The following is a 46,655-nucleotide window of genomic DNA, read 5'->3' as shown; positions in this document are numbered from 1 at the left end:
GGCGCGGGCGGTGCCGGCGGCGGCGGTGCAGCGGCGGCCGCCGGAGTGGGCGGGCCGGGCACGGGCCGGGGCGCCTCGGGCGCAGCGGGGGCCGCGGGGGCCGCAGGCTGCTGGGCCACCGGAGCGGACGGTTTGGGTGCCGGCCTGCGTTCGGGCGCGGACGGTTTGGGAGCGCCGTTGCCGCTGGCGGCCGAAGCCTTGTCGGCCGCGGGCTTGCCGCCACCGAACGATTCACGCAGACGACGGGCTACCGGCGCCTCGACGGTCGACGAGGCGGACTTGACGAATTCGCCCTGTTCACTGAGCCGGGCGAGTACTTCTTTGCTTGTGACACCGAGTTCCTTGGCCAACTCGTGCACGCGGGCCTTACCTGCCACTACTTCTCCTGTCTGAGAGGCGACAGCGGTGGTAGGCGCCGCGCCTCGGTTTAGCTATGACGCATGGTCATCGGGACTTCACGGTGTGCTCATGTTCTTCGCTACCTGTTCTTCTGCGGCCGGGCGATCAGGGCGCCTCGGCAGATGCTCCGAAGCGCTCCGTCACCGCGGTGATGTCCGGTGAACCGGTGATCCGCAACGCTCGGCCGAATGCCCGCCGGCGAATCGCCGCGTGCAGACACTGTGGATCGGGATGCAGCCAGGCACCCCGCCCCGGCAGCGTCCTCGCTGCGTCAACGGTCACGACGCTGGGACCATTCCCAGAACCATCACCGTCGGCGACAACGACAACTCGAAGCAGTTCGACGGCCAACTCTCGTTTTCGGCATCCGATGCACGTCCGCACCGGGCCCCCGGAGGGGATGTCGGTGCTTTTGCGCATCCGAGCCGATTTCTCGCGCTGGATCACAGGTGAGTCTACCGCCACGGCGGCATCGAAAAGAAAACCGGTGCAATAAGCCGAATCGGCGCGGCGTGTCAGCTCTCCCCCACCGCGTCCGGGCGGGAGTGTCGTCGTTCCGACGCGGCGTCGGCGGCGGCGTCGTCGCTGCGGATGTCGATGCGCCAACCGGTCAGCCGCGCCGCCAGCCGTGCGTTCTGACCTTCCTTGCCGATGGCCAGCGACAGCTGGAAATCGGGCACGATCACCCGCGCGGCCCGGGCAGCCTCGTCGATGACGGTCACCGAGACCACCTTGGCCGGCGACAACGCATTGGCGACGAAGCGTGCGGGGTCCTCGTCGAAGTCGATGATGTCGATCTTCTCGCCGGACAGTTCGCTCATCACGTTGCGCACGCGCTGCCCCATCGGGCCGATGCAGGCGCCCTTGGCGTTCAGGCCGGGCATCCGCGAGGTGACCGCGATCTTGGAGCGGTGCCCGGCCTCCCGCGCGACCGCGACGATCTCGACGGATCCGTCGGCGATCTCGGGCACCTCCAGGGAGAACAGCTTGCGCACCAGGTTCGGATGCGTCCGCGACAGCGTGATCAGAGGCTCGCGCGCGCCGCGCGTGACGCCGACGACGTAGCAGCGCAGCCGGTCGCCGTGCTCGTAGCTCTCCCCCGGCACCTGTTCGGCGACCGGGATGACGCCCTCGTTGCCCTTGATCTCGCTGCCCATCCGCACCACCACCAGGCCGCGGGCGTTGGCGCGTGCGTCGCGCTGAATGACACCGGCGACGATGTCGCCTTCCTTGGCGGAGAACTCGCCATAGTTCTTCTCGTTCTCCGCGTCGCGCAGGCGCTGCAGGATGACCTGCCGGGCCGTGGTGGCCGCGATCCGGCCGAAGCCCTCGGGGGTGTCGTCCCATTCGTGCAGCACGTTGCCGTCGGCGTCGGTCTGACGCGCCATCACCTTGACCACACCGGTCTTGCGATCGATGTCGATCCGCGCGTCGGGCTCGTGGCCGTCGGTGTGCCGATACGCGGTCAACAGCGCCGACTTGATCGTCTCGACGACGATCTCCACACTGATCCCTTTGTCGGCCTCGATCGCATGCAGGGCAGCCATGTCGATGTTCACGCTCTAGCCCTCCTTTCCGGATTGGCCGGCCAGTTCCAGCTCACGCGGATTGGGCGGCGAAAACTCCACCTGGACAACAGCTTTGACGACGCTCCCGAGTGCGATGTCGCGCACCGAGAGGTCGGCGCGCGGGCCGTGACGCACCACGACGCGGATGGACTCCCCTTCGATGGGCCCGAGACGGCCGGTCAGTGTCTCCCCGTCCGACAGCGTCATCTCCACCTTGCGGCCCTGCGCCCGACGGAAGTGCGTGGGCGTGGTCAGGGGTCGGTCGACGCCGGGTGAGGTCACCTCCAGCACGTACGCGGGGGTGTCGAGCTCGTCGAGCAGAGCCGAAGCGGTCCGAGACAGCGCCGCGACCGCGTCGAGGTCGAGACCAGAGTCGCTGTCTGCGACGACGGTGATGCGGGGCGGTCGGGCGGCGGTGTCGAGCACGACGTCCTCGAGGTCGTATCCGGCGCGCGCGAAGGCCCCCTCGAGCAGTTCGATCACCTGTCCTTGCGACGGCAATCCCGCAGACCGCTCAGCCACGGCGAGCTCCTCATGTTGAATTGTCCGGACCCGGTCGCAGCGGCGTCTGCTGCGAACTTTCCCAACGATACGCCAGCGGAGAGGACCGTCCGACGAGAAAAGACGGTCCGCTCGGCCGGGGTCGGGCCACCTGGCAGGATGTGGCACGTGCCGAGCCGTCCGCCGACCGTCAGCCGTCGACGCGTCCTGGCCGGCGCGGCCGGACTCGCGGTGCTCGGCGCGGCCGCGGTGACGTCGGCGGGTTGCTCGGCTCCCACTCCACCGCCCGATCTCGACGACCTGACCACCGCACTGGACCGGGCCCGCGCCGATGCCACGTTGGCCGAAGAGGTCGCCGCCGCGACGCGCGGCCCGATGGCCGACACCCTGACCGACGTCGCCGCGCAGCGGGCCGCACACGCCGAGGCGCTGTCCGACGAGATCGTGCGGATGACCGGCGCGGCCGCGCCGACGACCTCGGTGACGGTGACCACCGCGACGTCGACGGCGGCGAACACCCCGGCCCCGCCGCCGCCCACCGCGGCGGACGTGGTCGGTGCGCTGCGTGCGTCGGCCGACAGTGCCGCGAGCGCGGCGGCTGCTCTCTCGGGCTACCGGGCCGGGCTGTTGGCGTCGATCGCCGCGGCGTGCACCGCGGCCTACACCGTGGCACTGAGCCCGCCGGGAGCATCGCGATGACGTCATCCGAGCCGATCCCCACCCGGCCCAGCGACAGCGCCGAGGGCGCGCTGTTCGACGCGGTGGCCACCGAGCACGCCACCATCTACGGCTACGGGATGGTCTCGGCGCACTCGGATCCGGAGATCAACTACCTCGTCGCCGACGCGATGGCCGAGCATCGGCGCCGCCGCGAGGAGGCGATCGCGTTGCTCGAGGAGCGTGAGGTGACCGTGCCCCTGCCGGCGGCCGGCTACGAGTTGCCCCTCGCGGTCGACGATCCGGCCGCCGCAGCCGAACTCGCCGTGCGCATGGAGCAGGACGGCGCCACCGCGTGGCGCGCCGTCGTCGAGCAGGCCACCGATGAGACCGTGCGGGCGTTCGCCGTCGCGGCGATGATCGAGACCGCGGTCACCGCGGCGCGGTGGCGCGCAGTGCAGGACACGATCCCGGTCACCGTCGCGTTTCCCGGCGGCACCGAGTAGCGCCTCAGCGCACGGCGGCGGCGATGTCCGTCGCGGCCGCGGCGACCGGCACGTCGCGCTTCTCGCCGCTGAACCGATCGCGGAGTTCGACCACCCCGTCGGCCCATCCACGTCCGACGACGACAATCCACGGCACGCCCAGCAGTTCGGCGTCCTTGAACTTCACACCCGGCGAGGCCTGGCGGTCGTCGAGCAGTACGTCGATGCCCATGCGGTCCAACTCGGCGGCCAGCTCGGTGGCGCCGGCGCGGGCTTCGGCGTCCTTGTTGGCGATCACCACGTGCACCCCGAACGGCGACACCGATGCGGGCCAACGCAACCCGAGCTCGTCGTGCTGCTGTTCGGCGATCACCGCGACCAACCGCGACACCCCGATGCCGTAGCTGCCCATGGTCAGCCGCACCGGCTTGCCGTCCTCACCGAGCACGTCGGCGGTGAACGCGTCGGCGTACTTGCGGCCCAGCTGGAAGACGTGGCCGATCTCGATGCCGCGCGCGGCGACCAGCGGTCCGGCGCCGTCGGGCGACGGGTCGCCCTCCCGGACCTCGGCGGCCTCGATGGTGCCGTCGGGGGTGAAGTCGCGTCCGGCGACCAGACCGACGACATGGCGGCCGGGCTGGTCGGCCCCGGTGATCCAGGAGGAGCCGTCGACGATGCGGGGGTCCACCAGGTATCGAACCCCGTTGTCCTGCAGTCCTTTGGGGCCGATGTAGCCCTTGACCAGGAACGGATGCCGGGCGAAGTCGGCGTCGTCGAGCAGTGCGTACTCAGCGGGTTCCAGTGCCGCGCCCAGACGCTTGTCGTCGACCTCGCGGTCGCCGGGCACACCGATGCCCAACAGCTCCCAGTCGCCGCCGGGTTCGCGGACCTTGAGGAGCACGTTCTTGAGGGTGTCGGCGGCCGTCACGGTCCGTCCCGTGAACTGCGGGAGGTCGGCGCTGTTGGCCCAGTCGACGAGGGTGGCGATGGTGGGCGTGTCGGGGGTGTCGTACACGGTGGCCTCGGGCTGCCCGTCGATCGGCAGCGGGTCGGGCACCTTGGTGACCACGGCCTCGACGTTGGCGGCGTAGCCGGACTCCAGGCACCGCACATAGGTGTCTTCGCCGACCTCGCTCTCGGCGAGGAACTCCTCGGAGGCGCTGCCACCCATCGCCCCCGACACCGCCGAGACGATGACGTAGCGGACCGCGAGCCGATCGAAGATCCGTTGATAGGCCTCGCGGTGTGCGTCGTAGGCCTTCTTGAGACCGTCGTCGTCGACGTCGAAAGAGTAGGAGTCCTTCATCAGGAACTCGCGTCCGCGCAGGATGCCGGCACGGGGGCGGGCTTCGTCGCGGTACTTGTTCTGGATCTGGTAGAGCCGCAGAGGGAAGTCCTTGTACGACGAGTACTCGCCTTTGACGGTCAGGGTGAACATCTCTTCGTGGGTGGGTCCCAGCAGATAGTCGCTGTTGCGGCGGTCCTGCAGGCGGAACAACGTGTCGCCGTACTCGGTCCAGCGGTTGGTGGTCTCGTACGGCGCGCGCGGCAGCAGCGCCGGGAACAGGATCTCCTGGCCGCCGATGGCGTCCATCTCCTCGCGCACGATCTTCTCGATGCGGCGCAGCACCTTCAATCCGAGCGGCAGCCAGCTGTACAGCCCGGGGCCCACGGGGCGCACATAGCCGGCACGGATGAGCAGCTTGTGGCTGGGGACTTCGGCGTCGGCTGGATCGTCGCGCAGCGTGCGCAGGAACAGCTCGGACATGCGGGTGATCACGAGCGATCACCTTACTTGTCGCGCCCCGCGTGATTTCGGCGTGCTTACCGTCGCTGTGCGTAGGTTGTCACGCCGAAATCGCAGGCGAGCTAGAGCTCTCCGGCGTCGATCGCGTCCTTGACTTCCTGCGCGTGCGCCACCTGCTCAGCGGTGTACTTGATGAACAGCGCCGCCCCGCCGACGATCACCGCCACCGCCGCCACCCACAGCAGTCCGTAGGTATAGCCCTGATCCAGGGCGTGCAGTTCCGCGGGACTCATGTCCTTGACCGGGCCGGTGGTTCCGCCGAGGTACAGCGTGCGCGAGGTGATGACGGCCTGGATGATGGCCAGCACGACGGGACCGCCCAGGTTCTGCAGCATCAGCGCGATCGCCGACACCGGACCGATCTGGTCGAACCCGACCCCGGCGATCGCCGACACGGTCAACGGGACGACGATCAGGCCGATGCCCAATCCGCCGATGGTGATCGGCAGGACCAGGTTCGGGAAGTACGGGATGTTCGCGTCCAGCGTGGAGCCGTAGATCATCGCCGCCAGCACCAGCACGCCGCCGCCGATCACCAGCACCCGCGGCGGGAACTTCGACACCAGCGCCGAGGACAGCCCCAGACCGATGCCCAGCGCGATGACGAACGGGATGAAGCCGATGCCCGCCCGCAGCGCGCTGTACCCCATGATGTCCTGCACGTACAGCCCGATCAGCACGGTCAGCGTGAACATCACGCCGCCGGCCAGGAAGATCGCGGCGAATGTGGCGACGCGGTTGCGGTCGAGGAAGAGCTCGAACGGCACGACCGGGTTCTCCGCGGTGCGTTCGACCCACAGGAACGCGATCAGGCAGCCGACGGCGGCCACACCCGAGCCCAGGGTCACCGGTGAGGTCCACCCGGCCTCGGGGCCCATCGAGAACGCGAACACCGCCGCGGTGCAGCCCATGGTCGCCAGCAGCGCTCCTGCGGCGTCGAGCTTGAGACGCTCACGGTTGGTCTCGCGCAGCGTCCGGCGCGCCAGGTAGATCATGATCAGGCCGATCGGGACGTTCACCAGGAACGCCAGGCGCCAGGACACCTCGGTGAGGGCACCGCCGACCACCAGACCCATCACGGATCCGACGCCGGTCATCGCGGCGAACACCGCGGTGGCCGCGTTACGGGCGGGCCCCTTGGGGAACGTCGTCGCGATCAGCGCCAGCGCGGTCGGCGACGCGATGGCCGCGCCGACGCCCTGCAGCAGCCGGGCGATCACCAGCGTGGCCTCGTCCCAGGCGATGCCGCACAGGATCGACGCGATCGTGAACAGCGTGACGCCGACGATGAAGGTCCGCTTGCGGCCGATGGTGTCGCCGAGGCGCCCACCGAGCAGCATCAGGCCGCCGAAGGTCAGCACGTAGGCGGTGATGACCCAGCTGCGTCCGGCGTCGGACAGGTTGAGTTCGTCCTGGATCTTGGGCAACGCGACGATGGCGATGGTGCTGTCCATCGTGGCCAGCAGCTGCATGCCGCCGATCGCGATGACCGCGGCGATGAACCGCCGCGACGGCAACCATGCCGGCGTCTTACCTACTCGTGCTCCGTCGCCTCCGCGGCCGCCGGCCGTCTCCGCGATTCGTGCGGGCAGAGCTCGTCCCGAGGCCCGATTCGAGCCTCGCTTTTCTCTACCTTCAGCATCACGGTGGATGGCGGCACGCTCCGCATCGTTGAGAGCCGTCATAACGAGCTACCCTACAGTAATCTTAAGAATCCTCTAAGCCCCGAAGCCGGCCACCGCCCCTATCACGATGATCGCCGGGGGCCGGATACCGTCGGACCGGATCCGCTCGGGGGCCTCCGACAGCGTCGACCGCAAAATTCGTTGCGCGCTGGTGCTGCCGTGCTGGACCACCAAAACCGGTGTATCCGCTGGTCGGCCGCCGTCGAGAAGAACTTTGGCGAACAACTCGATGCGTTCGACGGCCATCAGCAAAACGATCGTGCCGCTCATCGCGGCCAGCGCATCCCAATTCACTAACGATTCGGGGTGCCCCGGCGCAACATGGCCGCTGACCACCACGAACTCGTGGTTCAGACCGCGGTGCGTGACGGGCACGCCCGCCAGGGCGGGGACGGCTATGGCGCTGGTCACACCCGGTACGACGGTCACCGGGATGCCGGCCTCGGTGCAGGCGATCACCTCTTCGTAACCGCGCGCGAACACGAACGGATCCCCACCCTTGAGCCGCACGACGAACTTGCCCTGGCGGGCCCGGTCGATGAGCACGGCGTTGATCGCGTCCTGCGCCATGGCACGGCCGTACGGGATCTTCGCGGCGTCGATCACCTCGATGTCGGGTGACAGTTCGGCGAGCAGTTGCTGCGGGGCCAGCCGGTCGGCGACGACTACGTCGGCGTGGGACAGCAGGCGCCGGCCGCGCACGGTCATCAGTTCCGGGTCGCCCGGGCCGCCCCCGACGAGCGCGACGCCGCCTCTGACGACGCCGGGAGCGTCCTCGTCGCTCTCGGCGATCAGACCTTGCTGCAGGGCCTCGCGGATCGCGGTGCGGATGGCCGCCGAGCGGCGGTGCTCTCCGCCGGCCAGGACACCGACGGACAGGCCCTCATAGTCGAAGGTCGCCGGTGTCACCGCGGTGCCTTCGACCGCGATGTCGGCGCGTACGCAGAACACGCGCCGGCGCTCGGCTCCGGCGACGATCGCGGCGTTGACGTCCGGGTCATCGGTGGCGGCGATCACATACCAGGCGCCGTCGAGGTCTCCGTCACGAAACTCGCGCAGCGTCAGGGTGATTCCCTCGATGGCCTCGACGACCGGGGTGGCCGCCTTGGTGATGACGTGCACGTCGGCGCCGCTGGCGACCAGCAGCGGAAGACGTCGTTGCGCCACGGTTCCCCCGCCGACGACGACGACCTTCTTGCCGGCCAGCCGTAGCCCCACCAGGTAGGCATCATCAGTACTCATGGAGCGCGTCACCCGGCGAGCTTAGAGGTTGCGGCGGCCTCGACGAAGCCGCCGACGGGATCGGTGGCGGTCAAGGCTTCACCATCGGCACGTGTGGAATCCCGTCGTCGAGGAATTCGTCGCCGTCGCGGACGAATCCGTGGCTGCAGTACATCTCGATCAGGTATGTCTGGGCGTTGATGTGGCACGGGTGGTCGCCGACCTCGGCCAGCGCCGCCTGCAGAAGCCGCGCGGCGTACCCCCGCCCACGATCGCTGCGCTTGGTGCAGACCCGGCCGATCCGGAAGGCCTTCACCCCGCCCGGATGCTCCTCCATCAGTCGTAACGTGGAAACGACTGTGCCGTCGGAGTTTTCGAGCCAGAAGTGCCGCGTCTCGGCCAGCAGGTCACGTCCGTCGAGCTCGGGGTACGGCGTCGCCTGTTCGACGACGAACACCTCGACGCGCAGCTTGAGCAGCTCGTACAGCGTCGCTGCGTCCAGGTCCTTGGCCCAGCTGCGGCGCAGCCCGACGGTCATGGCGTGCTGCGCTGTCAAACGGTCGCCGCGGTCGCTGTGTGCTCGGTGCCGGTGGTGTCGGGGACGCCACTGGCCGGCTTGTCGAGCTTGAGCACCCTGGTTCCGTGCTCCCACACTTGTTCGAAAAGCTTTGGCTCGTCGGACAATTGCGTACCAAGCGACGGGATCATGGCCTTGAGGGTGGGAGTCCAGCCCGCATACCGGTCGGAGAAGCAGCGCTGCATGACGTCGAGCATCGCCGGGACCGCGGTCGAGGCTCCCGGTGAGGCGCCGAGCAGACCGGCGATGCTGCCGTCGCCGGCGGCCAGCACGGTGGTGCCGAACTCCAGCACGCCGCCTTTGCCCTTGGCCTTGCGGATGACCTGTACGCGCTGTCCGGCGATGTCGAGTTCCCAGTCCGAATCCTGAGCGCTGGGCGCGAAGTCGCGCAGCGAATCCACGCGCGCGGCCGGGCTCTGGAGCAGCTGGCCGATCAGATAGCGCAGCAGTCCCATCTCGGTCAGACCCACGCCCAGCATGGAGACCAGGTTGTTGGGCTTGACCGAGAACGGCAGGTCGGTGACCTTGCCCTGCTTGAGGAACTTGGGCGACCAGCCCGCGAACGGGCCGAACAGCAGCCACGACTTGCGGTTGATCACCCGGGTGTCGAGGTGGGGCACCGACATCGGCGGCGCGCCCAGCGGCGGCAGCCCGTAGACCTTGGCCTGATGCCCCGCGGTGAGAACGGGATTGTCTGTGCGCAGGAACTGGCCGCCGACCGGGAACCCGCCGAAGCCCTTGGCTTCCTTGATTCCTGCCTTCTGCAGCAGCGGCAGCGCACCACCGCCGGCGCCGACGAAGACGAAGCGGGCGTTGATGGTGCGCTTGCGGCCGTTGCGACCGTTGACGATCTTGACGGTCCAGCTGCCGTCGGAGTTCTGGCTCAGATCGCGGACCTCGTTGCCGAACAGCGTGGTCATGCCCTGCTTGGCGCAGAAGCCGATCAGCTGGCGTGACAGCGATCCGAAGTCGACGTCGGTGCCGTCCTGCGTCCAGTTCAGCGCCACCGGCTCGGAGAAATCACGGCCTTCTGCCATCAACGGCAGCCGCCGCGCGAACTCGTCGGGGCGGTCGATGAACTCCATCGACCCGAAGAGCGGGTTGGTCACCAGAGCGTCGTACCGGCGCCGCAGGTACCGCACGTTGTCTTCGCCCGCGACGAAGCTGACGTGCGGAATGGGATTGAGGAAGCTGCGCACGTCGGGCAGCACACCGTTCTCCACGGCGTAGGCCCAGAACTGCCGCGACACCTGGAACTGTTCGTTGACGTTCACGGCCTTGGCAATGTCGATCGTGCCGTCCGGGCGCGCCGGCGTGTAGTTCAGCTCGCACAGCGCCGAGTGCCCGGTGCCGGCGTTGTTCCACGGGTCGCTGCTCTCGGCGGCCGCACCGTCGAGGCGCTCGACCAAGGTGATCGACCAGTTCGGCTCGACCAACCGAAGCAACGCACCGAGGGTCGCGCTCATGATGCCCGCCCCTACCAGCAGGACGTCTGTCTTCTCTGCTTCCGACACCTGTTCGTGGTCCTTCGTGGTCGCGGTCCGTTGCTCACGGCTTACCGGTGTTCAGGTTATCCCGGCGTGCTGGTGCCCAACCTTCCGACCACCCTCGCATTAGGGTGGCTGTCGTGTCTGGTTGGGAGCCCGATGTGCTGCCCGGATATTGGCGGCGTACGTTCCTGCTGGGTCCCGATCCCGATGGTGAGGGCGAACTCGAGGCGACTCTGGTGCGCCGCGGCGCCCACGACCGGTCCGCGCGCCATGCGGTGCTGTTGGTGCACGGCTACACCGACTATTTCTTCCACACCGAGCTCGCCGATCATCTGGCCGCCCGCGGCTTCGCCTGCTATGCCCTGGACCTGCACAAATGCGGGCGGTCGCACCGCCCCGGGCAGACTCCGCACTTCACCACCGACCTGGCGCGCTACGACGTCGAGCTCGAGCTCGCGGTCACCACGATCACGGCGGCCACCGGCGCCGACGTGCTCCTGTGCGGACATTCCGCGGGCGGGTTGGTGGTGTCCCTGTGGTTGGACCGGGTCAGACGGGCCGGCCGAACCACCGAGCTGGGGATAACAGGGCTGGTTCTCAACAGCCCGTTTCTGGATCTGCACGGACCGGCGGTGCTCCGTTCGGCGCCGACGTCGGCCGCGCTGATGGCGTTGGGCCGGCTGCTGGCGAAGACGGTGGTGCGGCGGCCCGGCGAAGGCGGCTACGGGACGTCGCTGCACCGCGACTACGCCGGCGAATTCGACTACGACCTGACCTGGAAGCCCATCGGCGGATTCCCCGTCACGTTCGGATGGCTGCACGCCGTCCGGCGTGGCCACGCGCGGTTGCACCGCGGTCTGGACGTCGGGGTGCCCAACCTGATCTTGCGTTCGGATCACAGCGTGCGCGAGGTCGCCGACCCGGAATCGATTCAACGCGGTGACGCGGTGCTCGACGTCGCCCAGATCGCGCGGTGGGCGGGATGCATCGGCAACCGCAGCACCGTCGTCCCGGTGGTCGACGCCAAGCACGACGTGTTCTTGTCGCTCGCGCAGCCGCGCGCGGCGGCGTACGCCGAGTTGGACCGCTGGCTGGACTGGTATCTGACCGACCATGGGGCCGCGACGGCGGACGCCACACCATCCGAGGAAAAGAGCGGGCATGGCTGATTTCGACATCGCGATCATCGGAACGGGTTCGGGTAACACCATTCTCGACGAACGATATGTCGACAAGCGGGTGGCGATCTGCGAGAAGGGGGTGTTCGGCGGAACGTGCCTGAACGTCGGATGCATCCCGACGAAGATGTTCGTCTACGCCGCGGGGGTGGCAGGTCAGATCGCTGACGCCGGCCGGTTCGGCATCGACGGAGCGCTCCATGGCACGCGTTGGCCCGACATCGTGTCGCGGGTGTTCGGGCGTATCGATCCGCTCGCGACCGGCGGTGAGCACTATCGGCGGTCTTCCCCGAATGTCGAGGTGTTCGACAGTCACACGAAATTCGCCGCGGGCAGCGGTGATTCGGGATACCGGTTGCGCACCGAGGACGGCGACGAGTTCACCGCGGAGCAGGTGGTGATCGCCGCCGGGGCCCGCGCGACGGTGCCGCCGGCGATCCTGGACTGCGGTGTGGGCTACCACACCAGCGACACCATCATGCGGATCTCAGAGCTCCCGGAGCACATCATCATCGTCGGCGGCGGCTTCGTCGCGGCGGAGTTCGCGCATGTGTTCTCGTCGTTGGGCAGCAGGGTGACGATCGTGTTGCGGGGCACCACCATGCTCAGCCACACCGACGACACGATCTGCGAGCGGTTCACCGACATCGCCGGCAAGAAGTGGGAGATCCGCAGTCGCCGCAACATCGTCGGTGGCAGCTCTGACGACTCGGGGGTGACCGTCAAGCTCGACGACGGGTCCGCGTTGCGGGGCGACGCGCTGCTGGTGGCCACCGGCCGGGTGCCCAACGGCGATCTCCTGGACGTCGCGCATGCGGGCGTGAAGGTCGACGGCGGACGGGTACTGGTCGACGAATTCCAAAGGACCACAGCCCGAAACGTGTTCGCGCTCGGTGATGTGAGCTCGCCGTATCAGCTCAAGCACGTCGCCAACCACGAGGCCCGGGTGGTCAAGCACAACCTGCTGCAGGATTGGGACGACACCGAGTCGCTCATGCGGACCAACCACCGGTTCGTGCCGTCGGCGGTGTTCACCGAACCGCAGATCGCGTCGGTCGGAATGACCGAGAACGAAGCGCGCGCAGCGGGTTACCGCATCCGCTCGAAGGTGCAGGACTACAGCGACGTGGCCTACGGCTGGGCGATGGAGGACACGCACGGTTTCGCGAAGCTGATCGTCGACGACGACACCGGCCTGCTGTTGGGCGCGCACATCATGGGCCATCAGGCGTCGTCGATCATCCAGCCGCTGGTGCAGGCGATGGCGTTCGATCTGCCCGCCCAGGAGATGGCGCGGGGCCAGTACTGGATTCATCCGGCGCTGCCGGAGGTGATCGAGAATGCGTTGTTGACGTTGTGTGGCGAGCCGCCATGGCCGCCGGGACGGCGGCATTGAGCCGGAGCCGCCGGGACGGCGGCATTAGGCAGGAGCCGCCGGGACGGCGGCATTGAGCCGGAGCCGCCGGGACGGCGGCATTGAGCCGGAGCCGCCGGGACGGCGGCATTAGGCAGGAGCCGCCGGGACGGCGGCATCAGAAGATCAGACCGTTGCCCTTTGTTGTCGCGGCGGTGAACCGCTGCTGGACGTCGGCCCAGTTGACGACGTTCCAGAAGGCCTTGACGTAGTCGGCCTTGACGTTCTTGTACTGCAAATAGTAGGCGTGTTCCCACATGTCGACCTGCAGTAGCGGGATGATGCCCAGTGGCACGTTGGCCTGCTGGTCGTACAGCTGGAAGGTCAGCAGTTTGTCGCCGAGGGTGTCGTAAGCCAGCACCGCCCAGCCCGATCCCTGCAGTCCGTTGGCGGCCGCGGCGAACTGCGCGCGGAACTTGTCGAAGGACCCGAACTGGTCGTCGATGGCGGCGGCGAGTTCCCCCGTGGGTTTGTCGCCGCCGTCCGGCGAAAGGTTCTTCCACCAGATGGTGTGGTTGACGTGGCCGCCGAGGTGGAATGCGAGGTTCTTCTCGTACAGGAAGATCGCCGCGTGGTCGTCGCCGGCGCGGGCCTCGGCGAGCTTGGCCAGTGCGTCGTTGACGCCCTTGACGTAGGTGGCGTGGTGCTTGCTGTGGTGAATCTCGTTGATCTGGCCGGAGATATGCGGTTCCAGCGCGCCGTAGTCGTAGTCCAGGTCGGGGAGCGTGTACTCAGCCATGCGGGTCCTTTCTCGTGTAGGCCGGCGTGCGTCCGTCGCGGCTTCATACCCGTCGACGGGGCCACCAATCATGCCCACCCGGACCAATATATGTCTGAGTGTTCAGATATTCATATCTGTGTTAGCCTGGCTGCGAGGTTGGTCATGAGCGGCATCGATGCAGCACATCAGCCGCCATGGCCGCCCATACGACGTCAGGCGTCAGTGGTGGTGCCGCGCACCGATCCAATGCAGCAGGTCGTGGACCGTTTCGTCTTCCAGCCGGTAGGTCACCGATCGGCCCGCCCGCGTGTTGCTCACCCAGCCCTGTTGGCGCAGCACCCGCAACGCCTGGGACACGGCGTTTTCCGAGCGGCCCAGCGCCGCGGCCAAATCGCTGACGCAGATGTCCGGCGCACGATGCAGACACAGCAGGATCTCCAGCCGGTGCGGATCCGAGACCAGGTCGAAGCGCTGCGCCCAGCTGGGGGTGTCCACCTCGGCCAGCGCCGACGACGCCCGTTCCACCAGCTGCGCATCCTCCATGGCAGCCAATTTAGTCCTCGAGGGCCGCGCGGCGGGCTACCCGGTCAGTCCAGGAAGCCGTGCAGCAGGGCTGCGGACGCACGGACGTGCGCGGTCATCGTCTGCGCGGCGGTCTCGGCGTCACCCATCAGGATGGCCGCCACGATCTCTGCGTGCTGGTCGTCGGAATGCGCGATGTTGCGGGAGAGCAACGGGATCGCGTCGAGCAACTCGTTCAGCCGCATCCGGTTGTGCGCGACCAGCGGCACCAGTGACGGCACGCCCGCCGCCTCGGCGATGGCCAGGTGCAAGCGGGAGTCCAGCCTGCGGTAGTCCCCCGGCGCCGCGCTGCGCACGTCGGCCAGCCGGGCCTGCAACGCCTGCCGCTCCTCGGCACTGTGCGGCCGGCTCGCCGCCATCCGCGCGGCCCCCACCTCGAGGATCTCGCGCAACCGCAGGATGTCGTCGATCTCCGCGCGGTCGAGGCGCGCGTCGGTGCAGCGCGGGACCGGCGACGCATCGGCCAGGAACGTGCCGCCGTAGCGGCCGCGCCGCGTGACCAGATAGCCGGCCTCGGCCAGCGACTTGATCGCCTCGCGCACGGTGTCTCGGCTGACACCGAGCCGCGCCGCCAGTTCCCGCTCGGGCGGCAAGGACTGCCCGGGCTGCAGCACCCCGAGCCGGATGGTCTGCAACAGCCGTTCGACGGTGTCCTCGAACGCGTTGACCGGCCGGTCCGGACGCAGCAATGCCGCGCTGACGTCGACGGGGTCCGGTGAACACATCTCGGGCTACAGCGGCGTCACGTAGTGGCCGCTGATGCCGCCGTCGACCAGGAACGACGACGCCGTGATGAACGACGCGTCGTCGCTGGCCAGAAACGCGACCGCGGCGGCGAGTTCCTCAGGCTCGGCGAACCGGCCGACGGGCACGTGCACCAGCCGGCGGGCAGCGCGCTCGGGATCCTTGGCGAACAGCTCCTGCAACAGCGGGGTGTTCACCGGTCCGGGGCACAGCGCGTTGACCCGGATACCCTGCCGGGCGTACTGCACGCCGAGCTCGCGCGACATCGCCAGCACGCCGCCTTTGGATGCGGTGTAGGAGATCTGTGAGGTGGCCGAACCCATCACCGCCACGAACGACGCGGTGTTGATGATCGAGCCCTTCTGCTGCGGAACCATGTGGCGCAGTGCGGCTTTGCAACAGAAGAACACCGACTTGAGGTTGATGTCCTGCACCCGCTGCCATGCCTCGATGCCGGTGTTCTCGATCAGGTCGTCCTCGGGCGGGGAGATGCCGGCGTTGTTGAACGCGACGTCGACCGATCCGTATTTCTCGGCGGCGGTGTCGAACAGCGCGTCCACCGCCACCTGGTCGGAAACGTCGACCTGGACGAACGTGCCGTTGAGGTCCTCGGCGACGGTCTTGCCGGTGTTGGGGTCGATGTCGCCGATGACGATCGTGGCCCCCTCGGCGTGCAGCCGCCGCGCGCTGGCCAGTCCGATGCCGCTGGCGCCGCCGGTGATCACCGCGACCTTGCCGGCCATACGTTGGGTCAGATCCATCAGTGAGCAACCTCCTGGTCGGCGGGGACGGCGATGAAGACGTTCTTGGTTTCGGTGAAGGACAGCGGCGCATCAGGTCCGAGCTCGCGGCCCAGCCCGGACTGCTTGAAGCCGCCGAAGGGGGTGGTGTAGCGCACCGAGGAGTGCGAGTTGACCGACAGGTTGCCTGCCTCGATGGCGCGCGACACGCGCAACGCTCGGGACAGGTTGTCGGTCCAGATCGAGCCGGACAGACCGTATTCGGTGTCGTTGGCCAGCGCGATCGCGTCGGCTTCGTCGTCGAACGGCAGCACGGCCACGACGGGCCCGAAGATCTCCTCGGTGACGGTGCGGTCGCTGCGCTGCGGGGTCAGCACCGTCGGCGGGAACCAGAATCCCGGACCCGACGGGGCAGCGCCCCGGAACGCCACCGGCGCGTCGTCGGGCACGAACGAGGCCACCGAGTTCCAGTGCTTCTTGGACACCAGCGGCCCCATCTCCGTCTCCTCGGCACCCGGGTCGCCCACCTTCACACCCTGCACGGCGGGCTCGAGCAGTTCCATGAACCGGTCGAACACATTGCGCTGCACCAGGATCCGACTTCGCGCGCAGCAGTCCTGGCCGGCGTTGTCGAAGACGCCGTAGGGCGCGGTGGCCGCGGCGCGTTCCAGATCGCAGTCGTCGAAGACGATGTTGGCGCTCTTTCCGCCGAGTTCGAGGGTGACGCGTTTGACCTGCCGGGCGGCGCCGGCCATCACTCGGGTGCCCACTTCGGTGGAGCCGGTGAACACGATCTTGCGCACGCCGGGGTGGGTGACGAACCGCTCCCCCACCACCGATCCCCGACCGGGCAGCACCTGGAACAGGTCGGCGGGCAGCCCCGCCTCGGCGGCCAGTTCACCGAGGCGCATCGTGGTCAACGGCGTCCATTCCGCGGGTTTGACCAGCACCGCGTTACCGGCGGCCAGCGCCGGCGCGAACCCCCATGACGCGATGGTCATCGGGAAGTTCCACGGCGTGATCACCCCGACCACCCCGAGCGGCTCGTGAAACGTCACGTTCCAGCCGTCGGCGACGGGAATCTGCCTGCCGGACAACCGTTCCGGCGCGGCCGCGTAGTACTGCAACACGTCGCGCACGTGTCCGGCCTCCCAGCGTGCGTTGCCGATCGGGTGCCCGGAGTTGGCGACCTCCAGCGCCGCGAGTTCGTCGATGTGGGCGTCGACCGCCGCGGCGAACGCGCGCAACGCCTCGGCGCGCGCGGCCGGCGCCTGGCGCGCCCACGCGCGTTGGGCCACCGCGGCGCGGGCCACGGCGTCGTCGACAGCGGCCTCGTCGCACATCTCGACGGTGCGCAGCACCTCCTCGGTCGCGGGATTGATCACTTCGCTGACGGTCATCAGCTCACCTCCTGTGTCTTGCGCGCGGCGTAACCCGCGGCCGCATCGACCAGACCGGCGAACAGCCGCAGGTCGTCGAGGCGCTCCTCGGGGTGCCATTGCACGGCCACCACCCAGTGGTCCGGGTACTGGCGGGGGTCGGTCTCGACGGCCTCGATGACGCCGTCGGTGTCGGCGGCGGACACGATCAGCCCGTCGCCGAGCCGGTCGATGGCTTGGTGGTGGTAGCACTGGGCGTCAGTGGCGGGGCCGACGAGTGACGCCACCCGGGTGTGCGGCACGGTGGTGATCGACGAGGTGCTGAACACCGCGTTGCCCTGCTGGTGGCGGGTGTGGCCGACGACGTCGGGCAGGTGCTGGTGCAGGGTGCCGCCGAGTGCGACGTTGAGCACCTGCGCGCCGCGGCAGATTCCCAGCACCGGCATCCGCCGCGCCAAAGCCGCACGGATCAAGGCCAATTCGAACGCGTCCCGGGTGCAACTGTCCGGTTTGGGCTCGTCGGTGGCCGGATGGCGGGGGCTGCCGTAGGCGGCGGGATCGAGGTCGGGGCCGCCGGTGATGACCACCGCGTCGAGCCCGTCGAGGATGCGGTGGGCGACGGTTTCGTCAACCGGCTGGGGCGGCAGGAGCGTCGCGATGCCGCCGGCCATGCCGACGCCTTCGAAGTAGATGGCGGGCAGGAAGCTGGCGCGTACATCCCACACACCGGTCTGCGCTTGCTGCAGGTAGGTGGTCATCCCGACCACCGGGCGGTGTTCAGAACCGTTCAAAGCCGCGGATCCTCTCCCAGTCGGTGACGGCGGCGTTGAACGCGCGCAGTTCGATGCGCGCGTTGTTGACGTAGTGGTCGACGACGTCGTCGCCGAAGGCCGCCCGGGCGATGGCCGAGTTCTCGAACAACTCCACCGCCTCGGCCAGCGTGGTGGGCAGCCGGTCGGCGCCGCTGGTGTAGGCGTTGCCGTCCACCGCGTCGGGCAGCTCCAGCTCGTTCTCGATGCCGTACAGACCGCCGGCGATCAGGGCGGCGACCGCCAGGTACTGGTTGACGTCGCCGCCGGGCGCGCGGTTCTCCATGCGCATGCCGTGGCCGTGCCCGACGACCCGCAGTGCGCAGGTGCGGTTGTCCAGACCCCACGCCACCGCCGTGGGCGCGAAGCTGGCTTCGGCGAATCGCTTGTAGGAGTTGATGTTCGGCGCATACAGGAGCGTGAAGTCGCGCATGGTGGCGAGCTGGCCGGCGATGAACTGCCGGAACATCGGCGACATGCCGAGCTCGTCGGAGTCGTCGGCGAACACGGCCGAACCGTCCTGCCCGCGGAACGAGATGTGGATGTGGCAGCTGTTGCCTTCGCTCTCGTCGAATTTCGCCATGAACGTGATGCTCTTGCCGTGCTGGTCGGCGATCTCTTTGGCGCCGTTCTTGTAGATCGTGTGGTTGTCACACGTGACCAGTGCGTGGTCGTAGCGGAAGCCGATTTCCTGCTGGCCGAGGTTGCACTCGCCCTTGACGCCCTCGCAGAACATGCCTGCGCCGTCCATACCCAGACGGATGTCGCGCAGCAGCGGCTCCATGCGGGTCGAAGCGTGCATCGCGTAGTCGATGTTGTAGTCGCTGGACGGCCGCAGGTTGCGGTAGCCGGCCGCCCAGGCATCGCGGAATCCGGTGTCGAAGACCATGAATTCCAGCTCGGTGGCCGCGATCGCGTCGAGTTGGCGCTCGGCCAGCCGGTCGAGCTGGGCGCGCAGGATCCCGCGCGGTGCTTGGCGCACGGGACGGCCGTCGGTCCAGGAGAGGTCGGCCATCACCAGCGCGGTGCCGGGCAGCCAGGGCACGCGTCGCAGCGTGGTCATGTCCGGGGTCATCACCATGTCGCCGTAGCCGGTCTCCCAGCTGGAGATCGCGTAGCCGTCGACGGTGTTCATGTCGACGTCGACGGCCAGCAGGTAGTTGCAGCACTCGGCGCCGTGCTCGGCGACGTCCTCGACGAACAGCCGGGCCGAGATGCGCTTGCCGGTCAACCTGCCCTGCATGTCGCAGAACGCCACGATCACCGTGTCGATGTCGCCGGCGGCGACCAGTTCCTCGAGCTGGGTCGGGGACAGCAGACCTCGTGCGCCGGCGCTCATCAGTACCTGCCTCGTATCGGTGGACGGGACTCGGGCCCCACGAGCAGTGGGCTGCTCAGGACGACAGCGAGCAGCGGGCTGCTCAGGATGACAGGTTGCCACGCCCAAAGGTCGGACGCCAGACCAATGACCGTCGCGTGCCGGTGCGCCGCTGTGACGCTCGTCTCGATCTTGATCGACCCGACTGGGTTTGGCCGGTTGAAGCCCGGGTAAATAATCCCCGCGTCGCGCCGTTCCGGCCCGTCGCAGTGGCCAGGCAACGACGTTTTTGGAGTAGGGTCGAACAGGTGTGTGGAGCCACCGGCGAGGTACGCCTTGACGGAAGATCACCCGATATCAGCGCCGTCACGAAGATGGCGGATCTCATGGTCCCGCGCGGACCGGATGCCGCCGGGGCGTGGTCGCAGGGCCGCGTGGCGCTCGGCCACCGGCGGCTGAAGATCATCGACCTCAGCGAGGCCGGCGCCCAGCCGATGGTCGACTCGGAGCTCGGTCTGACCGTCGCGTGGAACGGCTGCATCTACAACTACGAAGAGCTGCGCGACCAACTCAGCGGGCACGGCTACCGGTTCTTCTCCCACAGCGACACCGAGGTGCTGCTGAAGGCCTACCACCACTGGGGTGACCGCTTCGTCGACCGGCTCAAGGGGATGTTCGCCTTCGCCATCGTCGAACGCGACAGCGGCCGGGTACTGCTGGGCCGCGACCGGCTCGGCATCAAACCGCTCTATCTCAGCGAGAATTCCGACCGCATCCGATTCGCGTCGTCACTGCCCGCGCTGCTCGCCGGCGGGGATGTGGACACCCGCATCGATCCGATCGCGCTGCACCACTACCTGACGTTCCACTCGGTGGTGCCGCCGCCGCGGACGATCCTGCGCGGCGTCACCAAGGTCCCACCGGCTTCGCTCGTCGCGATCGAACCCGACGGCACGCGCACCACCACGACCTACTGGGAGCCCGACTTCTCGCGCCGTGAGGAACGTGCCGGCTGGTCCGAGCGGGACTGGGAGGACGCGGTACTGGAGTCTCTGCGGGTCGCGGTCAAGCGGCGTCTGGTTGCCGACGTGCCCGTCGGCTGCCTGCTGTCGGGCGGCGTGGACTCCAGCTTGATCGTCGGCCTGCTCGCCGAAGCCGGCCAGGTGGGCCTGAAGACGTTCTCGATCGGTTTCGAATCGGTCGGCGGGGTCCAGGGCGACGAGTTCAAGTACTCCGACATCATCGCCGAGCGGTTCGGCACCGATCACCACCAGATCCGCATCGGCACCGACCGCATGCTGCCGGCGCTCGACGGTGCGATCGGAGCGATGAGCGAGCCCATGGTCAGCCATGACTGCGTCGCCTTCTACCTGCTCTCCGAGGAGGTGTCCAAGCACGTCAAGGTGGTCCAGTCCGGGCAGGGCGCCGACGAGGTCTTCGCCGGCTACCACTGGTACCCGCCGATGGGCGCGCCCGAGGCCGCGTCGGTGGAGGGCTCGGTGGCCAGCTACCGCGCCGCGTTCTTCGACCGCGACCATTCCGCCTACGCCTCGCTGGTGTCCCCCGCCTTTGCCACGGCCGACGACCCCAGCGAGCTGTTCGTCACCGAGCACTTCGCGCGAGCGGGCGCGCAGACCGGTGTCGATCGCGCGCTGCGACTGGACACCACGGTGATGCTGGTCGACGACCCCGTCAAGCGGGTGGACAACATGACCATGGCGTGGGGTCTGGAGGGCCGGGTTCCGTTCCTCGACCATGAGCTCGTCGAGCTCGCCGCGACCTGCCCGCCGGAACTCAAGACCGCCCACGAAGGCAAGGGTGTGCTCAAGCAGGCTGCGCGACAAGTCATTCCGGCCGACGTCATCGATCGGCCCAAAGGCTACTTCCCGGTGCCGGCCCTGACCCACCTGGAGGGGCCGTACCTGGGGCTGGTCCGCGACGCGCTGTACGCGCCGGCGGCCAAGGAGCGCGGACTGTTCCGCCCCGAAGCCGTCGAGCGCCTCCTCGCCGACCCGAACGGCAAACTGACCCCGTTGCGGGGCAACGAACTCTGGCAGATCGCGCTGCTGGAATTGTGGTTGCAGCGGCACGGGATCAACGGACCGGCAGCATGACCATGATCGATCCCGCAGCCGAGCGCAGCGAAGCCATCACCATGGCGTTGCACGACGCCTCGCCGCCCGAACTCGTCGACGCCATGGCCGACGATGTGGTCCTCGAGCTCGGTTGGGGCCGGCTGCTTTTCGGGCAGACGTTCGCCGACCCCGAACAGCTGGCGAGCGTGCTGCGCGACGAGGCCCAAGGCCGACGCGACATCTGCATCTACGCGCGCGAACCGCACGTGTTGGTGTCCAAGGCGCCGGCGGAGTTGTTCATCGATCCCAGCCACACCTACCGTCTGCGCTTCACCGACGTCGAGGACGAGCCCGTCACGCTCAACGGGTTCACCATTCGCACGCTGAACAGCCGCGACGACGCCGACGCGATGAACCGCGTCTATGTGCGCTGCGGCATGGTGCCGGCCCCCACCGACGTGATCTGGGACAACCACCGCGAGCAGGAGTCGGTGGACTACCTGGTCGCGGTGACCGAGGACGGCACCGTGATCGGTACCGTCACCGGCGTCGACCACGCCACGCTGTTCGACGACCCGGAGAACGGGTCGAGCCTGTGGACGCTGGCCGTGGATCCCGCCGCGGCGCTGCCCGGTGTGGGAGCGGCACTGACGCGCACGCTGGCGTCGTTGTACCGCGAGCGTGGGCGTGCCTACATGGACCTGTCGGTCACCCACGACAACACCGCGGCGATCGCGCTCTACGAGAAGCTGGGCTTCAGCCGGGTGCCGGTGATGGCCGTCAAGCGCAAGAACGCGATCAACGAACCGCTGTTCACCCATCCGCCCGAAACCGTCGACGACCTCAACCCGTACGCGCGCATCATCGCCGACGAGGCGATGCGCCGCGGCATCTGGGTCGAGGTGCTCGACGCCGAGGCCGGCGAGATGCGGCTGTCACACGGCGGCCGCAGCGTCGTGACACGGGAATCGTTGTCGGAGTACACCTCTGCGGTGGCGATGGCACGCTGCGACGACAAGCGGCTGACCCGCCGAATCGTCTCCGAAGCCGGGATCACCGTGCCGAAGGGCCGTTTGGCCACCTTCGACCAGGCCGACCACGACTTCGTCACCGAAGTCGGCGACGTCGTCGTCAAACCCACCCGAGGTGAGCAGGGCAAGGGCATCACGGTCGGGGTCGACGGTGCCGACGAGCTCGACGCCGCGCTCGCCCGCGCCCGTGAACAGCATCCCGAGGTGCTCATCGAACAGCGCGCCCCCGGTGACGATCTGCGGCTGGTGGTCATCGACGGCAAGGTCGTCGCCGCCGCGCTGCGGATGCCGGCCGAGGTCATCGGCACCGGCCGCCACACCATCCGCGAGTTGATCGAGGCGCAGAGCCGCCGCCGGGCCGCTGCCACGGGCGGCGAGTCGAAGATCCCGATGGACGTGGTGACCGAGTCGACGGTCAGGGAAGCCGGCTACAGCCTGGACGACGTGCTGCCCGAGGGCGAGCACCTGCGGGTGCGCCGCACCGCGAATCTTCATCAGGGCGGCACCATTCACGACGTCACCGCGACCGTCCACCCCGAGTTGTGTCGTGTCGGCGTCGCTGCCGCCGCGGCCATCGGGATCCCGGTCACCGGAATCGATCTGCTTGTTCCCGACGTCACCAAACCGGAGTACGTCTTCATCGAGGCCAACGAGCGGCCCGGGTTGGCCAACCACGAGCCGCAGCCCACCGCGGCGGCGTTCGTGGACTTCCTGTTTCCCAATCAGCCCGGGCTGCCGCAGGCGTGGACGCCTGACGAGGCGCCCAACCAGTAGTTCACCACGTGCTGGTGCGCAGCACGATCTCCGCGGCCAACTGCGCCGTGGAGTCCGACGCTTGGCGCCGACCCAGCAGGTCGACCACCCGGTACTCACCGTAGACATAGCGCTGGCTGGCCTGCGCGACCGCGCGGGCGGCGCTGTTGCTGACCAACGCGGTGGTGTTCAATTCGACCGGCGGACAATGCTCGTCGCGCACCGTCCCGGTGTGGTCGGCGACGCGCGGGTGACCGCGGTCGACGACGACCAGACCGATGAACCGGTCCAGGCGGGTGGCGGCCAGTTCCCACGCCAGCTCTCCGCCGGAACGGTCCCCCACCAACAGCGCCCACGGCACGTCGAGCGAGTCGAGGATGCCGACCACGGATTTCCCCGTCAGGCGCGGATCGGGCCCGATCACCACCGTCTTCAACGAGGCGGTGTGCAGCCGCTGGCAGACGGCCTCGTACGCCGAAGGGGCCTTCTGCGCTGCGCTGAGCAACACCACGACCGACCCCTTCTCGGGTCCGGCGACATCGACGGGCACGCCGAAGCCGTCCACGGTGATCATGGGAGAGGGCATTGCGTAACGCTACAGTGCCCGACGCGTGTGGCGGGCCGCTTTTCCGGTGGTTGAGGCGGGCTTCACGCGGCCTGCGCGCGCTGCGCCTGCCGGTCGGCCACGTCCAGAAAAGTTTGCGGCAGTGTCCCTTTGACGGGAATCGAAGGATCCGGGGTGGGGAAAGCGATGCCGAAAACGGCGGTGGCGCCGATGTTTTCGAAGGAGAAGTACACGCTGCTCTCCGAGCCGGCCAGCCGCATCGTCTGCTGGTAGACCAGCGCCCCGGGCCGCGGACCGTCGATCTTGGTGGTGGTCATCGGGATGCCGGGATCCGACGGGTCGAAGAACGTCTCGAACTCGGCACACCGCTGTGCGGTGGCCGCCAGCCGCTCGAGGTTCAACGACCAGGACAGGACCGTGATCACCATGCGCGCGCCGTCGTAGGCGACGACGTACTCCGCGGCGCTGCCCGGTCCGCGCTCGGCGGTCGAGGCGATGTCCCGGGTGAGCGCGTCGCTGCAGCCGCGCGGACGCGACATCATGGCCGGCGGCGCCTCGGCGCCGTCCGGTTGCCCGGCGTCCTTGACGACGCGTTCGTAGAGCACTCCGGGCGGAAAGTCGGCCTCGGTGAGCAAGACCCGTTCCAGGCGGGCGCCGGGCCAGGTGGGGCTTCCGGTGACCACGGTCGAGCAGCCGGCCGTCACGGTCAGGATCAGCCCCGCCACCGCGGCCCGCCCGATCATGGGGCCAGGGTCAGGATCTCAGCACCCGAATCGGTGACCACCAGGGTGTGTTCGAACTGCGCAGTCCACTTCCTGTCCTTGGTCACCACTGTCCACCCGTCGTCCCAGATCTCGTAGTCGAGGCCGCCCAGGTTGATCATCGGTTCGATGGTGAACGTCATGCCCGGTTCGAGCACGGTCTGCACCGACGGCTGGTCGTAGTGCAGGACCACCAGTCCGTTGTGGAAGGTGGTGCCGATGCCATGGCCGGTGAAGTCACGAACCACGTTGTACCCGAAGCGATTCGCGTAGGCCTCGATGACGCGCCCGACGACCGACAGCGCCCGGCCGGGCTTCACGGCCTTGATGGCGCGCATGGTCGCTTCGTGGGTGCGCTCGACCAGCAGCCGGTGTTCCTCGGAGACGTCGCCGGCCAGGAACGTCGCGTTGGTGTCGCCGTGCACGCCGTCGATGTAGGCGGTGACGTCGATGTTGACGATGTCGCCGTCCTCGATGACGGTCGAGTCCGGGATGCCGTGGCAGATCACCTCGTTGAGCGACGTGCAGCACGACTTCGGGAAGTTCTTGTAGCCCAGCGTCGACGGGTAGGCGCCGTGGTCGGTCATGTAGTCGTGGGCGATGCGGTCCAGCGCGTCGGTGGTCACACCCGGTGCGACCGCCTTGCCCGCTTCCGCGAGCGCGCCGGCGGCGATGCGCCCGGCGACGCGCATCTTCTCGATCACCTCGGGGGTCTGCACCCACGGCTCGGAGCCCTCCGCGGCGGTCGACTTGCCGACGTACTCCGGGCGCGGGATCGAGGAGGGCACCGACAGCATCGGCGACACCACGCCGGGTCGGAGTGCGGTCCGTACTGACATGTGCCAATGCTAGCGTTCGCCCATGCAGGTCACCCCGGGTCACTTGTTCGCCCAGCTGGATTTCCGCGACATCGAAGACAGCGACGAGCGGTTGATCGTCGAGCTGGACAACCGACCGGACCTGGTCAACCGGCGAGGTGCCCTGCAGGGCGGGCTGGTGGCCACGTTGATCGACATCGCAGCCGGCCGGCTGGCCGATCGCCACGTCGGACCGGGCCAGGATGTCACGACCGCGGACATGACGATCCACTTCCTCGCGCCGATCCTGGAGGGCCCGGCGCGCGCCGAAGCCACCGTGGTGCGTGCGGGACGGCGGCTGTCGGTCATCGCCGTGGACGTCACCGACGCGGCGCGCAACCGGCTGGCCGCACGGGCCACCCTGAGTTTCGCTGTGCTCGACCCGCGCTGACTCAGTCCGCGCGTGAGAGCCGCGGCCCGCGACCCAGCCACGACTTGCGGGGTCCGCGCACGTCGACCGAGCCGCACACCACCTTGCCGGTGAGGATCACGTGCGGGTTGCCCTCGGCCGGCGCGTCCCTGCGGTGATCGCGGGCACTGCCGACGTTGACCTCGACGTCGTCGATGGATGCGCTGGCCCCGTCGGGCAGCCGCAGCTCCAGGCCGCCGAACCTCATGTCGAGCTCGATCACCACGATCGGACCGGCGAATTTCGCGCGGGTGAGATCGAGGTCGACCGAACCCATCCGGCGGTGCAGCGCCAACCGGGTCGGCACCACCCATTCGCCGTGCCGTTTGAGCGAACCGAGCACGCCGCGCAGCTCGACGCGGTCGGCCGCCGAGGTCACGATCGCGCCCGGGCCGGGCAGGTCGCCCACGAGGGCGTCGAGATCGGAGCGCAGCCGGGCCTGCGACACCATCGCCGAGCGCTCCTCGAACTCACCGATGTCGATGAGTCCGAGCGCGACGGCGTTGTGCAGGCGGCGCAGGGTGCCGTTGCGGTCGGCGTCGGAGATCCTCATCTCGACCGGAGAATTGTGCGCCGAGGCCGCATCGGCGATGCGGCGCGGACGGTCCCGGCTGAACTCGGTCATAACGGTGTCCACGGTACCGCTGCAGTTTCAGCGGCACAGACGACGGAGTAGGGCGCGCGCCACCTCGGCGACGCGCTCCCGGTCGACCGTGCACACCACGTCCAGATACGGCTGCTGCGCGCCCTGTGCTGCGCGTTCCCGGGCGACCAGACACACCGCGCTGCCCGGTCCGAGCACGACGATCGAGAACTCTTCGGCCACCGGGTCGTCGGCATCGAGTCCGACCATGCGTACGCGGCCGCCGACGCCTTCGGTCGGGTGCGGCCCGAACACCGCGACCAACGGGGATTTCGTCGCGATGCGCCGGTACCGCGATGCGACGGAGGCCTCCACACCTCGGCCCCCGGTCGAGGTCAGGATGATCGGCGCGACCGCCGTGCGCAGTGCCGACGACTGGATACGCCGGGTCAATCGCTGCACCGCCGAGGCCGGCAGCATCTGGACGGCCTGGCCGGCAGCGGCGATGTCGAAGACCGAGGGACCCCGATCGGTCCGCGACCCCCTCTGCCGGTCCGGCCAGACGAATCGTCGGCTGTCAGCGCGCAGTTGTCCGGGCGCGCCGAACAGGTAGCCCTGTCCGAGGGTGGCACCGTAGGCCAGCGCGTGCTCCAGATGCGCCTCGGTCTCGATGCCCTCCGCGCAGACGACCGCGCCGGTTCGCTGCTGGTAGTCGCGGACCGCAGCGATCGTGCGGGCCTGCAGGCGGTCCGGCTGTTTCTGCACCAGTCCCATGTCGAGTTTGAGCATGTCGGGGGCGACCACATCGAGCATCGCCACGGAGTCCGGATGGGCCCCGACGTCGTCGAGCGCGACGGCGATACCCAGGGATCGGAGCATCGCGACCTTCCGCAGCAGCACGCACGGATCGTCGAGGAGCCCCCGCTCGGTGATCTCGAAGACCAGGTTGAACGACTCGGCGGCGCGCAGGACGTCGAGGTCGTGGCAGAGGTCCTTCCACGTCGTCGTGGGTTCACTGTTGACCAGCAACAGCATGTCGGGGGTCGCCCCACCCGCCGTGGCCGCTTTCGCTGCAGCGCGGGCGCACGCGCGATCCAACTCGTCGAGTCTGCCGGTCCGGCCGGCATGCGAGATGACGTCGAGCGGCGTCAGGGCCGCCGTCGCCGGCCAGCGCGACAGCGCCTCGTACCCGACTATCTCCCCACTGCTCAACGCCACGACCTGCTGGAACGCTGTCACCACCCCTCGTCCGGTGACAGCGTCCTCGAGCTCGTCGAGCAGGAACGGCCCAGCGGGACGTTCCGTCGTCGTGACTGCGACTTCAGTACTGATGTGGGCAGGCTAACCACACAGCCCTGTCGTCAATCTCCTACCACCCGATTTGCTGGATGGCCCCACCCCGAAGAGTGGCATCATGGTATTCGGCTTTGCCGGGCAACCATGGCGGAAATTCGCCGGAAGCTGTTCGTGCGTCGGTGCGGGTGCGCGAAGATGACGAGGGGTTTCGGCGCGTGGCCAGGGGAGGCCGTGCCGGGGCCGGACGGGACAGGGGGGCCGACCGACATGTCGACCGAGCAGCACCCTGTGCGTGTCGTGTCCACCAGACTGCAGCCGCCCACCCTCGCCGGCGGACTGATCTCCCGTCGCCGGCTGCTCGACCTCCTGCACGCCGGTCGCGACAAGCGGCTGACCTACATCCACGCCCCCGCCGGCTACGGCAAGACCACCCTCGTCGTTCAGTGGATCCAGGAGCTCCAGGACGACGGTGTGCCGGTGGCGTGGTTGAGCATCGACCACGAACACGACGACACGGTGAGTTTCCTCGCGCATCTCATCGAAGCCGTGCGGCGGGTGGAGCCCACACTGGGTGCGGATCTCGGCGTCGATCTGGAACAACGCTCCGACCAGGCCACCCGCTACGTGCTGGGCGAGCTGGTCAACCAGGTCGCCGCACTGCCCGCACCACTGGCGATCGTGCTCGACGACTGGCACGTCATCACCAGCGCCGAGACCACCGCGGCGCTGGAGTTCCTGATCAAGTCCGGACCTGAGAACCTGCATCTGATCGTCACCAGCCGCACGCGCGCCCCGGCGATCGGATGGCTGCGGGTGCGTGACCAGATCACCGAGATCGACGTGACGCAGTTGCGCTTCGAACGCGCGGAGTCCGCGAAGTTCCTGCAGGACCTCAACTCACTGAATCTGGATGACGAGGACGTGCACCGCCTGTGGTTCCGCACCGACGGTTGGGTGGCCGCGCTGCAGCTGGTGAAGCTGTCACTGCGCAACAGCAACGATCCCTCCGCGCTCATCGAAGGTTTCTCCGGCCGCCACCGTTCCGTCGGCGACTACCTGACCGAGAACGTGCTCAACGGGCTCCCGGCCGAACTGCTCGATTTCCTGCTGACGACGTCGGTCTGTGATCGGTTGTGCGCCGGGCTGGCCACCGCTGTCAGCGGACGGCCGGACGGCCAAGGAATGCTCGAAGAGCTCGAACGCCGTGACCTGTTCCTGCGGCCGCTCGACGACGAGCGGGAGTGGTTCCGTTACCACCACCTGTTCGCCGATCATCTGCGGCAACGGTTGCGGCGCGACCACGGTGACCGCGTGGTGGAGTTGCACCGCATCGCGTCGGCCTGGTTTGCCGAGCGCGGTCTGCTCAGCGAGGCCGTCACCCACGCGCTCGCTGCCGGCGACACCGACACTGCGGTCGACCTGGTCGAGGGCCAGGCGATGAACCTCGTCGAACACAGTCGCATGGCCAGCTTGCTGAGCCTGGTGAGCAAGCTGCCCGAACCTTCGGTGATCACGCGGCCGGTCCTGCAGATGGCCATCGCGTGGGCGAACTGCCTGTTGCAGCGCGGGGCCCGGGCCCAGACAGCACTGGACCATGTGCGCGCGGCGCTCGCGTCGACCACCGACGGATCCGCTTCGGTGGCGCTCGGCGAGGCCGGCGTCGTCCAGGCTGCGATCGACATCTACGCCGACCGCATCGACCGGGCCGCGGCTCTCGTGGCACCGTGCCTCGACGACATGCACAACTACCGCCCGTTCACCGTCGCCGCCTGCGCGAACATCTGGTCCTTCGTCGAGCTGCACACCTTCGCCTACGACGAGGTGCAGGCACGGCAGCGGTGGGCGAACACCCACCACGAACGCGCCGGAGGGCCCTTCACCGGCGTCTATGGACGGTGTTTCGCAGGCATGGCGGCATTCGCCCAACTGGATTTGGCGACCGCCGGGCAGCGCTACACCGAAGCGCGCGAGTTGGCGCAGAAGGTGACCGGACCGCATTCCCATGCGGCCCGGTTGGCAGGCGCGATGCAGGGCAGGCTGTGTTACGAGGTCGGCGAGATCGCCTGTGCCGAAGCGCTTCTGGAGGAAAGCCGCGAGCTGGGAGCGGAATGCGGAGTCGCAGACTTCATGATCGCGACGTACGGCACCCTGGCCCGCATCAAGGTGTTGCGCGGTGACATCGACGGCGCGCTCGAGGTGCTCGACGAGGGCACCGAGGGCGCGAACCGGCTCGCGCTGCCGCGTCTGGCAGCGGCGCTGGACCACGAACGGGTGCGGCTCTATCTCGGCGTCGATGACATGACTCGCGCCGGCGACGTCCTGGCCGCCCAACGGTGTCACCGGCCCGAGAGCACCGACGGCGTCGGCATGGCGATCCGGCATCACCGACTGGGCATGGAGGCACGGATCCTCCTCGCGCACAACGATTTTGACGGCGCATCCGAACGTCTTTCCCGCATGCGGGCGGACAGTGTCAGATCGGGGTGGCGCTACGGCGAGGCGCTCTACACCGTCGAACTCGCCCGCGCGCAATTCCTCAGCGGTGACCCCGAGAACGCCTCGGCGACGCTGGCCGGGATGCTGGCCACGGCGGCGCCCGCCGGGCTGGTGCGCACGGTGGTCGACGCCGGCCCCGAGGTGGTCAAGATCGTCGCCGACCTGCGCGAGGCCGGCCGAACGGGACGCCGGGCGGCCGAACTTCCCAGCGTGCCAACAGATTACCTGTCCAGGTTGCTTGCGGTGGCCCGCAGCGACGCCGAGACCGCCGCCATTCCCGTCATCGCGACCGCCACTCACAACGGCGCCTCACCGGAGGAACCGCTGACGGCCCGCGAGATCGAGATCCTGCGACTGCTCGACCGGGGTCTGTCGAACAAGCAGATCGCACGCACGCTCGGGGTGACCATCAACACCGTCAAGTGGTATCTGAAGGGCACCTACATCAAGCTCGGCGTCGCCAGTCGCGGCGCGTCGGTGTCGGAGGCGCGCCGTCGACGCATCCTGACCTGAGCCGGATTTCCTTGCTAGGCCTGGTAATCCGGCGGTAGCTCGTCGAGCATGCCCTTGAGCATCCGGACCGCGTACTCTGAGCTGCCGCCGCCCACGATCAGCGCCGCGAACGCCATGTCCCCGCGGTATCCGGTGAACCAGGAGTGCGAGCCGCCGGCGAACTCGGCCTCCCCGGTCTTGCCGCGCACATCGCCTGCGCCCTGCAGGTCTTTGGCGGTTCCGTTGGTGACCACCAGCCGCATCATCGGCCGTAGCCCTTCCACCACGTCGGGCGGGATCTGCTGTTGCTCACCGCTGACCTCGGTCTCCCGGCCATCGATCAGATAGGGCACCGGGGTGCGGCCGGCGGCGACCGTGGCTGCGGCCAGCGCCATCCCGAACGGGCTGGCCAGCACTTTGCCCTGACCGAAGCCGTCCTCGGTGCGTTCGGTCAGGTTCACTGTCGGCGGTACGGATCCGGTGACCGTCCGCAGCCCCTCGACCTGATAATCCGGTCCGATGCCGTACTGGGATGCCGCTTGGGTCAGCCCGCGGGGCGGCATCCGGCTGGCCAGTTCGGCGAAGGTGGTGTTGCAGGAACTCGCGAACGCCCTCGACATGGGCACCGTCCCGAGGTCGAACCCACCGTAGTTGGGGACCGTGCGGTGTCCGATGTCCATCCGGCCGGGGCAACCCAACAATGTGTTCGGGGTGGCCATGTCGCGCTCCATGGCCGCACCGGCGGTGACGATCTTGAACGTCGACCCCGGCGGGTAGAGGCCCATGGTGGCCACCGGTCCGTCCCGGTCGGCCGCGGCGTTCTGCGCGACGGCCAGGATCTCGCCGGTCGACGGTTTGAGCACCACGATCATCGCCTGCTTGCCGGTGATGTCCACCGCGTTCTGTGCGGCGTTCTGGACGGAGCGGTCCAGCGTGATCCGCACCGACGGCGCCGGTTGACCCGACACCTCGTGCAGCACGTCGACGTCGACGCCGTTCTGGTTGACGGTGACCACCCGCCACCCGGGTTCACCGTCGAGTTCCTCGGCGACCGAGTTCTTGACGTCGTTGATCACCGCAGGGGCGAACTTTTCGTCGGTGGGCACCAGGTCGGGATGCGGGGTGATGACGACACCGGGCAGCGGCGCCAGCACGCCGGCGACCGCGTCGCGATCGGCCTGGCGCAGCGTCATCAGTCCCAGGGGCCCGTCCGACGAGCTGGCCAGTTCGGCGAGGCGCTGCGGGTCCAGGGTGTTGTCGAACCGGTGCAGGGTCTGCGCGACGATGCGCGCCGTGGTCATCAGCTCGGCGCCGGCGTCCTTGGCGTCGAGCGCGAAGTGGTAGCGGTACCCGGGCACCAGCACGTTGGTGCCGGTGCGTTCGTGCACCGACGCTCGGGGCGGCGACTCGGCGCGCAGCGCGAAGGTCTGGTTCTCCCCCAGCCGCGGGTGCAGGCCGGTGGCGCTCCACCGCACTTCCCACCGGCCTTCGTCGCGCACCATGTTCAGCGCGCCGTCATAGGTCCAGGTGCGGTTCTTGGGCAGGCGCCAGGTGTACCGGTAGGCGATCGTGCCGGTGTCCTCGGCGTATTTGGCGCTCAGGATCTGCGCGTCGAGGCCGGTGGCCTGCAGGCCCGCGAATGCTTCGTTGAGGGCTGCTCGGGCTTGGTCCGGCTGGTCGGCATACGCCGACGCGGCGGCGGTGTCGGCAGCGGCGAGTGCGGCGAAGAACTGCTCGGCGGTCGGCTCGGGTCCGTCGGGTCGGGGGGTGCACCCAGCCAGCGCGGCGACCAGGGTGAGGACCGCGGCGACCGCCAGGACGCGTGTTGCAGATGAGACTCGTGATGCCATCGAGACTGATGGTAAAAGTCACGAACTGATTTCGGCGCAGGCGCGCCGCTACGGACCGGCGGCGGGCGCGCGCACCACCAACGGAACTGCGGGGAAGTACGCGGCCATCTCCGATCGCGACGCACGCAACGCGGCGGTTCCGTAGCCCTGCTTGCGGTGGGTCGGATGAATCCAGATGCGCACGTCGACCTCGCCGCCGGACAGTTCCCCGAACACCATGCCGACCTTCGTGGTACCGACCTCGGCCACCAGCCACGCAGCTTCCTCGGCGGCCACGCGCACTGCTGCGCGCCCGATCTCGTCGTCGAGCTCACCGGCCGGGCCAGGGGTACCGTCACCGGCCGACTGCATGTCGGCGGTGCGGGCGGCGAACACGTCGCGGTCCTGCTGCGCGTCGAACGGACGCAACTGGAGCCGGCGCGCCGGTCCCGGGGTCGCGTCGACCGCCGCGACGACCGGCTCCTGAGTGGTGAGGTTCTCCAGTTCAGCGGCGATCCGCCGCCGCCCTGCTCTGGTCAACCGGTCGAACGAGAGTCGCAGTACCGCCTCGGCGGCCGCGGGTGTGCTGTCGAGCAGGTTCTCGAGCGCCTCGATCGCCGCGTCGTAGTCCTCCGCGCCGACGACCGCATCGAGCACCTCGTGGCGGCGGTCCAGCGCGGTGACCAGGGTGTCGGCGATCAGTCGGCGTTCGGCCCGCGCGTCGTCGCTCATGACGGGACAGCGTAAGCGGTCCGGCGCGCGCAGCGACAGAGGCCGGCTCAGTCGAGCAGCACGGTGGCGAACGACGCGACCTCGGCGAAACCGACCCGGGCGTAGGTCGCGCGGGCGACGGTGTTGAAGCTGTTGACGTAGAGGCTGGCCACCCGGCCACCGGCCACGATCGCCGCGGCCACCGTCGCGGTGCCTGCGGTGCCGAGGCCACGGCCGCGGTAGTCGGGATGCACCCAGACGCCCTGGATCTGGCCGACGGCCGGTGACTGCGAACCGACCTCCGCCTTGAACACCACCTGGCCGCGCTCGAACCGGGCCCACGCGCGCCCCGCCGCGATCAGCCCGGCGACGCGGCGCCGGTAACCCCGACCGCCGTCGCCGGTGCGCGGGTCGATGCCGACCTCGCCGATGAACATGTCGATCGCGGCGACGAGGTAGGCGTCCAGTTCCTCCATCCGCACCGGTCGTACCGCCGGATCGGCGGCGCAGGACGGTGCGGTGTCGAGCGCCATCAATGGTTGGTGGGCGCGGACGTCGCGCGCCGGTCCCCACACCGGCTCCAGGCGCTGCCACATCGGCAGCACGAGTTCAGAGCGGCCGACCAGCGACGAGCATCGCCGCGACGAACTCATTGCCTTGTCGGCAAAGGCGTTCAGATCGCCGGGCCCGCCACGCAGCGGGATCAGGTTGGCGCCGGCGTAGCAGAGGGACTCGTCGGCGCGACGCCGCGTCCACAACTCGCCGCCGATGGCGGCCGGCTCGATGCCGTGCTCGGCGACCCGGGAGGCCACCATGCACGACGCCACCGGGTCGTCGTCGAGGACCTGACGCACCGCGGCGAGGTCGCGGTGCTCGCGCACCACCGACACCCTGCGCTCGTCGACGAGGCGAAAAATCGGAGGAGCCGACATCTGGACTCTTTCTCGACAATGCGGCGGCCGACCCGATCGGGTGGCTGTGTCCCCTAGCTTACGGTCACAATCGGCGAACCGGAGGCATCCTGTGCGCCCGGTTGCACGCCGATCTCCTCGGCCAGCCGCAGCGCTTCCTCGATCAGGGTCTCGACGATCAACGCCTCGGGGACGGTCTTGATGACCTCACCCTTGACGAAGATCTGGCCTTTGCCGTTGCCGGAGGCCACGCCGAGGTCGGCTTCGCGGGCTTCGCCGGGTCCGTTGACCACGCAGCCCATCACCGCCACCCGCAGCGGGACATCCATCCCCTCCAAGCCCGCGGTCACCTCGTTGGCCAGCGTGTACACGTCGACCTGCGCGCGACCGCAGGACGGGCACGACACGATCTCCAGGCCCCGCGGCCGCAGGTTCAGCGACTCCAGGATCTGGTTGCCCACCTTGACCTCTTCGGCGGGCGGCGCCGACAGCGACACCCGGATGGTGTCTCCGATGCCCTTGCTCAGCAGCGCGCCGAACGCCACGGCGGACTTGATGGTGCCTTGGAACGCCGGACCGGCCTCGGTCACGCCGAGATGCAGCGGATAGTCGCACTGGGCGGCGAGCTGCTCGTAGGCGGCGACCATGACGACCGGGTCGTTGTGCTTGACGCTGATCTTGATGTCGCCGAAGCCGTGTTCCTCGAACAGGGAGGCCTCCCACAGCGCGGACTCGACGAGCGCCTCGGGGGTGGCCTTGCCGTACTTCTCCAGGAACCGCTTGTCCAGGGAGCCGGCGTTGACGCCGATGCGGATCGGGATGCCCGCGTCACCGGCGGCCTTGGCGACCTCTTTGACCCGGCCGTCGAACTCCTTGATGTTGCCGGGGTTCACGCGCACCGCGGCACATCCGGCATCGATCGCGGCGAAGATGTACTTCGGCTGGAAGTGGATGTCGGCGATCACCGGGATCTTCGACTTCTTCGCGATGATCGGCAGCGCGTCGGCATCTTCCTGCCGCGGGCAGGCCACGCGAACGATGTCGCAGCCCGACGCGGTCAGCTCGGCGATCTGCTGCAGCGTGGCGTTGATGTCGTGGGTCTTGGTGGTGCACATCGACTGCACGGAGATCGGGTGGTCGCTGCCGACACCGACGTCACGCACCATCAGCTGGCGGGTCTTGCGGCGGGGAGCCAGCACCGGCGGCGGCGCCGGTGGCATCCCCAGTCCGATGGAAGTCATGCGAAGGGCTCCTCGGTCCTATTGGAACAACCTGATCGGGTTGACCAGGTCTGCGGTCACGGTCAGCAGCATGTAGCCGGCCACCAGCACCAGGACGACGTAGGTGGCGGGCATCAGCTTGAGGTAGTTCACCGGTGCGGCGGGCAGCATGCCGCGCGCCGAGCGGAACAGGTTGCGGATCTTCTCGTACACCGCGACGGCGATGTGGCCGCCGTCGAACGGCAGCAGCGGCACCAGGTTGATCGCGCCCAGCACGAAGTTCAGCTGGGCCAGGAAGAACCAGAACGCCACCCACAGTCCGGCGTCGACGGTGTCCCCGCCGATGATGCTGGCGCCGACCACACTGATCGGGGTCTCCGGGTCGCGTTCGCCGCCGCCGATGGACTCCACCAGCGCGCCGACCTTGGTCGGGATCTTCGCCAGCGACTTGCCGAGCTCGACGGCGAGGTCACCGGTGAACGCGAACGTGGCCGGCACCGCTGAGAGCGGGTTGTACTGCGTGGGCCCGAAGCTCGCCGCGGTGACGCCGATGGTGCCGACGTCGACCGGCTGCGGCGGTGCGCCGTCCTCGCCGGCGACGAACCGCTGGCTCGGGGTGACGTCGACGACGGTGGTGAACTCCCGCGTCTGGCCGTCCCGTTCCCGCTGGACCGTGAAGTCGGTCGGGCCGTCGAGCGCGCGCACCGCGGCGACCATCTCGTCGAAGTCGGCCACCGGTGTCTCACCGACCTTGACGACGACGTCGCCGGCCTCGATTCCGGCGGCGGCGGCCGGGCTGGGAGTGATGCAGTCACCCAGAGTGCCTTGTGTCACTTCGGATTTCACACACGAGGTCTCCCCCACCATAGCGTTGGTGGGCTGGTGCAGGTTCGGCAGTCCCCAGACGACGGCGATCATGTAGATCAGCACCAGGCCGATGACGAAGTTCATGCCGGGTCCGGCACCGAGCACTGCGACGCGTTTCCACGTCTTCTGCTTGTACATCGCGTAGCGCTGCTCGTCGGGGGCGAGTTCCTCGACGGCGGTCATGCCTGCGATGTCGCAGAAGCCGCCCAGCGGGACGGCCTTGACGCCGTACTCGGTGCTGCCCAGCCTGTTGGGCCTGCGGGTAGACCACAGCGTCGGACCGAAGCCGACGAAGTAGCGGCGCACCTTCATACCGGTGGCGCGGGCCACCCACATGTGACCACACTCATGCAGAGCCACCGACACGAGAATGGCCAGTGCGAACAGCACGATGCCGATAGCGAACATCACGGGGCGGCAGCCTCTACCTTCTTGCGGGTTACATACCTGCGGTTTCGCGCTCGACGGCATGCCGAGCCCGCTCTCGAGCCCAGCGCTGCGCGTCGAGCACCTCATCCACGGTAGCTGGTTCTGCGGCCCACTGGTCGGCAGCGCGCAGCACCGACTCCACGGTGCGCACGATGGCAGGGAACCGGATGCGTCCATCCAGGAAGGCCTCGGCGGCCTCTTCGTTCGCGGCGTTGTACACCGCAGTCAGGCAACCACCGCGCCTGCCGGCCTCCCGGGCGAGCTCCACCGCGGGGAACACCGTGTGGTCGAGGGGCTCGAACTCCCAGGTCGAGGCGGTGCTGAAGTCGCAGGCCGCGGCGGCGCCGGCGATTCGCGCCGGCCAGCCCAGCGCCAGTGCGATCGGCAGTTTCATGTCCGGCGGGCTGGCCTGCGCCAGAGTCGAGCCGTCGGTGAACGTGACCATCGAGTGCACGATCGACTGCGGATGGACCACGACGTCGATGCGGTCGTATTCGATGCCGAACAGCAGGTGGGTCTCGATCAGCTCGAGGCCCTTGTTGACCAGTGACGCCGAGTTGAGCGTGTTCATCGGTCCCATCGACCAGGTGGGGTGCGCGCCGGCCTGCTCGGGGGTGACGTGTTCGAGCGCGTCGGCGGTCCAGCCGCGGAACGGCCCACCGGAGGCGGTGAGCACGAGCCGGTCGACCTCGTCGGGGCTGCCGCCGCGCAGACACTGGGCCAGCGCCGAGTGTTCGGAGTCCACCGGCACGATCTGGCCTGGCGCGGCCGCTCTGAGTACCAGTGGACCGCCGGCCACCAGGGACTCCTTGTTGGCCAGTGCCAGCCGGGCGCCGGTGGCCAGGGCGGCCAGCGTCGGCTCCAGCCCGAGTGCGCCGACGAGCGCGTTGAGCACGACGTCGACGCCGGTGGTTTCGGCCACCGCCTCCACGAGCCGGGTGGCCGCCTGCGGTCCGGTGAAAGGTACGTCGCCGACCGTGGCCGCAGCGGCGGGATCGGCCACCGCGACGTCGGTCACCCCGGTCTGGCGACATTGACGCGCGAGCAGCTCGGCGTTGCCGCCGCCGGCGGCCAGCCCGACGACCTCGAAGCGGTCGGGGTTGGCGGCGATGACCTCGAGCGCCTGGGTGCCGATCGATCCCGTGCTGCCCAGGATCAGCACCCGAAGTCTGTCCTGCTGCTCCGTCTCACCGGCTCCCGTCACCCGTTCATTGTGCCGCGCACCCATCCGGTGCCCGCGCCGTAGGCGGGGAAAGCCGCCGAGGTATGACGCAACTGTGACGTCGCAGGCGCGCGCCCATCCAGGCCGCCGTCGGCACGGAATCACCCGTGTCAGCACATGGCGGGCAACTCCAGTCCGCTCACGAAGGGATGGAAAGCGATGATCACAGTTCACCGGAAGACGGTCGCCGCGGCGGGCATGGCAGCCTTGGCGATCTTCGGCGCCGCCGCGTGTTCGAACGACAGTTCCTCGGAAACATCCGGGGGCACAACCGAAACCAACACCACGACATCGATGGCCGAACAGGCCACCACCTCGGCGGCCCCGACGACCGGCGCGATGGCCGATCCCGCCGCGAATCTGGTCGGCACCGGGTGCGCCGCCTACGCCGAACAGGTCCCGGAGGGCCCCGGTTCGGTGTCCGGGATGGCCACCGAGCCGGTGACCGTCGCCGCGTCCAACAACCCGATGCTGCGGACACTGACCCAGGCGTTGTCGGGTCAGCTCAATCCGGAAGTCAACCTCGTCGACACCCTCAACGGCGACGAGTTCACCGTGTTCGCGCCGACAGACGATGCGTTCGCGAAGATCGACCCGGCCACCATCGAGCAGCTCAAGACCGACTCCGAGCTGCTGACGAGCATCCTGACCTACCACGTCGTCCCCGGACAGGCCGCGCCGGACCAGGTCCCCGGGGAGCATGCGACGGTGCAGGGCGCGACGGTCAACGTCACCGGCACCGGTGACGGCCTGCGCGTCAACGACGCCGGCCTGGTGTGCGGCGGCGTGCAGACCGCCAACGCCACCGTGTACATGATCGACACGGTCCTGATGCCGCCGGCCAATTGATCCGGCGATGCGATGGGAAAAGTTCTCCGCCCCAACCCATCCATCCGGTGGGCGGTTCCGAACAGCAGATGTAGATCGACAATCACACAGCGTCCGCGTCGCCGGTGCGCTGCCCGAAAGGAGCTCCAGAAAATGACTGTCAACGGAAAAGCCTTTGCAGGAGCGGGATTCGCGGTGGCCGCCGCGATCGGCCTCTCACTGGGAACGGCCGGTACGGCCGCCGCTGCACCGGTCGGCCCAGGCTGCGCCGCCTACGTCGCGCAGGTCCCCGACGGCCCCGGCTCGGTGCAGGGCATGGCGCAGTCGCCGGTCACCGTGGCCGCATCGAACAACCCGATGCTGACCACCTTGACCAAAGCTGTTTCAGGACAACTGAATCCGGCGGTCAACCTTGTCGATACGCTCGACGGCGGCCAGTTCACGGTATTCGCGCCGACCGACGCCGCGTTCGCCAAGCTCGACCCTGCGACCGTCGAGCAGCTCAGGACCGATGGCCCGTTGTTGACGAACATCCTGACCTACCATGTGGTTCCGGGCCAGGCTGATCCGTCGGCGGTGATCGGCACTCACAAGACGGTGCAGGGCGCCGATGTCACTGTCACCGGTAACGGTGATCAGCTGAAGGTCAATGACGCGTCGGTGGTGTGCGGTGGCGTCCAGACCGCCAACGCCACGGTGTACATGATCGACTCGGTGCTGTTGCCGCCGGCCTGACGATCACAGCGCCGGGGGCGGTCAGGCCAACGTCGCCCTGGCCGCCCCCTCCGGCCGGTTCACTCTCTGACCTTGGCGATCACGGTCTCTGCGAATCGCTCGATCGGACCGCGGAATCGCTCTACGTCGTCGGACTCGCCGGACTGCCCGGCGCCCATCCACGGCGCGCACATGACGGAGGTGATGCCCTCGTCCCGTGCGCGCCGGTACATTTCGACGCTCGGTGGCTCCAGCAGTGCGAGCAGAATCTCGAACGGCTCGTGTTCGCGTCCGTATTCGCGGCGCAACTCGGTCAGCCGCCGTGCGTAGCCGACGGCTTCGTCCCACCGGTAGGCGTAGCCGACCCAGCCGTCACACAGGCGGGCGGCCCGCCGCAGCGCGGCCTCGGACTCGCCGCCGACCAGGATCGGAACGGGTTGGGGCGGGTGCGGTTCGATCATCATCTCCGGCACGTCGTAGAACTGGCCCCGCCAGGACACCCATCCGCCCTGCCACAGCGCCCGCAGCGCCGGGATCATCTCGTCCAGCCTCTTGCCGCGGGTGCCGAAGTCCTGTCCCATCAATGCGTATTCCTCACGCATCCAACCGATCCCGGCCGCCAGCGACACCCGCCCCTCGGACAGCACCGCTGCGGTGGCGACCTGTTTGGCCACCTCCACCAGCGGTCGCGCCGGTGCGATGTAGACGGCGTTGGAGAACCGGAGCCGGGTGGTGACGGCGGCCATCGCCCCGGTCAGCACCCAGGCATCGGGCCATGGCGTCTCCGGCGGCCACGGCGGAGTGCCGCTGTCGGAATCGGGATAGGGCGACCGCAGTTGGCGCGGATATACCATGTGATCCGACGTCACCATCCCGTCGTAGCCTGCCTCGTCGAGCATGCGGGCCACCGCGACCGCCTCGTGTGTCTTCAGAAACGCCGAGCCCGACCAGAATTGCACTGTTTTCATCCTTCCGTTCCCGCTGTCTTGGTTTCTCTAGCCGACTTTGCGGGCAGCATCAAAGACATGCCCGCCGTGTTGTGGTTTCGCCGGGATCTTCGGCTCTCCGATCACCCCGCCTTGTTGGCGGCCGCGGAAACCGATGGCGAGGTGTTGGCCTGCTACGTGCTCGACCCCCGACTCACCGCATCGGCTGGTGCGCGCCGACTGCGGTACCTCCATGACGCGCTGGCGGAACTGAGGACCGCTCTGGGCGGCCGGCTGCTGATTCTCGAGGAGGATCCGCGGACGGCGATCCCCCGCGCCGCCGATGCGGTGGGCGCGTCCTCGGTGCACGTGTCCGAGGAGTTCACCCCGTTCGCGACGCGACGCGACGAGCAGGTGCGCGCGGCACTGGGCGACGTCGAGTGGGTGGCGACCGGATCGCCGTACCTGGTCTCCCCGGGCCGGGTCACCAAGTCCGACGGCACCCCGTTCAAGGTGTTCACCCCGTTCTTCGCGGCGTGGCGTGAGCACGGTTGGCGCAGTCCGGCGTCGTCGTCGGCGGCTTCGGCCATGTGGATCGACCCGGCCGAGGTGTCCGGCCTCGATCCGATCGGTGACCTGCCCGTTGCGGAGGCCGAACTCGACCTGCCCGCGGGCGAGTCCGCCGCGCGACGGCAATGGGGGCGGTTCGTCCGCGACGGGCTGAGATCCTACGGCGACCAACGGAACCGCCTCGACGTGACGGGCACGAGTCGGATGTCGGCGCACCTCAAGTTCGGCACCATCCACCCGCGCACGCTGGCTGCCGACATCGGCGACGGTCAGGGACCGCAGGCGTATCTGCGCGAGCTGGCGTTCCGCGACTTCTACGCCTCGGTGCTGCACGCGTGGCCGGACAGCGCGTGGTGGAACTGGAATCCGGCGTTCGACGCGATCGAGGTCGACGAGGACCGCGACGCCGAGCGGGTGTTCGAGGCGTGGAAGGCGGGCCGGACCGGTTTTCCCGTCGTCGACGCCGGGATGCGTCAGCTGGCTGCGACCGGCTTCCTGCCCAACCGGGTCCGCATGATCGTCGCCTCCTTTCTGGTCAAGGATCTGCACCTGCCGTGGCAGTGGGGAGCGCGCTGGTTTCTCGATCAGCTCGTCGACGGGGACATCGCCAACAACCAGCACGGCTGGCAGTGGGTGGCCGGCAGCGGCACCGACGCCGCACCGTACTTCCGGGTGTTCAATCCAGCGCTCCAAGGCGCCAAGTTCGATCCGTCGGGCACCTACGTACGCCGCTGGGTCGAGGAGCTCGCCGAGCTGCCTGCCGACGTCGATGTGCACCGTCTCGGCGCTGACCGGCCGGCCGGCTATCCCGCGCCGATCGTCGAGCACAAACAGGAACGTGCCGAGGCGCTGCACCGGTACGACGAGGTGGCGTCGGCCCGGGCGGGCAGCACTACGGCAGCCCGTAGTAGGACTGTGCCAGAATGACCGCAGGACATGCCGCCCGATCGTGAGGAGCAGCTGTGGCAAGCACCGAGGTGGAACGACACACCGGCGTCGACGTCGAGGACGTGCCGTCCGCGCAGTGGGGCTGGTCATCGGAGAATCCGCGGGTCATCCAGATCGGCGGCCTGCTGGCCACCGCGTTCCTGCTGCTGCTCACCCACGGCAACCACACCGGTCGCGTCGAGGACTGGTTCATGGTCGGCTTCGCCGCGGTCACGTTCGCGTTCGTGGCCCGCAGCTGGTGGGTGCACCGGTACCGCGACCTGCAGTAGGTCAGTCCCCCGCCGAGATCGGAACCAGGTCGGCGCCGTCGACCGGATACCACAGCGCGGCGCTGCGGAAGTCCTCCGCCGGTGACACCTGGCCCCCGCGGCCACAGTTGAGCAGCGCGTGTCGTTTGAAGGCCCGCGCGGCGGCGCTGAGCCGGTGCCGGACCGCGGTGAATCGCCGATCGGCGGCGGCCAGGTCCGACGCTCCCCATACGGTCACTTCGGTGCGGCCCTGAGTGAGGGCACGCTGCACCTCCCTACGGAGGTCGGCGTCGCGGTCGAGCACGGTCGCGTCCACCGCCCACGCGGTGGCAGACCGCTCACGCAACGCCTGCGCGACCGGCGTGACGTCATCTGCGCGCACTCCCATGATCTGCAGGGCCCTGAGGTCCTGCTCGGCCGGCACGACCACGGTGACCTGCCAGCCGGCCCGCACCCGGTCGCACAGCCAGCCACCGGCCGCTGCGACGACGCTGGGCACGTCGGCCGCGACGACGGTGAGGTCGTAGGTCAGAAGCGGTTCGGAAGGACTGCGGGCTGCGGTGCCGGCGCGTTCGAACGGGGCAACCCGGTCGCCTGCACAGCCGTCGCCTTCCCACTTGTCGACACCGTCCTCGGCGTCCACCTCGAACGTGCCAGCGCTCACCGTTAGCCTCCCTCGAAGCTCACCGCGCGACGGGAATCGCGCCCACCCAGCGTGACACTCGCTCTGTGATCTGTAAAGTGTCAATCGCGTCTCGAACGCGCAGCGATACGCCGTCGCGCTGCCAACGTGGCGCGCCGCCAACGGGATCGGGCGCTACGACGCCCGCGCCGGCGGTAGCGCTGTCTCGACAGGCGTCAACCGGTCGGGCAGGCCGGCCGCGCGCCGGATCTCGCCGAATGCGTCGATCATCGCGTCGGTGGCTTCATGCGGATCGCGCAGCGTCTGGTCGTCGGTCAACACAGAGATCGCCAGCTGGTCCACGTAACTCCACACCGTGATGTTCATCCCGCTGCCGGCGACGATCGGGCCGACCGAGTAGATCTCGTCGATCGTGGCGCCCCCGAACACACCGCGTTGCCGGGGCCCCGGAACGTTGGAGATGGTCAGGTTCATCACCATGGCCGACTCCACTCGCCGCGCCTGGCTGCGAAAGAGGCTCGGCGTCAAAGCCGGTGGCAGGTAAGCCAGCCACGAGGGCAGCAACATCTCCCCGAGCAGATGGTGGTTCTCCTTGGCGATTGCGGTCGAGGTGGCCGTCAGCCGGACCCGCTCCAGCGGGTCGTCGATGTGCACGGGCAGCGACGGCGTGATGTAGGAGAACTCGTTGCCGGTCAACCGATCCGGCGAGGTGTCGAAGCTGATCGGGACGCCCGCGATCAACGGCGCATCGGCACGCTTGTCGTAACGCAGTTGCAGGGAGCGCAGCGCGCCGGCGGCTGTGGCGAGCACGATGTCGTTGACAGTCACCTGCAGATGCTTCGCGGTCTGCTTGACATCGGCCAGGGCCAGCGGCGCCGTCGCGAAGCGACGGCCCGGGCTGACGACGTGGTTGATGAAGGTGCGCGGGGGCGCGAAGTTGCGGGCCAGGTCGGGATGGGCCCCGCGCAGTCGTGCCTGCCTGCGCACCCGCGACACCCCGGTGGCCGTTTCGTTCAACAGGCCCGGCAGCCTGCGCAGCTGCCGTAGGTGGTCACGGCCGGCAGCCCGCAGCAGATGCGCTCGGGCACGGGATTCGGGTGCCGCCGTCGGCAGCGCTCCGCCCACCGCGGGCTCGTCGGCCTGGATGGCCATGGCGAGCTGGTTGGCCGACGCGACGCCGTCGGCGAGCACGTGATGCACCTTGTGAATCACAGCGATCTTGTTGTCCGCCAACCCTTCTGCGACATACATCTCCCACAGCGGGCGCTTGCGGTCCAGCGGTGTGGCGGCGATCTCGCCGATCAGCCGGTCCAGTTCGCGCCGGCCGCCCGGGGCTGCGACGCGTGCGCGTCGGATGTGATAGGCGACGTCGATCTCGGCGTTCTGCACCCACATCGGATGATGCAGTTTGCCGGGGATGTCGATCAACTGGTAGCGCAGCGGCGCCAGCGCATGGAGCCGCGGCAGTGCCGCGGTGCGAAACAGGTCGAAGTCGAACCCGCCCAGCCGGGAGACGTCGAGTATCCCGATCTTCAGTGTGTGCATGTGGATCTCGGGGGTCTCGCTGTAGAGCATCATGGCGTCGACACCGTTGAGTCGTTTCATTGGACAGTCCCCGTTCGCTAGCCGAACGCCGTGTACCCACTTGTCGCGCGATTGTCCCACGCGAGCGCTGTCGCGTGGGTTTGTAGACTCGTTGCCCGGAGCGACAGGGAGGATGCCTCGATGAGCCTGGTGGCGGGGCGCGGCCCACTGAGCGGGGAACGCGCGGGGATCCTGGTCGGGCCCGACGGGGTGACTCCGGTGCACGGGGACTGCGTGTACCTGGAACCGCACCCGCGCCGCATCGAGGCCTTCCGCGGTGAGACCCGGGTGCTCGACACCGAAGGCGCCTGGATGGTGCACCGCCGCGGCGACGTCCTGCGTTATGCATTCCGCATCGAGGAGATCGGCGACCTCCCCGGCGAGCCGGTGCCGGAGGCGCCGGGCTATGTGACGGTGCCCTGGGAGGCGGTGGACCGCTGGTGTGAAGAGGGTCGCCGGCTGGTGCACTACCCGCCCAACCCGTACCACCGCGTCGACTGCCGGGCCACGTCGCGGCGGCTACTCGTCAGCGTCGCGGGCACCACGCTGGTCGACACCACCGACACCGTCATCGTGTTCGAAACCGCCTTGGCGCCTCGGCTGTACGTGGGCCGCTCGGCTGTCCGCACGGACCTGCTGGTGCCGTCGCCGACGACGAGCTACTGCAACTACAAGGGGTATGCGACCTACTACCACGTCGTGATCGGCGACCGGGTGGTCGAGGACGCGGCGTGGAGCTATGAGAACCCGATGGCCGAGAGCCATGCCATCGGCTCACTGCTGAGCTTCGACGAGACCCGGGTCGCCGTCGAAGCCGAGCTGCCCCGCGCCGAGTCCTGAAGAACCGGCCCGCGGGAGCGGGCCGGTTGGGTAACTTCGGCCGGGTGTCGACGCTGACGAACCGCCAGATCGTGTTGCGCCGCCGACCGCACGGGCTCCTGCAGCCCGGCGACACCGAGCTGGTCACCGCGCCCGCACCTGAGCCGGCCGACGGCGAGGCTCTGGTCCGCACCACCTACGTGGGGGTCGACGCGGCGGTGCGTACGTGGCTCGACGAGGCGCCCGGCTATCTGCCCCCGGTCGGCATCGGCGAGGTGATCCGCGCGGCGGGGATCGGTCAGGTGATCGAATCCCGTTGCGATCGTTACGCTGTCGGCGACATCGTGACCACCCTGACCGGGTTCGCCGAGTACTGCCTCGTGCGCGACGATCTGTTCACCACGCCGGTGGACGGACCTGCCGAGCAGGTCGATCAGCGCGCGGTCATGTCGATCTACGGCCCGACGGGCGCGACCGCCTATTTCGGCATGACCGGCATCGGTCGTCCGCAGCCCGGCGAGACGGTCGTGGTGTCGGCCGCGGCCGGGGCCACCGGCTCGGTGGCGGGCCAGATCGCCAAGATCGCCGGCGCGCGGGTGGTCGGGATCGCCGGCGGCGCCCACAAATGTCTCGCGGTCGTGGAGGACTTCGGCTTCGACGCGTGCATCGACTATCGCAGCGAGGATCTGGCCGCCGCGCTCAAGCGGCACTGCCCGCGCGGGGTCGACGTGTACTTCGACAACGTCGGCGGACCGATCCTCGACGCCGTGCTGGGCCGGCTGGCGCACAAAGCCCGCGTGGTGCTGTGCGGGGTGATCTCCAGCTACCTGACCGGTGATCATCCGGGGCCGGCCAACTATGTGAACCTGCTGTCCAAGACGGCGCTGATGCAGGGTTTCAACGCCCTCGACGAGTGGGGGCGCTTCGGCGAGGCGTTCGCCGACCTACGCCGGTGGCACGACGACGGGCTGCTGGTGCATCGGGAACACATCTATGACGGCGTGGAAGCCTGCGTGGACGCCCTCAACGGGCTGTTCACCGGGGCCAACATCGGCAAGACGCTGGTCGAACTTGCGCAGGCACAGCCGATTTCGAAGCTCATCGCGCAGCGATGACGGCGGCGCCGAACTGTTCGATCGCCTCGATTGCGTGGGCCAGGCTGTCACCCGGGATGCCGACCTGAATCCAGGTGACGCCGAGCGCCGCCAGGTGTTCCACCCCCGCCAGGTATGCCTCGGGGTGGAAATCCTCGCCACCGGGATTTCCGCCCACGTCGTTGGTGATCGCGATGTCGATGTCATGCGGGTCGCGGCCGGCCTGGTCCAGTCGTCGCCGCAGATCGTCGATGTGCCGGGCGAGTTTGTCGTTCGAGTCCAGGGGGTCGGTGCGCGCGGTCTGCGCCAGCACCGCGGGGGCGCGGAAGGGGCACCAGCCCTGCCCGTACCGAGCGACGCGTGCGCGCGCGGCCGCGGTGTTCCCGCCGATCCAGATCGGTGGATGGGGTTCGCTGACGGGACGCGGGTGCGCGGTGATCCCGGAGGCGTTGAAGTGTCGCCCTTCGACGGTCAGGTCGTCGGTGGTCCACACCTCGCG

The 46,655-nt window shown here is 68.8% G+C and carries 43 protein-coding genes and 2 pseudogenes (1 of these 45 running past the window's edge); 14 read left to right on the top strand and 31 right to left on the bottom strand.

All coding sequences use genetic code 11. The annotated features are described in order from the left end of the window. The 4 genes and pseudogenes from ACQI46_RS17730 to rimP all read right to left on the bottom strand — a co-directional run. Nucleotides 1-377: translation initiation factor IF-2 N-terminal domain-containing protein (locus tag ACQI46_RS17730; protein WP_427095325.1), on the bottom strand; the 377-nt coding region annotated here is incomplete at its 3' end. A gap of 127 nt (nucleotides 378-504) precedes the next feature. After that, nucleotides 505-846 (bottom strand): YlxR family protein, encoded by a 342-nt coding sequence (locus tag ACQI46_RS17725; protein ID WP_427095324.1) that lies wholly within the window; start codon nucleotides 844-846, stop codon nucleotides 505-507. 115 nt (nucleotides 847-961) lie between these two features. Continuing rightward, nucleotides 962-1,958: pseudogene (gene nusA / locus ACQI46_RS17720) on the bottom strand (transcription termination factor NusA); the annotation flags it as partial. A 3-nt stretch (nucleotides 1,959-1,961) separates the two neighbouring features. Further along, a complete protein-coding gene (gene rimP, locus ACQI46_RS17715) occupies nucleotides 1,962-2,489 on the bottom strand; it encodes a ribosome maturation factor RimP (RefSeq protein ID WP_427095323.1) in 528 nt (175 codons plus the stop codon). Between the two features lie 138 nt (nucleotides 2,490-2,627). Between rimP and ACQI46_RS17710 the strand changes: the two genes are divergently transcribed. Next, nucleotides 2,628-3,167 carry a hypothetical protein gene (locus ACQI46_RS17710; protein WP_427095322.1) on the top strand — a complete coding sequence of 180 codons (540 nt, stop codon included), beginning with the start codon at nucleotides 2,628-2,630 and terminating at the stop codon, nucleotides 3,165-3,167. After that, nucleotides 3,164-3,631 (top strand): ferritin-like domain-containing protein, encoded by a 468-nt coding sequence (locus tag ACQI46_RS17705; RefSeq protein ID WP_427095321.1) that lies wholly within the window; start codon nucleotides 3,164-3,166, stop codon nucleotides 3,629-3,631. Before ACQI46_RS17710 ends, ACQI46_RS17705 begins: the two co-directional genes overlap by 4 nt. Nucleotides 3,632-3,635: 4 nt before the next feature. Here the strand turns inward: ACQI46_RS17705 and ACQI46_RS17700 are convergent, their stop codons facing one another. The 5 genes and pseudogenes from ACQI46_RS17700 to mqo all read right to left on the bottom strand — a co-directional run. Continuing rightward, the gene (locus ACQI46_RS17700; protein ID WP_427095320.1) at nucleotides 3,636-5,390 is read right to left on the bottom strand and encodes a proline--tRNA ligase; all 1,755 of its coding nucleotides are present in this window, start codon (nucleotides 5,388-5,390) and stop codon (nucleotides 3,636-3,638) included. Nucleotides 5,391-5,479: 89 nt separating this feature from the next. After that, nucleotides 5,480-7,102: an MFS transporter gene (locus tag ACQI46_RS17695; RefSeq protein ID WP_427095319.1), complete on the bottom strand. Its 1,623-nt coding sequence runs from the start codon at nucleotides 7,100-7,102 to the stop codon at nucleotides 5,480-5,482. Nucleotides 7,103-7,135: 33 nt separating this feature from the next. Next, nucleotides 7,136-8,344, bottom strand: a complete 1,209-nt coding sequence (gene cobA, locus ACQI46_RS17690; protein WP_427095318.1) for a uroporphyrinogen-III C-methyltransferase — start codon at nucleotides 8,342-8,344, stop codon at nucleotides 7,136-7,138. A gap of 70 nt (nucleotides 8,345-8,414) precedes the next feature. After that, complete coding sequence (locus tag ACQI46_RS17685; RefSeq protein WP_427095317.1) at nucleotides 8,415-8,861, bottom strand: GNAT family N-acetyltransferase; 447 nt, start codon at nucleotides 8,859-8,861, stop codon at nucleotides 8,415-8,417. 14 nt (nucleotides 8,862-8,875) lie between these two features. Next, nucleotides 8,876-10,423 (bottom strand): annotated as a pseudogene (gene mqo, locus ACQI46_RS17680) (malate dehydrogenase (quinone)); the annotation flags it as partial. Between the two features lie 104 nt (nucleotides 10,424-10,527). On the opposite strand from mqo, the gene ACQI46_RS17675 reads away from it, so the two are divergent. Both ACQI46_RS17675 and mtr read left to right on the top strand, forming a co-directional pair. After that, nucleotides 10,528-11,559, top strand: a complete 1,032-nt coding sequence (locus ACQI46_RS17675; RefSeq protein ID WP_427095316.1) for an alpha/beta hydrolase — start codon at nucleotides 10,528-10,530, stop codon at nucleotides 11,557-11,559. Next, nucleotides 11,552-12,964, top strand: a complete 1,413-nt coding sequence (gene mtr, locus ACQI46_RS17670) for a mycothione reductase (RefSeq protein ID WP_427095315.1) — start codon at nucleotides 11,552-11,554, stop codon at nucleotides 12,962-12,964. Before ACQI46_RS17675 ends, mtr begins: the two co-directional genes overlap by 8 nt. Nucleotides 12,965-13,100: 136 nt before the next feature. Here mtr and ACQI46_RS17665 read toward each other — a convergent pair whose 3' ends face one another. From ACQI46_RS17665 to ACQI46_RS17635, 7 genes are all read right to left on the bottom strand, one after another. Continuing rightward, complete coding sequence (locus tag ACQI46_RS17665; protein ID WP_427095314.1) at nucleotides 13,101-13,721, bottom strand: superoxide dismutase; 621 nt, start codon at nucleotides 13,719-13,721, stop codon at nucleotides 13,101-13,103. Nucleotides 13,722-13,922: 201 nt separating this feature from the next. Next, the gene (locus ACQI46_RS17660; protein ID WP_427095313.1) at nucleotides 13,923-14,246 is read right to left on the bottom strand and encodes an ArsR/SmtB family transcription factor; all 324 of its coding nucleotides are present in this window, start codon (nucleotides 14,244-14,246) and stop codon (nucleotides 13,923-13,925) included. A 44-nt stretch (nucleotides 14,247-14,290) separates the two neighbouring features. Then, a complete protein-coding gene (locus ACQI46_RS17655) occupies nucleotides 14,291-15,010 on the bottom strand; it encodes a FadR/GntR family transcriptional regulator (RefSeq protein WP_427095312.1) in 720 nt (239 codons plus the stop codon). A 6-nt stretch (nucleotides 15,011-15,016) separates the two neighbouring features. Then, nucleotides 15,017-15,793: a 3-oxoacyl-ACP reductase gene (locus tag ACQI46_RS17650; protein ID WP_427095343.1), complete on the bottom strand. Its 777-nt coding sequence runs from the start codon at nucleotides 15,791-15,793 to the stop codon at nucleotides 15,017-15,019. Next, on the bottom strand, nucleotides 15,790-17,169 hold the full coding sequence (locus ACQI46_RS17645) for an aldehyde dehydrogenase family protein (RefSeq protein WP_427095311.1): 1,380 nt from the start codon (nucleotides 17,167-17,169) through the stop codon (nucleotides 15,790-15,792). Before ACQI46_RS17645 ends, ACQI46_RS17650 begins: the two co-directional genes overlap by 4 nt. Next, the gene (locus tag ACQI46_RS17640) at nucleotides 17,169-17,906 is read right to left on the bottom strand and encodes a gamma-glutamyl-gamma-aminobutyrate hydrolase family protein (RefSeq protein WP_427095310.1); all 738 of its coding nucleotides are present in this window, start codon (nucleotides 17,904-17,906) and stop codon (nucleotides 17,169-17,171) included. The genes ACQI46_RS17645 and ACQI46_RS17640 overlap by 1 nt, the downstream gene beginning before the upstream one ends. A 19-nt stretch (nucleotides 17,907-17,925) precedes the next feature. After that, nucleotides 17,926-19,296 (bottom strand): glutamine synthetase family protein, encoded by a 1,371-nt coding sequence (locus ACQI46_RS17635; RefSeq protein ID WP_427095309.1) that lies wholly within the window; start codon nucleotides 19,294-19,296, stop codon nucleotides 17,926-17,928. 287 nt (nucleotides 19,297-19,583) lie between these two features. On the opposite strand from ACQI46_RS17635, the gene ACQI46_RS17630 reads away from it, so the two are divergent. Then, on the top strand, nucleotides 19,584-21,389 hold the full coding sequence (locus tag ACQI46_RS17630) for an N-acetylglutaminylglutamine amidotransferase (protein WP_427095308.1): 1,806 nt from the start codon (nucleotides 19,584-19,586) through the stop codon (nucleotides 21,387-21,389). After that, on the top strand, nucleotides 21,386-23,155 hold the full coding sequence (gene ngg / locus ACQI46_RS17625; protein ID WP_427095307.1) for an N-acetylglutaminylglutamine synthetase: 1,770 nt from the start codon (nucleotides 21,386-21,388) through the stop codon (nucleotides 23,153-23,155). Before ACQI46_RS17630 ends, ngg begins: the two co-directional genes overlap by 4 nt. Before the next feature lies 1 nt (nucleotide 23,156). Here the strand turns inward: ngg and ACQI46_RS17620 are convergent, their stop codons facing one another. The 3 genes from ACQI46_RS17620 to map all read right to left on the bottom strand — a co-directional run bounded on the left by ACQI46_RS17620 (nucleotide 23,157) and on the right by map (nucleotide 25,299). Beyond that, nucleotides 23,157-23,720 (bottom strand): alpha/beta fold hydrolase, encoded by a 564-nt coding sequence (locus ACQI46_RS17620; protein WP_427095306.1) that lies wholly within the window; start codon nucleotides 23,718-23,720, stop codon nucleotides 23,157-23,159. 62 nt (nucleotides 23,721-23,782) lie between these two features. Next, nucleotides 23,783-24,442, bottom strand: a complete 660-nt coding sequence (locus tag ACQI46_RS17615; protein WP_427095305.1) for a hypothetical protein — start codon at nucleotides 24,440-24,442, stop codon at nucleotides 23,783-23,785. After that, complete coding sequence (gene map, locus ACQI46_RS17610) at nucleotides 24,439-25,299, bottom strand: type I methionyl aminopeptidase (protein ID WP_427095304.1); 861 nt, start codon at nucleotides 25,297-25,299, stop codon at nucleotides 24,439-24,441. Before map ends, ACQI46_RS17615 begins: the two co-directional genes overlap by 4 nt. A 22-nt stretch (nucleotides 25,300-25,321) precedes the next feature. On the opposite strand from map, the gene ACQI46_RS17605 reads away from it, so the two are divergent. Beyond that, nucleotides 25,322-25,708, top strand: coding sequence for a PaaI family thioesterase (locus tag ACQI46_RS17605; RefSeq protein WP_427095303.1), 387 nt, complete (start codon nucleotides 25,322-25,324; stop codon nucleotides 25,706-25,708). A 1-nt stretch (nucleotide 25,709) separates the two neighbouring features. Here the strand turns inward: ACQI46_RS17605 and ACQI46_RS17600 are convergent, their stop codons facing one another. Together ACQI46_RS17600 and ACQI46_RS17595 are read right to left on the bottom strand one after the other, a co-directional pair. After that, nucleotides 25,710-26,279, bottom strand: a complete 570-nt coding sequence (locus ACQI46_RS17600) for a DUF1707 SHOCT-like domain-containing protein (protein ID WP_427095342.1) — start codon at nucleotides 26,277-26,279, stop codon at nucleotides 25,710-25,712. 99 nt (nucleotides 26,280-26,378) lie between these two features. Then, entirely contained in the window at nucleotides 26,379-27,590 is a 1,212-nt protein-coding gene (locus ACQI46_RS17595) for an EAL domain-containing protein (protein ID WP_427095341.1), read from the bottom strand. A gap of 312 nt (nucleotides 27,591-27,902) precedes the next feature. Between ACQI46_RS17595 and ACQI46_RS17590 the strand changes: the two genes are divergently transcribed. Further along, nucleotides 27,903-30,614 carry a LuxR C-terminal-related transcriptional regulator gene (locus ACQI46_RS17590; RefSeq protein ID WP_427095302.1) on the top strand — a complete coding sequence of 904 codons (2,712 nt, stop codon included), beginning with the start codon at nucleotides 27,903-27,905 and terminating at the stop codon, nucleotides 30,612-30,614. Nucleotides 30,615-30,628: 14 nt separating this feature from the next. Here the strand turns inward: ACQI46_RS17590 and ACQI46_RS17585 are convergent, their stop codons facing one another. From ACQI46_RS17585 to dxr, 6 genes are read right to left on the bottom strand one after another with little or no spacing between them, the layout of a single operon-like run. Continuing rightward, complete coding sequence (locus ACQI46_RS17585; RefSeq protein WP_427095301.1) at nucleotides 30,629-32,443, bottom strand: penicillin-binding transpeptidase domain-containing protein; 1,815 nt, start codon at nucleotides 32,441-32,443, stop codon at nucleotides 30,629-30,631. Nucleotides 32,444-32,491: 48 nt separating this feature from the next. After that, complete coding sequence (locus tag ACQI46_RS17580; protein ID WP_427095300.1) at nucleotides 32,492-33,154, bottom strand: GNAT family N-acetyltransferase; 663 nt, start codon at nucleotides 33,152-33,154, stop codon at nucleotides 32,492-32,494. 47 nt (nucleotides 33,155-33,201) lie between these two features. Then, nucleotides 33,202-34,065, bottom strand: a complete 864-nt coding sequence (locus ACQI46_RS17575) for a GNAT family N-acetyltransferase (protein ID WP_427095299.1) — start codon at nucleotides 34,063-34,065, stop codon at nucleotides 33,202-33,204. 53 nt (nucleotides 34,066-34,118) lie between these two features. Continuing rightward, nucleotides 34,119-35,285, bottom strand: coding sequence for a flavodoxin-dependent (E)-4-hydroxy-3-methylbut-2-enyl-diphosphate synthase (gene ispG / locus ACQI46_RS17570; protein ID WP_427095298.1), 1,167 nt, complete (start codon nucleotides 35,283-35,285; stop codon nucleotides 34,119-34,121). An 18-nt stretch (nucleotides 35,286-35,303) separates the two neighbouring features. After that, complete coding sequence (locus ACQI46_RS17565; RefSeq protein ID WP_427095297.1) at nucleotides 35,304-36,542, bottom strand: M50 family metallopeptidase; 1,239 nt, start codon at nucleotides 36,540-36,542, stop codon at nucleotides 35,304-35,306. A gap of 28 nt (nucleotides 36,543-36,570) precedes the next feature. Continuing rightward, complete coding sequence (gene dxr, locus ACQI46_RS17560; RefSeq protein ID WP_427095296.1) at nucleotides 36,571-37,788, bottom strand: 1-deoxy-D-xylulose-5-phosphate reductoisomerase; 1,218 nt, start codon at nucleotides 37,786-37,788, stop codon at nucleotides 36,571-36,573. A 153-nt stretch (nucleotides 37,789-37,941) separates the two neighbouring features. On the opposite strand from dxr, the gene ACQI46_RS17555 reads away from it, so the two are divergent. Beyond that, complete coding sequence (locus ACQI46_RS17555; protein ID WP_427095295.1) at nucleotides 37,942-38,631, top strand: fasciclin domain-containing protein; 690 nt, start codon at nucleotides 37,942-37,944, stop codon at nucleotides 38,629-38,631. Between the two features lie 132 nt (nucleotides 38,632-38,763). Continuing rightward, entirely contained in the window at nucleotides 38,764-39,345 is a 582-nt protein-coding gene (locus ACQI46_RS17550) for a fasciclin domain-containing protein (protein ID WP_427095294.1), read from the top strand. 59 nt (nucleotides 39,346-39,404) lie between these two features. Here the strand turns inward: ACQI46_RS17550 and ACQI46_RS17545 are convergent, their stop codons facing one another. Beyond that, complete coding sequence (locus tag ACQI46_RS17545) at nucleotides 39,405-40,283, bottom strand: TIGR03619 family F420-dependent LLM class oxidoreductase (RefSeq protein ID WP_427095340.1); 879 nt, start codon at nucleotides 40,281-40,283, stop codon at nucleotides 39,405-39,407. 66 nt (nucleotides 40,284-40,349) lie between these two features. Here ACQI46_RS17545 and ACQI46_RS17540 point away from each other — a divergent pair, with 66 nt between their 5' ends. Then, nucleotides 40,350-41,747: a cryptochrome/photolyase family protein gene (locus tag ACQI46_RS17540; RefSeq protein ID WP_427095293.1), complete on the top strand. Its 1,398-nt coding sequence runs from the start codon at nucleotides 40,350-40,352 to the stop codon at nucleotides 41,745-41,747. 35 nt (nucleotides 41,748-41,782) lie between these two features. Beyond that, the gene (locus tag ACQI46_RS17535; protein ID WP_427095292.1) at nucleotides 41,783-42,037 is read left to right on the top strand and encodes a DUF2631 domain-containing protein; all 255 of its coding nucleotides are present in this window, start codon (nucleotides 41,783-41,785) and stop codon (nucleotides 42,035-42,037) included. 1 nt (nucleotide 42,038) lies between these two features. On the opposite strand, the gene ACQI46_RS17530 is transcribed toward ACQI46_RS17535, so the two are convergent. Together ACQI46_RS17530 and ACQI46_RS17525 are read right to left on the bottom strand one after the other, a co-directional pair. Further along, a complete protein-coding gene (locus tag ACQI46_RS17530; RefSeq protein ID WP_427095291.1) occupies nucleotides 42,039-42,680 on the bottom strand; it encodes a hypothetical protein in 642 nt (213 codons plus the stop codon). A gap of 153 nt (nucleotides 42,681-42,833) precedes the next feature. Further along, complete coding sequence (locus tag ACQI46_RS17525; RefSeq protein ID WP_427095290.1) at nucleotides 42,834-44,264, bottom strand: WS/DGAT/MGAT family O-acyltransferase; 1,431 nt, start codon at nucleotides 44,262-44,264, stop codon at nucleotides 42,834-42,836. A gap of 120 nt (nucleotides 44,265-44,384) precedes the next feature. Here ACQI46_RS17525 and ACQI46_RS17520 point away from each other — a divergent pair, with 120 nt between their 5' ends. Continuing rightward, nucleotides 44,385-45,083 (top strand): DUF427 domain-containing protein, encoded by a 699-nt coding sequence (locus ACQI46_RS17520; RefSeq protein WP_427095289.1) that lies wholly within the window; start codon nucleotides 44,385-44,387, stop codon nucleotides 45,081-45,083. 44 nt (nucleotides 45,084-45,127) lie between these two features. Then, nucleotides 45,128-46,177 carry an NADP-dependent oxidoreductase gene (locus ACQI46_RS17515; RefSeq protein ID WP_427095288.1) on the top strand — a complete coding sequence of 350 codons (1,050 nt, stop codon included), beginning with the start codon at nucleotides 45,128-45,130 and terminating at the stop codon, nucleotides 46,175-46,177. Here the strand turns inward: ACQI46_RS17515 and ACQI46_RS17510 are convergent. Next, nucleotides 46,161-46,655 carry the 3' portion of an LLM class F420-dependent oxidoreductase gene (locus ACQI46_RS17510; RefSeq protein WP_427095287.1) on the bottom strand. Its footprint extends 426 nt past the window's final position, so 495 of the gene's 921 nt are visible here — the last part of the coding sequence; the start codon falls outside the window, past its right edge; the stop codon is at nucleotides 46,161-46,163. The genes ACQI46_RS17515 and ACQI46_RS17510 overlap by 17 nt on opposite strands.

The organism is Mycobacterium sp. SMC-4, from assembly GCF_050205565.1.
Classification (GTDB): Bacteria; Actinomycetota; Actinomycetes; order Mycobacteriales; family Mycobacteriaceae; genus Mycobacterium.
This window is presented reverse-complemented; position numbering and strand designations above follow the sequence as displayed.

What these genes read in the sequence shown, in the direction of transcription:
- ACQI46_RS17635 (WP_427095309.1), bottom strand. Translation starts at nt 19,296, where the DNA reads ATGAGCGCCGGCGCACGAGGTCTGCTGTCCCCGACCCAGCTCGAGGAA.
- ACQI46_RS17540 (WP_427095293.1), top strand. Translation starts at nt 40,350, where the DNA reads ATGCCCGCCGTGTTGTGGTTTCGCCGGGATCTTCGGCTCTCCGATCAC.
- ACQI46_RS17585 (WP_427095301.1), bottom strand. Translation starts at nt 32,443, where the DNA reads ATGGCATCACGAGTCTCATCTGCAACACGCGTCCTGGCGGTCGCCGCG.
- ACQI46_RS17605 (WP_427095303.1), top strand. Translation starts at nt 25,322, where the DNA reads ATGCAGGTCACCCCGGGTCACTTGTTCGCCCAGCTGGATTTCCGCGAC.
- ACQI46_RS17645 (WP_427095311.1), bottom strand. Translation starts at nt 17,169, where the DNA reads ATGACCGTCAGCGAAGTGATCAATCCCGCGACCGAGGAGGTGCTGCGC.
- ACQI46_RS17665 (WP_427095314.1), bottom strand. Translation starts at nt 13,721, where the DNA reads ATGGCTGAGTACACGCTCCCCGACCTGGACTACGACTACGGCGCGCTG.
- ACQI46_RS17705 (WP_427095321.1), top strand. Translation starts at nt 3,164, where the DNA reads ATGACGTCATCCGAGCCGATCCCCACCCGGCCCAGCGACAGCGCCGAG.
- ACQI46_RS17600 (WP_427095342.1), bottom strand. Translation starts at nt 26,279, where the DNA reads ATGAGGATCTCCGACGCCGACCGCAACGGCACCCTGCGCCGCCTGCAC.
- ACQI46_RS17525 (WP_427095290.1), bottom strand. Translation starts at nt 44,264, where the DNA reads ATGAAACGACTCAACGGTGTCGACGCCATGATGCTCTACAGCGAGACC.
- ACQI46_RS17580 (WP_427095300.1), bottom strand. Translation starts at nt 33,154, where the DNA reads ATGAGCGACGACGCGCGGGCCGAACGCCGACTGATCGCCGACACCCTG.
- ACQI46_RS17710 (WP_427095322.1), top strand. Translation starts at nt 2,628, where the DNA reads ATGTGGCACGTGCCGAGCCGTCCGCCGACCGTCAGCCGTCGACGCGTC.
- map (WP_427095304.1), bottom strand. Translation starts at nt 25,299, where the DNA reads ATGTCAGTACGGACCGCACTCCGACCCGGCGTGGTGTCGCCGATGCTG.
- mtr (WP_427095315.1), top strand. Translation starts at nt 11,552, where the DNA reads ATGGCTGATTTCGACATCGCGATCATCGGAACGGGTTCGGGTAACACC.
- ACQI46_RS17655 (WP_427095312.1), bottom strand. Translation starts at nt 15,010, where the DNA reads ATGTGTTCACCGGACCCCGTCGACGTCAGCGCGGCATTGCTGCGTCCG.
- ACQI46_RS17615 (WP_427095305.1), bottom strand. Translation starts at nt 24,442, where the DNA reads ATGATCGGGCGGGCCGCGGTGGCGGGGCTGATCCTGACCGTGACGGCC.
- ngg (WP_427095307.1), top strand. Translation starts at nt 21,386, where the DNA reads ATGACCATGATCGATCCCGCAGCCGAGCGCAGCGAAGCCATCACCATG.
- ACQI46_RS17640 (WP_427095310.1), bottom strand. Translation starts at nt 17,906, where the DNA reads ATGACCACCTACCTGCAGCAAGCGCAGACCGGTGTGTGGGATGTACGC.
- ispG (WP_427095298.1), bottom strand. Translation starts at nt 35,285, where the DNA reads ATGACTTCCATCGGACTGGGGATGCCACCGGCGCCGCCGCCGGTGCTG.
- ACQI46_RS17660 (WP_427095313.1), bottom strand. Translation starts at nt 14,246, where the DNA reads ATGGAGGATGCGCAGCTGGTGGAACGGGCGTCGTCGGCGCTGGCCGAG.
- ACQI46_RS17550 (WP_427095294.1), top strand. Translation starts at nt 38,764, where the DNA reads ATGACTGTCAACGGAAAAGCCTTTGCAGGAGCGGGATTCGCGGTGGCC.
- ACQI46_RS17620 (WP_427095306.1), bottom strand. Translation starts at nt 23,720, where the DNA reads ATGCCCTCTCCCATGATCACCGTGGACGGCTTCGGCGTGCCCGTCGAT.
- cobA (WP_427095318.1), bottom strand. Translation starts at nt 8,344, where the DNA reads ATGAGTACTGATGATGCCTACCTGGTGGGGCTACGGCTGGCCGGCAAG.
- dxr (WP_427095296.1), bottom strand. Translation starts at nt 37,788, where the DNA reads ATGGGTGCGCGGCACAATGAACGGGTGACGGGAGCCGGTGAGACGGAG.
- ACQI46_RS17575 (WP_427095299.1), bottom strand. Translation starts at nt 34,065, where the DNA reads ATGTCGGCTCCTCCGATTTTTCGCCTCGTCGACGAGCGCAGGGTGTCG.
- ACQI46_RS17555 (WP_427095295.1), top strand. Translation starts at nt 37,942, where the DNA reads ATGATCACAGTTCACCGGAAGACGGTCGCCGCGGCGGGCATGGCAGCC.
- ACQI46_RS17695 (WP_427095319.1), bottom strand. Translation starts at nt 7,102, where the DNA reads ATGACGGCTCTCAACGATGCGGAGCGTGCCGCCATCCACCGTGATGCT.
- ACQI46_RS17520 (WP_427095289.1), top strand. Translation starts at nt 44,385, where the DNA reads ATGAGCCTGGTGGCGGGGCGCGGCCCACTGAGCGGGGAACGCGCGGGG.
- ACQI46_RS17685 (WP_427095317.1), bottom strand. Translation starts at nt 8,861, where the DNA reads ATGACCGTCGGGCTGCGCCGCAGCTGGGCCAAGGACCTGGACGCAGCG.